41 protein-coding genes and 3 pseudogenes (1 of these 44 running past the window's edge) are annotated in these 57,671 nt (G+C 41.0%); 28 read left to right on the top strand and 16 right to left on the bottom strand.

Annotation, left to right across the window (positions count from 1 at the left end; genetic code table 11):
- Positions 1–1,147 carry the 5' portion of a PhoX family protein gene (locus ACYRY3_RS29180; protein WP_460205173.1) on the bottom strand. Its footprint begins 1,022 nt before the window's first position, so 1,147 of the gene's 2,169 nt are visible here — the first part of the coding sequence; the start codon lies at positions 1,145–1,147; its stop codon lies off the left edge, out of view.
- A 1,180-nt stretch (positions 1,148–2,327) separates the two neighbouring features.
- Here ACYRY3_RS29180 and ACYRY3_RS29175 point away from each other — a divergent pair.
- Positions 2,328–2,777, top strand: a complete 450-nt coding sequence (locus ACYRY3_RS29175) for a hypothetical protein (RefSeq protein ID WP_460205172.1) — start codon at positions 2,328–2,330, stop codon at positions 2,775–2,777.
- Between the two features lie 875 nt (positions 2,778–3,652).
- Positions 3,653–5,443 carry a choice-of-anchor Q domain-containing protein gene (locus ACYRY3_RS29170; protein WP_460205171.1) on the top strand — a complete coding sequence of 597 codons (1,791 nt, stop codon included), beginning with the start codon at positions 3,653–3,655 and terminating at the stop codon, positions 5,441–5,443.
- A gap of 172 nt (positions 5,444–5,615) precedes the next feature.
- On the opposite strand, the gene ACYRY3_RS29165 is transcribed toward ACYRY3_RS29170, so the two are convergent.
- Complete coding sequence (locus ACYRY3_RS29165) at positions 5,616–7,190, bottom strand: mechanosensitive ion channel family protein (RefSeq protein WP_460205170.1); 1,575 nt, start codon at positions 7,188–7,190, stop codon at positions 5,616–5,618.
- Between the two features lie 664 nt (positions 7,191–7,854).
- Between ACYRY3_RS29165 and ACYRY3_RS29160 the strand changes: the two genes are divergently transcribed.
- From ACYRY3_RS29160 to ACYRY3_RS29120, 9 genes are all read left to right on the top strand, one after another.
- Positions 7,855–8,640: an ATP-binding cassette domain-containing protein gene (locus ACYRY3_RS29160; protein WP_460205169.1), complete on the top strand. Its 786-nt coding sequence runs from the start codon at positions 7,855–7,857 to the stop codon at positions 8,638–8,640.
- A 73-nt stretch (positions 8,641–8,713) separates the two neighbouring features.
- Complete coding sequence (locus tag ACYRY3_RS29155) at positions 8,714–10,195, top strand: amidohydrolase family protein (RefSeq protein WP_460205168.1); 1,482 nt, start codon at positions 8,714–8,716, stop codon at positions 10,193–10,195.
- A 507-nt stretch (positions 10,196–10,702) separates the two neighbouring features.
- Positions 10,703–11,800 (top strand): aliphatic sulfonate ABC transporter substrate-binding protein, encoded by a 1,098-nt coding sequence (locus tag ACYRY3_RS29150; protein WP_460205167.1) that lies wholly within the window; start codon positions 10,703–10,705, stop codon positions 11,798–11,800.
- Between the two features lie 41 nt (positions 11,801–11,841).
- Complete coding sequence (locus ACYRY3_RS29145) at positions 11,842–12,888, top strand: sulfonate ABC transporter substrate-binding protein (RefSeq protein ID WP_460205166.1); 1,047 nt, start codon at positions 11,842–11,844, stop codon at positions 12,886–12,888.
- A 74-nt stretch (positions 12,889–12,962) separates the two neighbouring features.
- Positions 12,963–14,108, top strand: a complete 1,146-nt coding sequence (gene ssuD, locus ACYRY3_RS29140) for an FMNH2-dependent alkanesulfonate monooxygenase (RefSeq protein ID WP_460205165.1) — start codon at positions 12,963–12,965, stop codon at positions 14,106–14,108.
- Positions 14,109–14,117: 9 nt separating this feature from the next.
- Positions 14,118–14,921 (top strand): aliphatic sulfonate ABC transporter permease SsuC, encoded by an 804-nt coding sequence (ssuC, locus tag ACYRY3_RS29135; RefSeq protein ID WP_460205164.1) that lies wholly within the window; start codon positions 14,118–14,120, stop codon positions 14,919–14,921.
- A 1,144-nt stretch (positions 14,922–16,065) separates the two neighbouring features.
- Positions 16,066–16,479 (top strand): hypothetical protein, encoded by a 414-nt coding sequence (locus ACYRY3_RS29130; protein ID WP_460205163.1) that lies wholly within the window; start codon positions 16,066–16,068, stop codon positions 16,477–16,479.
- A gap of 37 nt (positions 16,480–16,516) precedes the next feature.
- Complete coding sequence (locus ACYRY3_RS29125) at positions 16,517–18,592, top strand: endonuclease/exonuclease/phosphatase family protein (RefSeq protein ID WP_460205162.1); 2,076 nt, start codon at positions 16,517–16,519, stop codon at positions 18,590–18,592.
- A gap of 129 nt (positions 18,593–18,721) precedes the next feature.
- Positions 18,722–22,258 carry a phytase gene (locus ACYRY3_RS29120; RefSeq protein ID WP_460205161.1) on the top strand — a complete coding sequence of 1,179 codons (3,537 nt, stop codon included), beginning with the start codon at positions 18,722–18,724 and terminating at the stop codon, positions 22,256–22,258.
- Positions 22,259–22,383: 125 nt separating this feature from the next.
- Here ACYRY3_RS29120 and ACYRY3_RS29115 read toward each other — a convergent pair whose 3' ends face one another.
- Entirely contained in the window at positions 22,384–22,776 is a 393-nt protein-coding gene (locus tag ACYRY3_RS29115) for a sulfurtransferase (protein WP_460205160.1), read from the bottom strand.
- A 68-nt stretch (positions 22,777–22,844) separates the two neighbouring features.
- Here ACYRY3_RS29115 and ACYRY3_RS29110 point away from each other — a divergent pair, with 68 nt between their 5' ends.
- Entirely contained in the window at positions 22,845–22,970 is a 126-nt protein-coding gene (locus ACYRY3_RS29110) for a hypothetical protein (RefSeq protein WP_460205159.1), read from the top strand.
- A 273-nt stretch (positions 22,971–23,243) separates the two neighbouring features.
- Positions 23,244–23,654 (top strand): annotated as a pseudogene (locus tag ACYRY3_RS29105) (IS4 family transposase); the annotation flags it as partial.
- Here the strand turns inward: ACYRY3_RS29105 and ACYRY3_RS29100 are convergent.
- Positions 23,640–23,816: pseudogene (locus ACYRY3_RS29100) on the bottom strand (IS1 family transposase); the annotation flags it as partial. The pseudogenes ACYRY3_RS29105 and ACYRY3_RS29100 sit on opposite strands and share 15 nt — an antisense overlap.
- A complete protein-coding gene (locus tag ACYRY3_RS29095) occupies positions 23,786–23,998 on the bottom strand; it encodes an IS1 family transposase (protein WP_460205158.1) in 213 nt (70 codons plus the stop codon). The gene ACYRY3_RS29095 and the pseudogene ACYRY3_RS29100, both read right to left, overlap by 31 nt.
- Positions 23,999–24,382: 384 nt before the next feature.
- Between ACYRY3_RS29095 and ACYRY3_RS29090 the strand changes: the two genes are divergently transcribed.
- From ACYRY3_RS29090 to ACYRY3_RS29040, 11 genes are all read left to right on the top strand, one after another.
- A complete protein-coding gene (locus ACYRY3_RS29090) occupies positions 24,383–25,282 on the top strand; it encodes a DUF3102 domain-containing protein (RefSeq protein ID WP_460205157.1) in 900 nt (299 codons plus the stop codon).
- A gap of 611 nt (positions 25,283–25,893) precedes the next feature.
- On the top strand, positions 25,894–26,730 hold the full coding sequence (locus tag ACYRY3_RS29085) for an alpha/beta hydrolase (RefSeq protein ID WP_460205156.1): 837 nt from the start codon (positions 25,894–25,896) through the stop codon (positions 26,728–26,730).
- Between the two features lie 72 nt (positions 26,731–26,802).
- The gene (locus ACYRY3_RS29080) at positions 26,803–27,969 is read left to right on the top strand and encodes an enolase C-terminal domain-like protein (protein WP_460205155.1); all 1,167 of its coding nucleotides are present in this window, start codon (positions 26,803–26,805) and stop codon (positions 27,967–27,969) included.
- Positions 27,970–27,990: 21 nt separating this feature from the next.
- Complete coding sequence (locus tag ACYRY3_RS29075; RefSeq protein WP_460205154.1) at positions 27,991–28,752, top strand: SDR family NAD(P)-dependent oxidoreductase; 762 nt, start codon at positions 27,991–27,993, stop codon at positions 28,750–28,752.
- Between the two features lie 172 nt (positions 28,753–28,924).
- Positions 28,925–29,740 carry an SDR family NAD(P)-dependent oxidoreductase gene (locus ACYRY3_RS29070; RefSeq protein WP_460205153.1) on the top strand — a complete coding sequence of 272 codons (816 nt, stop codon included), beginning with the start codon at positions 28,925–28,927 and terminating at the stop codon, positions 29,738–29,740.
- A gap of 123 nt (positions 29,741–29,863) precedes the next feature.
- Positions 29,864–30,811: an NAD(P)-dependent oxidoreductase gene (locus tag ACYRY3_RS29065; RefSeq protein WP_460205152.1), complete on the top strand. Its 948-nt coding sequence runs from the start codon at positions 29,864–29,866 to the stop codon at positions 30,809–30,811.
- A 3-nt stretch (positions 30,812–30,814) separates the two neighbouring features.
- A complete protein-coding gene (locus ACYRY3_RS29060) occupies positions 30,815–31,849 on the top strand; it encodes a 2-hydroxyacid dehydrogenase (RefSeq protein WP_460205151.1) in 1,035 nt (344 codons plus the stop codon).
- Between the two features lie 178 nt (positions 31,850–32,027).
- Positions 32,028–32,957, top strand: coding sequence for a hypothetical protein (locus ACYRY3_RS29055; RefSeq protein WP_460205150.1), 930 nt, complete (start codon positions 32,028–32,030; stop codon positions 32,955–32,957).
- Positions 32,958–33,092: 135 nt separating this feature from the next.
- A complete protein-coding gene (locus ACYRY3_RS29050; protein WP_460205149.1) occupies positions 33,093–34,757 on the top strand; it encodes a GH3 auxin-responsive promoter family protein in 1,665 nt (554 codons plus the stop codon).
- A gap of 103 nt (positions 34,758–34,860) precedes the next feature.
- A complete protein-coding gene (locus tag ACYRY3_RS29045; RefSeq protein ID WP_460205148.1) occupies positions 34,861–36,657 on the top strand; it encodes a non-ribosomal peptide synthetase in 1,797 nt (598 codons plus the stop codon).
- A 231-nt stretch (positions 36,658–36,888) separates the two neighbouring features.
- The gene (locus tag ACYRY3_RS29040) at positions 36,889–37,107 is read left to right on the top strand and encodes an L-threonylcarbamoyladenylate synthase (RefSeq protein ID WP_460205147.1); all 219 of its coding nucleotides are present in this window, start codon (positions 36,889–36,891) and stop codon (positions 37,105–37,107) included.
- On the opposite strand, the pseudogene ACYRY3_RS29035 reads toward ACYRY3_RS29040, so the two are convergent.
- From ACYRY3_RS29035 to ACYRY3_RS28990, 10 genes and pseudogenes are all read right to left on the bottom strand, one after another.
- A pseudogene (locus ACYRY3_RS29035) lies at positions 37,085–37,903 on the bottom strand (glycosyltransferase); the annotation flags it as partial. The gene ACYRY3_RS29040 and the pseudogene ACYRY3_RS29035 overlap by 23 nt on opposite strands.
- An 877-nt stretch (positions 37,904–38,780) precedes the next feature.
- The gene (locus ACYRY3_RS29030; protein WP_460205146.1) at positions 38,781–40,085 is read right to left on the bottom strand and encodes an NAD(P)H-dependent oxidoreductase; all 1,305 of its coding nucleotides are present in this window, start codon (positions 40,083–40,085) and stop codon (positions 38,781–38,783) included.
- A gap of 101 nt (positions 40,086–40,186) precedes the next feature.
- Positions 40,187–40,738 (bottom strand): dTDP-4-dehydrorhamnose 3,5-epimerase, encoded by a 552-nt coding sequence (gene rfbC, locus ACYRY3_RS29025; protein ID WP_460205145.1) that lies wholly within the window; start codon positions 40,736–40,738, stop codon positions 40,187–40,189.
- Between the two features lie 355 nt (positions 40,739–41,093).
- Positions 41,094–42,044 carry a glycosyltransferase family 2 protein gene (locus tag ACYRY3_RS29020; protein WP_460205144.1) on the bottom strand — a complete coding sequence of 317 codons (951 nt, stop codon included), beginning with the start codon at positions 42,042–42,044 and terminating at the stop codon, positions 41,094–41,096.
- A 292-nt stretch (positions 42,045–42,336) separates the two neighbouring features.
- On the bottom strand, positions 42,337–43,365 hold the full coding sequence (locus ACYRY3_RS29015; RefSeq protein WP_460205143.1) for an NAD-dependent epimerase/dehydratase family protein: 1,029 nt from the start codon (positions 43,363–43,365) through the stop codon (positions 42,337–42,339).
- Between the two features lie 307 nt (positions 43,366–43,672).
- Complete coding sequence (gene lhgO, locus ACYRY3_RS29010; protein WP_460205142.1) at positions 43,673–44,893, bottom strand: L-2-hydroxyglutarate oxidase; 1,221 nt, start codon at positions 44,891–44,893, stop codon at positions 43,673–43,675.
- Positions 44,894–44,983: 90 nt separating this feature from the next.
- Complete coding sequence (rfbF, locus tag ACYRY3_RS29005; protein WP_460205141.1) at positions 44,984–45,757, bottom strand: glucose-1-phosphate cytidylyltransferase; 774 nt, start codon at positions 45,755–45,757, stop codon at positions 44,984–44,986.
- Positions 45,758–46,150: 393 nt separating this feature from the next.
- On the bottom strand, positions 46,151–48,340 hold the full coding sequence (locus ACYRY3_RS29000; protein WP_460205140.1) for a tetratricopeptide repeat protein: 2,190 nt from the start codon (positions 48,338–48,340) through the stop codon (positions 46,151–46,153).
- 59 nt (positions 48,341–48,399) lie between these two features.
- Positions 48,400–49,179 (bottom strand): PP2C family serine/threonine-protein phosphatase, encoded by a 780-nt coding sequence (locus ACYRY3_RS28995; RefSeq protein WP_460205139.1) that lies wholly within the window; start codon positions 49,177–49,179, stop codon positions 48,400–48,402.
- A gap of 48 nt (positions 49,180–49,227) precedes the next feature.
- On the bottom strand, positions 49,228–49,902 hold the full coding sequence (locus tag ACYRY3_RS28990) for a vWA domain-containing protein (RefSeq protein WP_460205138.1): 675 nt from the start codon (positions 49,900–49,902) through the stop codon (positions 49,228–49,230).
- A 616-nt stretch (positions 49,903–50,518) separates the two neighbouring features.
- On the opposite strand from ACYRY3_RS28990, the gene ACYRY3_RS28985 reads away from it, so the two are divergent.
- Positions 50,519–51,946 carry a response regulator gene (locus ACYRY3_RS28985; RefSeq protein WP_460205137.1) on the top strand — a complete coding sequence of 476 codons (1,428 nt, stop codon included), beginning with the start codon at positions 50,519–50,521 and terminating at the stop codon, positions 51,944–51,946.
- A gap of 219 nt (positions 51,947–52,165) precedes the next feature.
- Here the strand turns inward: ACYRY3_RS28985 and ACYRY3_RS28980 are convergent, their stop codons facing one another.
- Positions 52,166–52,873, bottom strand: a complete 708-nt coding sequence (locus ACYRY3_RS28980; protein ID WP_460205273.1) for a response regulator — start codon at positions 52,871–52,873, stop codon at positions 52,166–52,168.
- Positions 52,874–53,450: 577 nt separating this feature from the next.
- On the opposite strand from ACYRY3_RS28980, the gene ACYRY3_RS28975 reads away from it, so the two are divergent.
- The 3 genes from ACYRY3_RS28975 to ACYRY3_RS28965 all read left to right on the top strand — a co-directional run.
- Positions 53,451–54,809: a CgeB family protein gene (locus ACYRY3_RS28975; RefSeq protein WP_460205136.1), complete on the top strand. Its 1,359-nt coding sequence runs from the start codon at positions 53,451–53,453 to the stop codon at positions 54,807–54,809.
- A gap of 72 nt (positions 54,810–54,881) precedes the next feature.
- Positions 54,882–57,332, top strand: coding sequence for a phenylalanine--tRNA ligase subunit beta (gene pheT / locus ACYRY3_RS28970; RefSeq protein ID WP_460205135.1), 2,451 nt, complete (start codon positions 54,882–54,884; stop codon positions 57,330–57,332).
- Between the two features lie 162 nt (positions 57,333–57,494).
- Positions 57,495–57,671: YciI family protein (locus ACYRY3_RS28965; RefSeq protein WP_460205272.1), on the top strand; the 177-nt coding region annotated here is incomplete at its 3' end.

Genomic DNA, 57,671 nt, shown 5'->3' with positions numbered 1-57,671 from the left:
GTGCGGTACGCTTCACTGGTATGCTTTTTGGATTGTAGGGATCGATTTCAACTACCCAGCCGAACAAATGGGGTTCGAGGGGGTTGGTGCTAGCATTAAAGCGTGGATCGACCTCATGCCAGCGATAGCCAGCCCCTGTTCTTGAAATGCCGTATCGATTCTGCCCTGCCAGAACGTCGGACTTGTCGATTCCCGGACTCGAATCCACATCTCCCGTAGTATTAGCAAAGTAACCGTTCCAGTTCTCTTCACAAGTTAAGTAGGTTCCCCAAGGTGTGTATCCGTTAGCACAGTTGTTGATAGTGCCGTATGCAGTGTAGCCGTTGTTCAGCCTTCCGGTGTCGATTGAACCACTTGGGGAAATATCGAATTTCTTCGATTTCAAAAGTGCGTCACCCGCTGCCGGTCCGGAAACATACATCTCAGTGTTAGCAGTGATGCGGCGACCATAAGGCGAATTACGGTTCACAATCCATTTGTTGCGACTCTTAGAAATATCTACAACGGACACCCCGTGAGCAGCCTGAGACTTCCGTACCTTCTGAATCGTCACTTGCGAACCGGGTAAACCTAACTGGGGTGTAGTTGATGTCGCGGCAACGAAAGTCAGACCGTCAGAATGAAGAACCTCTTCATGGGTATATTCATGGTTCACGCACAGCAGCCCGCGCTCTTGTACCCGACCAAAAAAACCCCGCTGTCTCAGAGGGAAGTAGTGCATACCATCGGCGTGCATCCCAAACTGCTTTTCCTGCGCTGTAGCGTCTTGGGAAGCATTTGCTTGCCAGTCCGGACCTCCTGGTGCGATGGGGTCACCCCAAGCAACCAATACTTCAGCTTTATACCCTGTAGGAACACTAACAAGATCCTTTTCCAAAAGCCCTGTATTTGGGTTATTCAAATTTGGCGGCACGCTCTCGAAGCCGATACCACCGAATCCAGGTCCGGCTGGAATTGGTGCAGCTTCCACACTGCGGAGAAAACCACCAATAGAAACCTCACCTGCTACTGTTAGTACAGATGCACTGGCTGCCGTTAGTATAAACCGCCGACGACTCATACCAACGCGCTCAATCACGTCGCGAATTGACTCGTTACCGGATGGGTTGACTGTTACGTTGTTTTTGGGGTGACGGGAACCTTTCATTCTGGGTACTCCATTAAAAAGTTACGAACTGGTTATTTTGATTTCTTTTGTTGTCAGGATATGGTGGTTTACCATGAGCATGAAGTACACCGGATGTAGGGGAGCAAAGCAAGAGCGCCCTTACAGTCTTACCTCATTAAATCGAATGCTAGCTCTAGTTTTAAGACTCAGGGATGTTACCCTCGGAACTTGCTTTGTAAGCAGAATTATCGAAAAAATTAATCTATTTTTAAGACTAAACTACCTACAACACAGGTTCTCAACATTGAAAGCCTCTTGCTAGATTCATGTATCACTAAAATTGCTAAATTTGAAAGATTTTATTTTTTGTTGATAGTAAAAATAATCAGATCCATTGACCAAATAAATGATTGATGTATTATGTCAAAAAGTTTCAAGACCTATAAATCCTTGAAAACGTTTGCTTTCATTAATTAGAATCTTGTAAAAAAGTTAAAAATACCTGACCTTTTGGTTAAATTTTGGTTAAATTATTAAAATAGTAAATATGTCAGAGGCAATTTATCAAGTAAATTTTAAATCACCAAATGTTTTGTGTAGGTTGGGTTGAGGAACGACATCCAAAAATGCGATCGCATATTGGGTGTTGTTATTCTCTTACTCTAATTATAGAAACGTACCAAACTTTAAATTTACTTTAGTTTATGTAAATAATTTTTCTATGAAAAATATATCTAATTATTTCTTATAAAGGTAGGCAAGACTATCTGCTACTTTTCTGCGTTCTCAGGAATGCCTAACTGGCTTTTCCGGATTTATATTGGTTGATAGTTGTGTGAAATATAGGCGCTTTCAGGATTTGTTGTGGGGTAAGCGTTTAGAGGGTGCAAAAACGATGCAATACAAGACGGCGTTGAATCAGATTTTATAAGTTTTAATTTTATTTATTGCTTTAATCGATAAATTATTTATATATTTTTAAGTATTGACAAAATACACTTGTTTCTAATTTTTCACCAATAATATGCAAGTAATTTTTTGTTGAAGCCATAATGCATAAGTTAAAAGGTGTGAGAACTAGTAGGTAGTAACCCTCCTGTATTTTATCGAGCGTGCGTCAAACCCCATCCTATGAGTGGGAGGCGCGGTTGATAAATAAAATCTAGAAGAGAATAGATGATGTTTTTTAGAAATTTAGCATCTTTCTTTAGTATGAATATTGACAAATGAAACTAAATATTTATTGGTCTCAAATGGGGCACAAATACTGACTGCCGCACGTAGAAGTGGAAATGGTGGTACTTTGGTTATTAATGCTTTCGATTCAATTTTATTGAGTGGTGCATCTCCATTTGCTACTGGTGAGCTTGATGATAACCAACGTAGTGGAATTTTTGTATCTGCTGAACCAGAAGCCACGGGTAATGTTGGAAATTTCAATCTGAATACTGGAGTACTGATTGTTGAAAGTGGAGCGAGGATCTCAGCAGATAATTTTGGTTCTGGTCAAGGGACAACACAGAATATAAATGTCAATTCTCCTACCGAAATTGTAGAAGCACAAGGCTGGATAACAGATACGGACGGAAATGTAGTTCTGGTTGCGACTGCACCAACTCCCCCCCACAGTCCTTTATTTAAACCTACATCTTGCGCTGCTTTACCTTAAGTTATCGCTCTTCTGGAAAATAAAATATACAGGCTGTAAAATAATAATCATTATTGAGAGTGGGGTGAGCAGAATTGGTATCAACTTATTTTTAAAAAATCTTATCACTTATCCAAGACAGTCAGAGCTTTCCATTTCTGTCCTCTACATATCCGCATTTGAGACAGATATTACTACGAACTGAACAGGAACTTGGGCTGGCGTGCATTATGTGTAAGGTTTGGTAGATTCGTGCCACTTTAACAGATTAATGTGTTCTTGCAGAACAAGGATATGGTTGAGCGATATCGCAGAATGGCAATTTGGCGTTGGCTCTCAAACCTCAATGGACAGTTGTTGAACTGGCACAAGGTGAAAGATTTGCGACCAAAGTAGCTATTTGTAAAATCGCGAGATTGAGGGTTATAATTATTGCTGTATAAGGGTTTCTGCGATTTCACCTATATAAGGAAAATTGGCTATTGCAACCCTTTTGCTATGGCATGACTGTCAATCGCAAGGAAAAAATTTCGCAAAGGGGATGCAATTTGCAAAAGTGCTGATACAATTACTTATGAAGTAGAGAAAAAACCCTCGGAACCTCTAGGGTGCTTAAGCGAAATTGCGTCTGCAGATTACGAAAGCATAGCTAAGCTCAGAGCTAATCAAGCATTTACCTAATATTTGCCGCAAAGCGATTTGATGAGTGGGAACCTTTAGTACAGGAAGACTTGCTTCCGATGTTAAAGGCTCACTTCAGCACGCTCTATATTAGGGACGAGGAAATTTCTACTAAAGTTCCGATGGCTTGTTTCATTTTTACTATTCAGGGTTCTGCTTTTGTTCTCGTCACTTTCAGTTGCAGCATTTCCGAAAAACTTGATGGAGGCAAAACAATGAACTACACACAAATCGATGCGCTTCAAGCTAATACCTTGGCTGCTAACCCCGGTACAATCAATAATCCACGCAGCCCACTAGATTTCAAATCAAGTCCGGAATCAGGTAGCGCGATTGATAAAGGCATACAGGATAACATCAATACATGGCTCCAAGGTGGCTTTGGCGATCGCAATTCTATAGGTGATACCAACAACAACTCAATCGATGGAAAAAAGGCAATTAACAACCTAGTTGGTCGTACTGGAAATCAATTAGATAGTAAGGGTGGCAGCAATCAAGACCTTCTGGTTGGAGGCAAAGAAACCCTAACTGGTGGCTTCGAGAAAGACCCACTGATGGCGGGCTCAAAGCCTGTATCTCCAGCTTCCCCAGCTTCTCCATCTGACTATTCTGGTAATGGAACGAAATACTACGTTTCACTAGATGGAAGTGATGAGAATCCAGGTACAGCCGATAAACCCTGGAAAAGCCTTAACTTTGCAGTAAGTGAAGACTCTCCAGTCAAAGCCGGCGATACTGTTCTGGTTCAACCTGGTACTTATACAGAACTCGTTACCCTTGAGAAATCTGGCGACAGTCAGTCCGGTCACATCACACTCAAAGCAAATGGCGACGTGACATTACGCGACCCTGACCCCGTAGAAGGTGGTTTTAGAGAAGGCGTGATTCAGTCAGTTGGTGAAGGCTATTGGGTAATTGATGGCTTCCGCGTTGAAAATACCTCTTGGGCGGGGATTTCTCTGCGTGATGCCAACAACATGATTGTTCAAAACAACTCTACCTACAATACTGGTTCCTCCGGAATCATCGTCATGCCTGACAGTTATTACCAAGGTGGAGAACAAGAGGTCACCAGTAAGGATATTAAGGTGCTCAATAACACCGTCGAAAAAGCCAATGCTAGATGGAAAGGTGGTGGTGGTGACAACTCTATCTATGACCCCCTGGGAACTCAAGAGTCCTTAAGCATCTGGGGTGTAGATGGCTTTGAAGTAGCATACAATACTGTAAAAGATGGAACACGCGAAGGTATTGACATCAAAACAGGTTCTCGCAATGGCAGCGTCCATAACAACTTTATTACAGGTCAAGCCTCTATTGCCGGTACATATCAGGGCTATCAAGGCGGTCCTGCTCTTTACATAGAAGGCAATCGTGTTGATATGTTCAATATCGATGTTTACGACAACGTCGTTACCGGCAATATTGCTGATGGTATTGTAGTTGCAGATGAAGTTCCCAGTATCGGAGAAGTCAGAGACATCCGAGTTTACAACAACGTTGTTTATGACAATGGACGAGAAGGAATGAACTCTGGTCGAGGTATTGGCGTTACCAGTAATGTCCGTAACGTTGATATTGTCAACAATACCGTTGCCAATAACGTCCAAGCCATTGAAGTTGATGGTTCGGATTTCACTGGCGGTTATAAAACTAGAGACGTTGTGGTTCGCAACAATATCTTTGCCGATAGTTCCTATCGCAACGGGTCACTTGAAGATGTCAACAACTTAACTTTGGATAGTAACTTGTTCACTGATAAGTTTGACAAGCTCTATGATGGTGGCAATGGTCTTGACAACTTCACAAATACCAACAACCAAAAAGTGGGTTCTATTGGCTTTGTCAATCAAGATGGCAAAGATTTCCGCCTCTCATCAGGTTCCGCAGCTATTGATAGTGGCTCTGAAAACATTGGCGACTATGCAAAGTTCGATATGGAAGGTGTAGAACGCAATCAAGGTGATGGTGCTGATATCGGTGCCTATGAGTTCAGGTCTTAATTGATAACACTGCCTTTAATAGGCTGTTTTCAATTCAAGGCAAACATCTGATTTCCTTGTAGCAGGCGTATCTTAACCGTCTAGTTGTAAAGTGCGTTGTTGACTAACATCAGCAACGCACCTCATCCAACAGTGCCTATTTGTAGAACGGGGAAAACGAAATGGTTTAAAATTAATTTTCGACGCGAACGGGAATAGCAATCCCTTCTTGGATAAACGCATCGGTAAAAATCTTACGCAGAAGGCGCTGGATTTGAAGATGCTTTCCGGGTTTGACTTTCGTCACTGTACGGAGCAACAAGTTAGTTTCTCCAAGATTCTCCACTCCATCTACTTGTGTGGGTTCGAGGATATCTGGGTAATCTGCTTGAATTTGTTGCCCTACCTCCTCAATCACTCTGTAAACTTGTGCTAAGTTGGAGTCATAAGGTACACCAACTTCCACTACCGCATAGATGTACTGTTTGGAGTAGTTGGTAATTGAACCGAGTTCTCCATTGCGTATAATCTGCAATTGACCATTGGGATGTCTGACACGGGTTGTTCTTAGTTCAATCGCCTCTACAATTCCCTCCACAAGTTTCTCATCCGTTTTCCCAACTTCGACATAGTCACCCACTAAGTAGTAGTTTTCAAAGAGAACAAAGAAGCCACAGACTACATCGTTGACGACATGCTGTGCCCCTAAGCCCACAGTTATACCAACAATACCAGCACCAGCGAGTATTGGAGTGGGATCGATGTCAATGGTATAAAGGATAAAGATAGTAGCACCGAAGTAAATCAAGTATTTTAGAAAACTACGGATCAAAGGCACAAGAGTGAGGCGTCTGCTTCGTTGGGTATCAGTCAGATTACCTTCTCTGAACAGAACCTCTTCAACGATTAAGTTGACGACCTCAAACAACACCCGACTGATGAAGATAATGCCTATAACTTTGATAATTCGCGGACCTAAAGCTGCTATATTAGCTATTAACTCTACTTGCTGGAGCGCCAATGTCGTCATGGAGACCGCGATCGCAAATTCCAAACACCGCTTAAAAAATGGAACTAAGTGTCTGAGGCGATCGTAAAACCGCAGGAGGTTGTCAGGGCTTCTATATCTAATGCTGAGCGCATCCAGACTATCAATGATGACGGCGGCGGCTTTAAGTATCAGCAACCCGACGGCAAAGATTAAATAAATCCGCAGTATAATGTACAAATACTGGGAAACAACTGCTGGCACTTGTAGACACTGAGTACACCAAATAACAGCCAACAGCCAAATTCCACTAGTGGCTATCTTGTCTAGGGCGTGAAAGAAAGCGTCGATACTGCGATCGTCAGCTGTATTTTGTTCAAAGTTCTTGGCTCTTTTGGAAGCTGCTATCAGGCACAAGTGAAGGAATTTCACCACCACACCCGCCAAAATCAAAATACCAATGCTTTGAGCGCTGGCAATTCCGAGATTAACCCAGAATCCATAGGGGATATAGCGTATCTGCTGCTGTGTATATTCCTGAAGGTTGACCCCGCGATAGACTAGAAAACCGTTGACACCCACAATCAGAATACACAGCACCAAACAAGCCAGTAGCAAAATCCCTCTGATGTTCCGGCGCAGGGTTTTGAAACCCCTCTCCTCGCTTCTGAGCATGGGAACCTGCATCAGTAGCTTGGAGACCTTGCCAACAAGCCAGTATAGTAATAAGAAAACAAACAGAACAACGCCGATTTCAGCCAATATAATTAATAAGTTCATCACTTTAACATAGTTTTCCGAGTTGTGTAGCAAGAATTTGTTAATACTCTCAACACAATACGGATCGGTTAACCAAAAAGTCAATTTTTGGAATGCTGAAAGTGCAATTTTTAGGTGAACTCATTGGAAATTATGTCAATTCTTATACTTATCTACATTACATTGATATTAACAGCCCATTCTTTTCAGGTTACAGTATCTCAAGAAGCAAAACAACTATGCTTTAAAAATGTTTGTGCTGCTTCAACTCACTCACCTACTGCTGTTTCAGCCTCAGTTTTGCAATTTTTTACAAAATACACTTGCTTTTGCTATAGAACTGTGCAAAATTATTAGAAATAATTTACGGTAAATACATCAAATTGCCGTAGAATTGAAGTAAAATGATTTCCATGTAAAAAGGGGCAATAAACCTGCCCAAAATGTTTGCTGAGCGAGGCTTAAAACCTTACTAAGCCTTGCAAAGCAATACATGGAGAAAACGTTATCGATTTGTATCAATTGGATAAAAAACTGTTTATGTCTAATTTTACAGGCTCAAAGGCAAAAACTCACAAGTTAAGTTGCTGCTGAAATTAAACATTTTTGTTTTTCTATTTTAGCTTACTAGCACAGTCATTGACCGGAAGTTTACAGGGTTTAATTGTTGGAGGTTCGTTTTTACATGGATTTTGAAACCCGTGGAATGCATTTAAAACTTGAAAGTGTCAAAAAGTCCTTTGGAACTAAAACAGTCTTGAAAGGCTTGGATTTAGACATTATGCCAGGTGAATTTGTCGCCATTGTCGGTCGTAGCGGGTGTGGTAAGAGTACGATGCTACGCCTGATTGCAGGGCTAGATACTCCCAGTACCGGGAAAGTGTATTTAGATGGAAAACAGTCCCACGGTCGCCTCAATTCAAAAGTGCGAATGATGTTCCAAGATGCACGCCTCCTACCCTGGGAGAAAGTTCTAGCAAATGTGGAATTGGGTTTATTTGGTTCTAAGTCTAAAGTCTATGCAAAGCAAACTGCTTTACACGTTTTGCGATGTGTAGGGCTTGAAGATCGCGCTAACGAATGGCCATCTGTGCTTTCTGGAGGACAACGGCAGCGAGTCGCTTTGGCAAGAGCATTAGCAGGAAAGCCATCTTTGTTGCTTCTTGATGAACCTCTTGGTGCCCTAGATGCTTTAACCCGTATAGAGATGCAGCAATTGTTAGAGGATTTGTGGCAAGAACAGAAATTTACTACTTTGTTAATTACCCATGACGTGGAAGAAGCAGTCGTCTTGGCAGACCGAGTTGTTTTAATTGAAGACGGTGCAATTGCGATGGATTGTAGAATTTCTCTGCCCCGCCCCAGAGCAAGAGGAAATGCAGTTTTTGCTCAAACAGTAGAACAAATTCTGCATCGTGTCATGGTTAAGCCAGAACGCGATCGCTCTTTAGTACCAATTGCCCATTATTAGGGGACAGGGATGGACAAAGAGTTATAAATCGTTTCTTAACCCCTAACCCTTAACTTCTAATTGGAGAAATATCATGACTATTGCTTTAGATCGTCCACAAAAGTCCAAATCCGCCCAAATTCGCGAACGTTTGGGTTATCCGGTCATTGATACTGATGTGCATACCCAGGAATTTCCGCCCCTCTTCTTAGAGTATTTAGAGGTTGTAGGTGGTACTAAACTTGTCGATAAATTCCAAGACCACCTACCAGGGTCATCTCGGGGCAAGTGGTTTACGCAAAGTTGGGAAGAACGCCGTGCTTATCGTACAGCCCGTCCCCCTTTTTGGACTCGTCCCACAAAAGACACCTTAGGTTTGGCTACTGTCAGCTTACCAAGGTTGCTTCACGAGCGGTTGCAAGAAGCGGGTACAGATTTTGCCGTAGTTTATCCCAACCTAGCAACCCTAGCACCACATATCGGTTATGACGAAATGCGACAGGCGGTATGCCGTGCAGTAAACATCTACCACGCTGATATCTTTCGTCCCTACTCGGATCGCCTCACTCCCATTGCCGCTATTCCAATGCACACCCCATCCGAGGCAATCAAAGAATTGGAATATGCAGTCAAGGTTTTGGGATTAAAAGCCATTCAAATTCCCGGACATGTACGCCGTCCTATTCCCGCATTCCAAAAATACGGCGAAGAGGTGGCAAATGAAGCAACTTGGATAGATACATTTGGCTTGGATAGCGAGTACGATTACGATCCATTCTGGGCAAAGTGTGTAGAGTTAAAAGTTGTACCCACTACACACTCTTCTGGTATGGGTTGGACGACTCGCCGCTCAATTTCCAACTACCAATACAACCACATCGGTCACTTTGCTTCAGCAGGAGAAGCACTTTGCAAATCACTGTTTTTTGGTGGTGTAACAAGGCGTTTCCCAACTTTGAAATTTGCCTTCTTAGAGGGTGGTAGTGCTTGGGGTACAAGTTTGTATACTGATATCTTATGGCACTGGGAAACCCGCAGCCCTAAAGCTTTGGAAAGCAACGACCCCAATGCTGTAGATCGGGAGTTGTTGCAAGAACTGTTTAGCCGCTACAGCGATGGGTGGCTAAGGGGACGCACAGAGCAAATCGGCAACGGTTTGGGCTTCCACGGTCATCTGTTTTCACCTGACGATCCTGGTGAAATGGATGAATTTGCCTTAGCAGGAATTCAACGTTCCGAAGATGTGCGCGATCGCTTTCTAAAGCATTTCTATTTTGGAACAGAATCGGATGATACCCGCGTTGCCCATGCATTCAATCGCAAAGCAAATCCTTTTGGCGATCGCGTCAAAGCCTTCCTGGGATCTGATTCCGGTCATTGGGATGTACCCGATATCACTGCTGTAGTTGCCAACTCTTACTCAATGGTAGAACGCGACATTATCACCGAAGAAGATTTGCATTATTTCCTATCTCTTCACCCATTAGAGCTATACACCAGCCTCAACCGCGACTTCTTCAAAGGCACTGCTGTGGAAAAAGCAGCAGATGAATATTTAGCGAATGCAAACAGTTAATTAGGTCGGTACAAATAAAGTTAACTGGTTTTGGTCGTCCTTTGTCAAAAGTCATGAGTCATTTGTAAGGGATCGTTTTTACATTCCTTAACACAACTGCCTTTATTCCATCGACCTAGTTAACCGTCAACAAATTTCAGTCTGCCTTCCGCCAATTGCTCTGCCTGTCAGGTGGGTTAGCCACGGCTCACCTGACTTTTTTAATCAGTTCTTTATTATTAACTGATAACTGATACAAAGTTGCTTCTTTCCCTTGCTCTTTCTAATCATGGGGTGGCTGAAGACCACCCTATTTCTTCAATTTAATTTTTTCCCTTATAAAAGCTACCGTGTACACACAAGTTGAATTTACCCCCCTTAATCCCCCCTTATCAAGGGGGAAACAAAAAATCCAATTTCCTCCCCTTTATAAGGGGAGGTTAGGAGGGGTAAAAATCATTGACAGCTTCATAGAAAATGAGTAGAAGACAAATGTACTTATAGGCTAATTCCTAATTTGTAATTGATATGAAAATCTTAAAAAGAAAGTTAAAATCATTTTGGAATGTGCAAACCACTCGTCGTTCTCTACTCTTTAGTGTTGGCTATTGTCTAATTCTATCCACAACTTTGTTTAGTTGTTCTCAGAAACCGGAGACGACTCAGCAACAAATTTCTGCAACTAATACCAGCGATAACAAAGTCACTAATAGCAGTGGTAAAGTCATACGTATTGTGCGTTCAAAACAGCTGAATCCTCTAGCAGTACTAGAAAAACAGGGCAATTTAGAAAAAAGATTGGAACCTTTAGGTTTTAAAGTAGAATGGGCATCATTTGCTGCCGGACCGCAACAATTAGAAGCTCTAAATGCAGGTTCGCTTGATATTGCTTCGACTGCGGAGTCACCTCCAGTTTTTGCTCAAGCAGCAGGAACACCGCTCGTCTATCTAGCGACTACACCTTATAATGGCAGAACAATTTCGCTGTTAGTTCAAACAAATTCTCCTGCTAAAAGTGTTGCCGACCTCAAGGGAAAGAAAATTGCTTTTCAAAAGGCATCCATTGGTCATTATCTGTTAGTAAAAGCCCTGGAAAAAGAAGGTTTGAAACTGAATGATGTTGTGTCAACTTATTTGCCTCCACCAGATGCTAATGTGGCTTTTAGTCAGGGAAAGGTAGATGGCTGGTTTATTTGGGAACCCTTTGTCACAAGAGCCGAACAGAAAAAAATAGGTCGCGAGTTAATACATGGTGGTGAGCTTAGGGACACTGGTAACTTTTATTCAACATCACGAAACTTTTACCAGGCAAACCCAGAAATTATCAAAATATTTCTAGAGGAGCTACAAAAATCAGAAAATTGGTCTAAGCAAAATCGTAAAGAAATGGCAAAACTTCTTGCTCCAGTTATACAAGTTGATGCTGCAACACTGGAAAAGATGTACGACAAATATGAATGGGGGTTGCGACCAATTACCGAGCAAGTTATCAACAAGCAACAAGAAGTTGCCGATATGTGGTACAGCCAAAAGTTGATACCTAAAAAAGTGAACGTTAGAGATGGATTTTTGACTCCTGAAGAGTATGCCAAAATCACTCCCCAAGAAGTTATAGCCAAACAGTGAACAGTCAGAAAGATTAAAAGTGAGGAGAATTAACAACAGATATGAGACAATTTTCACAGCAACGCCGTCAATTTTTAAAGACATGTACACAATATTCCCTACTAGGACTATCTAGTTTTTCAGTTACAATTGTTGGAGATTTTATAGAGAAGGCACAGGCGCAAACAAAAACCTCTGGATTTAAGACTAAGGTAGTTCGGATGGGCTATCAAACTTCTGGGGATATTGTTAGGTTAAGAAGAGTTTTAGAACCACGTCTCAAAGCTTTAGGCGTTGCCGTAGAATGGGCACCCTTTCCTGCAGGACCTCAACTCATGGAAGCCATGAATGCAGGGAGGGTTGATATAGGTAGTGTTGGGGAGACACCCCCAATCTTTGCTCAAGTTGCAGGGGCACAACTTGTTTATATTGCAGGACGCAAACCTAGTAAAGGCGAAGGTAGTGGCATTATAGTTAGGCAAGATTCCCCTATTAAACGGGTTGCGGATTTGAAAGGTCAAAAAGTGGTTTTTCAAAAAGGTTCAGCCTCCCACTATTTATTATTACGAGCTTTGCAAGAAGCGGGGTTAAAATTTAGTGATGTTCAAGCTATTAGTCTAACTCCAGCCGAAGCCCGTGATGCATTTCTTCAAAAGAAAATTGATGCTTGGGTAACTTGGGACCCCTTTTATGCTTTTGTACAAAAAAATGCGAATGCCCGTACTTTAAGAAACGCAGCAGGAATTGCAACGCAAGGTGGGTTTTATTTATCCAGACGCGATTTTGTCAACCAAAATCCCGAACTGGTGAAAGTGATTTTGGAAGAGATAGATAAGTTAGGGCGATGGGCTGAAGGTAACCCCGATGAAATTGTAAAACTTCTTGCTCCCGAACTGAAGCTCGACCCATCTATTTTGGGAGTCGTAGTTCGTCGTCGAACCTATAGTTTAAGAAGATTAACACCAGATATTATTAACCAACAGCAGCGTATTGCTGATGTCTTTTATCAAGAAAAAGTTATACCTCGAAAAATTGATATCAAGCAAGCAATACTTACGCCACAACAATACGCGGCTATTACACCTCAAAGATTACTCAGCCAAAGGTAAAGGGGTTAGGAGTTAGTGGTTAAAAGTTAGGGGTTAGTTGTTAGGTAGTAGTAAAGATGGGGAAGTGAGGCTGTATGGTAGATGTTTTTTGGTATTTACCTACTCAAGGAGATGAGCGCTACTTAGGCACAAAAATTGGCAGACGGGAGGCGACTTATCCCTATATGCGTCAAATTGCCCAAGCTGTTGACCAGTTAGGTTACGGCGGGATGTTAATTGGAACGGGACAAAAACAGGATACCTGGATTGTTGCTGCATCACTGATTGCAGTCACCCAACGTTTGCGCTTTCTTGTAGCCTTTCGTCCATCAATTATGTCACCCTCCTTATCTGCACGGATGGCAGCTACTTTTGACCAGATTTCAAATGGTAGGATTATTCTTAATGTGGTGACTGGTGGCGAAAGCGAAGAACTAGCTAAAGATGGTGTATTTTTATCCCATGACGAACGTTACGAATTGACTGATGAGTTTTTGACCATTTGGCGATCGCTCATGCATAATGAAGAAGTGAATTTTAGCGGTCGCTATTTGAAAGTTAAAGGTGCAAAACTGCAATTTCCTCCCGTACAAAAACCCCATCCAACCCTATATTTTGGTGGTTCTTCAGAAGCTGCACTTAAAGTTGCTGCAAAACATATTGATGTCTATTTAACTTGGGGAGAACCACCCCAACAAGTTGCTGAAAAAATTGCCAAAGTGCGACGATTAGCAGCCGAACAAGGGAGAACAGTCAGGTTTGGTATCCGGTTGCAAACGATCGTTCGAGAAACAACACAGCAAGCTTGGGATGCTGCCAACGATCTGATTAAGTACTTAGATGACAAAACAATAGCTGCTGCTCAACAGAAGTTTGCTCATTCAGAGTCAGAGGGACAACGCCGCATGGTACAGCTACATAATGGCAGCCGCAAGCAATTAGAAATTAGCCCCAACTTATGGTCGGGTGTTGGCTTGGTACGTGGAGGTGCGGGGACTGCCTTGGTTGGAGATCCAGACACAGTTGCCGCACGAATGCTGGAATATACTGACTTGGGAATTGATACTTTTGTGTTATCTGGTTATCCCCATCTCGAAGAAGCCTATCGAGTTGCCGAGTTAGTATTTCCCCGCTTGCCATTAAAAACTCTTCCCACTTTGACATCGCAATCTGTTGCAGATCCATATAACGAATTTGTTTCCAAATCCAATTTATTTCAACCACAACCAACAGCTTCCTAGAGGTAACTAATGACAATATCACTCAAGTTAAAAGACAATTTTTTAAACAATCGAAATATTCAAGCCATCATTCCTTGGGGTGTACCCATACTCATACTTATCCTATGGCAAATTTTATCTGCAATAGGTATCATTCCTACTAGAATTTTGCCTGCTCCATTAGGCGTAGTAGGTGCTGCCATTCAACTTGCTAAGAGTGGCGAACTGTTTAGAAATATCAGCATTAGCGCATTACGAGCAATATCAGGTTTTATAGTTGGTGGAAGTATCGGGTTTGCGTTAGGATTGCTTAATGGCATTTCGCCCATTGCCGAAAAGTTGTTAGATACTTCTCTCCAAATGCTCCGTAATATTCCTAACTTGGCTTTGATTCCTCTGGTGATTTTATGGTTTGGAATTGGGGATGAAGCGAGACTATTTCTCGTCTCCTTGGGTGTTATGTTTCCCATCTATTTAAATACTTTTCACGGTATTCGCAACGTAGATTCAGGTCTCATTGAGATGGGTAAAGTTTACGGTTTGAATACCTGGGCTTTGTTCTGGCGGATTATTCTTCCTGGGGCGATGTCTTCTATTCTAGTTGGCGTGCGCTACTCATTGGGTATCATGTGGCTGACACTGATTGTCGCTGAGACCATCGCAGCTGACTCTGGAATTGGTTATATGGCAATGAACGCCAGAGAATTTATGCAAACAGATGTAGTGGTACTCAGTATCTTGCTTTATGCCTTGTTTGGTAAGCTAGCAGATGTAATTGCCCGGTCATTGGAAAGATATTGGTTGCAATGGAATCCTAATTATCAGAACGTTTAGCAGCACATCAAATCTAAAATGGTAGCGCAAAGCTTCCCCCTTTATCCTTCCAAATGCTCATTATTTTGTAGGGTGGGCACTGCCCACCATCCGGATCGCCTTAAGACTACTTTATATCTATTCACCAAAATTTACTTACCCTTATTCTGTATCTTTAAAAAGGAAAAAAAGATTAAATTAAGTGGACAAAATTATACTTCCTATAGTTCAATGAGTACTGTAATAGTTCAAACTAGTTTTGAGTTATTGCAGGAAAGGTTAAGCTTTCAGAAAAAGTAAAGATGTTATGTCTTTGCGAATAAAAATCTCGTTCAAGACTGTAGCATTAAAATCTTAGAAAAAAGATTTAACTTATTCAAGAGCCAAGAAAAAACGCCATAGATATCATGACAAAACGTTCCGCCAGACAAGTAGAGGATAGTAAACAGGTCCTTGAAAAACTCATGTTGAAGTAGCCTAAAATCCTTGGGGAGGGGTAAAACCCGAGATGTTCGTTGGAGTCGTAAACTTCTCGTATCTTTGGAAAGAAGTATTAGAGAGGGAGGAAGGCTTTCAGCTGTTGCCCAGTCATAAATGATGTATTTCGAGACATTATCCGATACAGGCACAGACAAATTCTCTCAAGAACTCTTAAATTCCTAGGAATTCCCCGATAAATGACTATTTTCAATTCACATCGTTTGGGCGTGGCGGCGTCATGCTTGGTAATATTTTCAGGGCAGCGACTCCCTTAAAAAGTCGTAAGTGCGGAGAATCAATCTGTCAGTCATTCTCTTTGGTGACATAGAGACGATGGGTGAGTTTAGCTGAAGTCTTCATTGGAGATTTCAGGGAGGTTTTAGTAACTCAGAGAGCCACTTTTTAGAGAGATATTCGTTGGATGTTGGTTATTTTTACTGGTTGTCGCGCAATTTGAAGAAAAGAAGGTAGGCACTTGAGTCAAGATAAGCCCTCTGGATCTTCAAATTTTCAAGCGATTCGGTAAGTATAACTGGCGAATGTCTTAGTGGCAAAGTCTCCTCGGTCTAAACCGTTAAGCCTTTCTGTACTATGGTAGTAATACTATAGTAATATTTCGTGTCCAAATATAAAGCAATACCTTTCCTTTCAATGCCTCATTGGAATTATCAGAAAAAGATAAAGTATGGTTCAAACGACATTTACCAAACAAAAACGAGAACTGGCTAAAGCAATCTCATGGATTGAAAAAATCAGAGCACAAGAAGTGCGCCATCGTAATTATAATGCTCAAGACGAACTTCAGGATGAAATAAGAGAAACCTATGTAGATTATTCTCCTGAAGAAATTAGTCTCCATGTTTTAGAAATTGTCAAAGATGTAGTTAGTCAGCACGGCGCACGGCAAAAGGCAAATTCCAGCAATACAGGAAATTTTGAATGGTATGGAATTTCTGTAGAACTAACCGTCCCGCAATTACGCGCCTTACAAAGCGCTCATTCTGTTCTTGAGGAATTACTCCGCAAACTTCCCCGACGGAATCCCAAACTTATTTACAATACTACAATTGATAATCGTCCTGCTTTTGCCGACAAATGACAAATGACAAATGACAAATGACTAATAACAAATAACAATGATTCTTTTTCCTTTGTCAACCTGGTTAAAATTCATTCTGGTACTGTCATTAGCTTTACCGTTTGATGTTGTTCCCTTCTCTGGTTGGGCTTTCAACCCAAATAGTAACGCTACTAGAATTGTTGGGTTAAGTCCGACTGCAGTTACCCAAGCAAGGGATTTGGTTAATGCGATCGCTCAAAACAATGATAATAATACCGATGCTGCCATTACTACCAATAGTTCTGTTGTTCGCATCCACGATATTCAAGGCGCAAGTCACACCTCTGAGTTAGTAGGTGAAACAGTTACTGATGTACCTGGGGTGGTGACAGCAGTACTGGGGTCGGGTTCCGGTCGCAGTTTTTACATGCAAGACCCCGATCCAGATAACAACGACGCAACATCAGAAGGTATTCTTGTTTTCCTAGGGAATTCAAGTATCCCCAATCCTATGGTGGGTCAATCAGTACAAGTCACGGGACGGGTTAGTGAATTTCGAGCTGGAAACAATGCTAATAATTTGACGACAACTCAAATCAATGCCAATGTAGCAGGTGGTGCAGTCCAAACAATCGCTTCTTTGGGAAGCGTTACCCCCATCGTTATTGGTAAGGAAGGTCGCATTCCACCTAATAGAACTATTAACAATGATTTCACAACAGCCGCTACCGGCAATGTGGAAAGAGAGGGTGATTTTGAACCAGCATCGGAGGGTATAGACTTCTATGAAAGTTTAGAGAGTATGTTGGTTCAAGTGAACAACCCCCTAGCTATTAGTCCCACCAATGGATTTGGAGAAATTTGGGTTCTTCCAGACAATGGCTCCAATGCAACAGGACGCACTGTTCGCGGAGGAAGTCTCATTTCATCCAAGGACTTGAATCCCGAACGCATCCAAATTGATGACGCCCCATCAATATCTGGTAGGTCTCCCGAAGTTAATGTCGGCGCAACTTTAGGCACAATTACAGGTGTGATTGATTATAATTTCAACAGCTATGAAATTCTGCCGTTTTCTATAACAGTGAGTTCTCCAAGTTCTCTGACCAAAGAAACAACAAATCTCACCCCAGATGTTAACAATCTGACCATTGCTACGTTTAATGTTGAAAATCTTGACGCCAAACTAGAGGAAATTAACAAGGTCAACGAACGGCAAAGAAGTAATGTTGATGATGATTTGGGCAATGGGAAATTTGCTGCACTCGCTAACCGTATAGTTAACAATCTGCGTTCTCCTGATATTATTTCATTAGAGGAAATTCAAGACAATACGGGAGCAGAAATCAATGACGGTGTGGTAGATGCGGATCGCACATACCAAGAGTTAATAAATGCGATCGCTTCCATAGATGGACCTACCTATGATTACCGTCAGATAAACCCGATTGAAGGACAGGATGGAGGTCAACCCGGTGGCAATATTCGGGTTGGTTTTTTGTTTAACCCCAATCGCGTACAATTTGTAGACCGTCCGGGGGGAGGAGCTGCGATCGACACGACAGTTAACAATGTTGACGGACAACCAGAACTTTCCGCCAGTCCAGGGCGAATCAATCCAACGAGCTCGGCTTTCAACGATAGCCGCAAGTCTTTAGTAGGTGAGTTGATCTTTCAAGGTCAAAAGCTGTTTCTGATTGCCAATCACTGGAACTCCAAAGGTGGAGATCAACCCCTGTACGGTCCCAACCAGCCCCCTGCTTTAACAACAGAAAACCAACGCCGCCAACAAGCACAAGTTATCAATGACTTTGTAGATAGTCTTTTGGCGGTAGATCCTGAGGCTAACGTAGTCGTTTTAGGAGATTTGAATGATTTTGAGTTTTCCGAACCGCTAAATATCTTAAAAGGAACGCCTGGTGGTAGGGGTAGGTCTGTGTTGAGAAATTTGGTAGAAACTCTAAAACCCAATGAACGATACACTTATAATTTCCAAGGCAATGCTCAAGTTTTAGACCATATCCTAGTTAGCAAAAATCTGTTTAAGAAATTAAACGGTTACGATATCGTCCATATCAATTCTGAGTTTGTTGACCAAGATAGCGACCATGACCCCAGCGTAGCCCGGTTTAATTTCATGGTTAGTAGTTAATGGAAAAATAGCTCGATAGTTGTCATTTGTCATTTGTTATTCGTACCTAAGAAATGGCTAATGACAAATGACAGCTTTCGGATAGCTGTGAGCGTTAGCATGTTCAACGTTGTATTTTGAATAGCTTATATGGTTTCTACCAACACAATTCGCTTTTCTCAGTTCAATGCTTCTTTGAACCGTGGTGCAGAAGGTCGGTTAATTGAGGATTTGTCTACACCTGACAATGCACAAGCAAAGACCGTCGCGGAAATCATTCAGCGCAACAACCCAGATGTGCTGCTGATTAACGAGTTCGATTACTATGAGCCAGCTCCATATAAAGCTGTAGAACTTTTCCAAAAAAATTACCTTTCTGTCAGTCAGAAAGGTGCGACTCCGACTGAATACCGCTATGCTTACATTGCACCCTCAAATACAGGTATCGCATCTGGATTTGACTTAAACAATGATGGCACCGCCGTCACAACTCCCGGTACGCGAGGATATGGTGATGATTCCTTCGGTTTTGGGGAGTTTCCCGGTCAATTTGGAATGTTACTGCTATCCAAGTACCCCATAGATACCGAAAATCTGCGGACATTCCAAACTTTCCTATGGCAGGATATGCCTGGGTCACTGCTATCTACCGTTGCGCTTCCTGATTCCGGTACACCTTGGTATTCACCAGAAGAACAAGCTGTCCTGCGCCTTTCCTCCAAAAGTCATTGGGATGTTCCCATCATAGTGAATGGCGAGACAATTCATGCTTTGGTCAGCCATCCTACGCCCCCTACCTTTGACGGTCTTGAAGACCGTAACGGCAAACGCAACTATGATGAGATTCGTTTCTGGGCAGATTATGTTACCCCAGGCAAGGGCGATTACATCTATGATGATGCAGGCAAGCGAGGCGGTCTTGGTGCTGGGTCAAGCTTTGTTATCATGGGAGACCAAAATGCAGACCCCTTTGATGGGGACAGCTACGACAATGCTATCCGGCAATTATTGCTAAATCCCAATATCAATACGAATTTTATCCCCTCTAGTCCTGGCGGTTCTCAGCAAGCAATATTGCAAGGCGGGGCAAATCTAACTCATCGCGGTAATCCTGCTTTCGACACGGCAGACTTTGCCGATACAGCCCCTGGCAATTTGCGGGTAGACTACGTACTGCCATCTGCTGATTTGCAAATTAACAACTCAGGCATTTTCTGGCCCCTCAATACAGACCCCCTATTCCCATTGGTCGGCACATTTAACCCCAGTTTACCCGGTGGTTACCCCAGTTCCGACCATAAATTGATTTGGGTAGATTTACAAGTTCCACCCATAGAAGCAGGTAGAACTGTTCCCGATGCAGACTTTTTGGGACAAACTGTATTCCCCACTAGTTTTATTCCAAGTGGTGCCGCAGGAACAGTAGATGGTCAAGAAGTGGCATTAGGTGGTTTGTCGGGTATCACCTACGATGCTATAAATAATGTCTTCTATGCTATCTCTGACGATCGCTCTCAAATTGCGCCCGCCCGATTCTATACTTTAGAAATCGGGTCTCCAGAAAGCGTCAACTTCACCAATGTTACCACTCTCAAAGATACCAACTCTCAAGAGTTCGCACTGAATAGTTTAGACCCAGAAGGTATTGCACTGACCAACAACGGTACAGTTTTCATCTCCTCCGAGGGCGAGGCAAATATCAGTGCCGGTCGGATCGCAAATCCCTTCATCAATGAATTTTCCCTTACCACAGGTCAGCAAATACGTTCCTTACCTGTTCCTAGCAAATTCCTGCCAGTTGTCCAAGACACCAACGGTAACGGGATTGTAGATACAGGAGATACCCAAGTATCGGGCATTCGCAATAACTTAGCGTTTGAAAGTTTGACTATTAGCCCCGACCAAAAATTCTTGTACACAGCCACCGAAAATGCCTTGTTGCAGGATGGTTCTGTTGCCACTCTCAACGCCGGAAGCCCTTCTCGGATTCTTCAATACAATTTGGTTTCAGGTCAGCCAGAGAAAGAATACCTCTATTTTACCGATCCGGTTGCTGCAGCACCAAATCCTGCCACAGGCTTTACTGATAGTGGCTTAGTGGATTTGTTAGCAATTGATAACCGAGGCACCCTACTTGCGTTAGAACGTTCTTTTTCAGCAGGGGTTGGCAATACCATCAAGATTTACGAAGCCAGTTTGCAAGGGGCGACTGACATTCAATACTACGATTCCCTGAACAATTTAAGTAATGAACAACTCACAGCTATCCAACCTGTAGAAAAGCGTTTGTTGCTGAATCTCAATTCACTGGATTTACCTACAGGCACAGATAATATCGAAGGCATCAGTTTTGGACCAAAATTACCTGATGGTAATCAGTCCATTGTCTTGGTGAGTGACAACAACTTCAGCCAAACACAATTCACCCAAATCCTCACTTTAGGGGCAGACCTGGTTCCCACCGTTACGCCTACGGTAGAAACCCGTCCTGACTTGTTTGACGACCCCAACTTGCCACGAGACCAACGTGCTGATGCAGATGACCCTGCCATCTACGTAAACTCCGCAAACCCAGAGCAAAGTTTGGTATTAACAGCAGTCAAAAATGCTGGCTTGCGAGTTTATGACTTGTCAGGTAATCTGTTGCAAGATGTTAACCCTGGTAATATCCGTTACAACAATATAGACCTGCAATATGGCTTTAATTTAGGCGGTCACCCTGTTGATATTGCCGTAGCAACAGACCGCAATAACGACAAACTGGCAATTTTCAAAATCAACCCCCATCCCGGTACTTCCGGTCAATATCTGGAAGATATTACTGAGAGCAGCATTGGTACATTGTTTCAATCATCACCTTATGAGCCTCCCTACTCACCCTCAGAACGGAGTGCTTATGGAGTTGCCTTGTACCGCAGCCCGGTGACAAACGATCGCTACGTCTTCGCCAATCGTCGAGAAACCGGAGATGTGGCACAGTTGAAACTGGTAGATAAGGGTAATGGTAAGATTGGTACTGAGTTAGTACGAAATTTCACCGTCCCTACAACCCCTGGACGTGATGCTCAACTGGAAGGCATGGTAGCAGACCAAGAATTGGGCTACCTTTACATTGGGCAAGAAGATGTAGGTATTTGGAAGTACCAGGCTGAACCCAATGGTGGCACAACAGGTACGTTGATTGACAAAGCCAAAGACATAGGTGGTCAATACTTAGAAGATGATGTAGAAGGGCTAACCATCTACTATGGCAATCAAGGCACTGGTTACCTGTTAGCTTCCAGCCAAGGTGACAACACCTTTGTTGCTTACACCCGTGAGGGTAACAACGACTTTTTGGGACGCTTCGCTGTTGGTAACAATGGCCCCATTGACAGCGTACAAGAGTCGGATGGTGCAGATGTGATTAACGTGCCTCTTGGTTCCAAATTCCCTTATGGTGTGTTCATTACCCAAGATGGTAGTAACTTACCCGCACGTTTAGTTGAGGATGATGGGGAATTTGAGAATGTCAACAGCAACTTTAAGCTGGTGCCTTGGGAAAATATTGCCTATGCTTTCCCCCAGCCTTTAGTCGTTGATACTACGAGTTACGATCCTCGCAATCCCAGCCCTTACTATCTGTTTGGTGGTAACAGCGCAATTGCTAGCCCACTTGAGGTAGCACCTGTTGGGGATATTGTGTAGGAGAAGATAGCAGTTCTCAATTGACCATAAGGCATTGATAGTCATCTTCAAGCCATTGATGGTCATCTTGTGGGACGGGCAGGGATGCCCGTCCAAATTTACCATCTGCTGTAAATAGAACCCCATCAACTTATTTTTGCACTTAAAGGTGCGCTATGTTTCTCAATAGGTGCATCAGCAAATAGGCTCCATTCATTCCATGAGCCATAGTAGTTTCTTACACGGGGATATCCCAGTAAGTACTTTAAGACGAAACAAGTATGTCCTGCTCGCGCTCCTACAGCACAGTATACGATCGTCTCTTTGTCTGGAGTGATACCTTGACTCTCATAAACTGCCCGCAATTTTTCAAGCGGTTTGAAGGTTCCATCTTCAGCCAACACGAGTTCATATGGTATGTGTATCGCACCAGGAATGTGTCCCGTGCGTTCGTTTCCCTCAGGAGGTTTGAAATTGAACCATTCGCCACTGTACTCTTGAGGCGATCGGACATCAAACCTGAAGTGCTGCGATGGCATTGGGAAAAAGTGTTTGGTACTGCTTGATGAGGCGTCAAAAAGACTACTTGTAGGACTTGAGGAATAAAATGACGCAGGACGAACCGCGATCGCTCTTCTTTAGGTGGGAAGAGGTGTTGTTACAAATATTTATAAAACAAGGAGAGCTTTACATTTATCTACACGTCTCCAGAGCTGGACACAAATTGTTGTAAACAATTATTTAACAAGATTTTATCAAGGCATTTTACGCTATTCTTTTTTTAGTAGAAAAATACAAAAGCTACGGATGCATATATTGAAAACTTTATCAAGAGGTGTGATATCATGTTCATCTATTAAAAGAAAACTCTTAACAGTGAATGTTTCAATTGGCGATTTAGACCCCAATTTAAAACTCTGAAATATTGAATGTTAAGAAATATTCAAAGAAAAAGTGCCCAAATCATGGTGGATTTTGGGCGTCAAACTAAAAATAATTGTTGGTTATGATTTTACATTCGTTCCCTAAAATTGTCAAAGAGATTCTTGAGTGTCTGCCCAAAAACGATTATCCGGTTCTTAACACCAGATTATTTGTATCGTGTTGGTTAAGCTTTGCGATGGATAAAAGTTTAACGAGTATGTCTTATTTATTTAAACGTTTGAATAACACTGGTTACAAAGTGGACATTTCAACGTTCTCGAAAGCCAACTTACACGGCAGACAAGACCCTTTCATTGAGATTTACCAAAAGCTTAACAAAAAAGTTAATCCCCAGAGATTGAGAAATAAAAATCGAGAGTACGTGATTTGTCCGATAGATTCAAAAATCATCACGTTGACAAGCAAGTTACTATGGCTTTTAGGTTACCATCAAGTAAAATTGTTCAGTTCTCTAAATTTAGAGACAGGAACTTAAAATCCAGAATTCATATTGGTTAATAAATAATCCAATCACAAGAGTGTGCATGACAACAGATTTGGAAGAACAAATTGTTTTTCGATCTAGCCGTTTAATCTGGGTTTGTAGATTCAAGTGTTTGTTCTCTATTTTCTGCGTATTCTTATTCCCGATTGAGTGAGTGTTATTCTCGGTTTAAATAGCGTTCCTATGCTCCCCCAGCCATCTGTGCAAAATCGCGTAATTCCAAATGGTAATAGTAAAGCTTTGGTTTGAACAAACACTTCATATTTATGAGTTCCTAATACATAAGCTAAAACTTTTCCACTTTTATGATCGATTACATATTTAATTCCCAAAGTATTATCAGCATTAACAAGAGAGGCAGAGGGTATCCGTGCTTAAGGTAGAAGGGATTTTCCCTTATCATGAATGCCCGAACTCTCGCTTGCGACCAACAGGAAGTCAAGCAGAGTAATACCGTTTCACGAAAAGGATGATACAAAGCGATAGTATCCAGACGCCCTGTTTGAAGCGTCAGGAAAGAATTTATATGTATCACGATTAAAGTGAAATGGTATAAGCCCTCTACCACGCATCTTCTCTTCGAGATGCTACACGAACGACTTAGTGGCTTGCAATTGGTAGTGGGTTGAAGCCCCTACCATATTGCATTCTTTCTGCCCTCTGCCTTCAGCGCCCGCCGCCTTCTTCACAAAATGGCAAAATGGAGTGAATACCACATGAATCATAGTGATTTATTACCTGAACAGTTAGACGATCGGCCAACTCAGCAAACTATAAATTTTGAATATGGTATTTTAGAAACAGAAACGCAAGTAGTTGTTCAACAGTGCACTAACGAAATTAAGACGTTAATGCGCCGTAATTCTCAAGATATTATCGCTATTGGACAGAAGCTAATTGAGGTGAAACAGCATCTGGGACATGGAAACTTTAGAAATTGGCTTAAGTTTGAGTTTAGTTGGAGTGTATCAGCCGCTACCAAATTTATGCAGGTTGCAGAGCAGTTCAAATGCGTAAATTTTACATATTTGAAAATCGCTGCTTCAACTCTTTATCTGATCGCTGCCCCCTCTACACCTAAAGAGGCAAGAGCTGAAGTCTTAAAACGTGCTTCTGATGGCGAAAACATCAGCTATGCTAAGGCCAAGGCAATTCTCTCTCAATATAAAAAAACTAAAAAGGGAGCGGTAGAACTGAAAACCACCTTGCTTAAGCCGGACAAACCAGTCTACGTTATAAAACCTACACGTTATGAAACTTCGGCTGTCTCTACACAAGAAGATTTGACTGAAAAAGAGGCTCAGACAGAAGAAACGCAGTTGCTATCTTTGCACAAATCACTGTCTTCTTTTGCGTTTGAAGACAGGTTAATTGCAACTACTATACAAGATATACCTGAAAACACCACACAGCTACCAACCAGTATAAAAAATCAAGTTACTATTTCCCTCGCAACATCAGATGCAGAGATCGTTGAAATGGCAATTAGCATCAAAAACTTCACGCCAGAGCAACTAGCTTTAGTCATTATAAAGGCTGCCAACGACGGATTGAGTGAGTATCAGCTATCAGCCATAATTACAGCATCTCAACAGGCACTCAACACTCGAAGATAGTTTGAGGATAGGTATGGAGAGGTGTTGCAATTGCCTTGACTCTCAAGAAACACGAGCCGAAAAGCTTATGAAATAAGGGTTAGCTAAAAATTGCTCGTTTTTCTTTCATTCAGAACGGGTTGCGATCGCGAACCGTATCATCATTTTGACCCCTAAATTTTCTTACACCTATACTGACTGGCTTTCATGTAGCTAAATTTAGTGTGAGAATAAAAAATCACCAAAAAATGTAACGAAACTAATAAATTACAACTGCTCTTACTAACATTTTTCAATCAGGATTATTTGCAACTAAGACTGCTGTAAAATCAGGATTAACTAATTAACAGTGAATGTTTCAATTGGGGATTTAGACTCCGATTGAAACGAACTGCTTATGAAAGTAAAATTCCTTTCTTAGATGAGTCCACACAACATTGTGTCATTCATCTATTTTTCAAGATGATAATTTGACTGACTTTACTCTTATCTGTTATGCTTCATTTTATGGAGTGATTAGAAGCCTTTTTAAAATTTCATGAAATGTGGTAAACTATGTTTACTGACACGCTCAGAAAGTATCTGTTGAACTTATAGAGCTATATATTTATAGAAAGTGAGCGGGAAAGCAAATGCAAGAATTTAGTCATACTGTATGTTTTTTAACTTCGAGTGATGAAATTCCGTTAGCGCTGCACTGTTGGAATGCAGAAAAGCCTATTGCGTCAATCTTCTATATTCATGGAATTCAGAGCCATGCCGGTTGGCTTACTGAAATTGCTGCGTACTTGAACTCCTTTTCTATTAATTTGTTTGCACTCGATCGTAGAGGTTCAGGGTTAAGCAAAGGATTGAGAGGCGACATCTCATCTACGAAACAATTACTTGACGACTATGGCACTGCTTTTGAATACGTTCGGGTGAAATTAAATGGCTGTCCAATTATCGGTTTGGGACAAAGTTTTGGGGGAAGTATTCTAGCCGGATTACTGCTAAAGTACAGGCTTCCCTTCAAAGCATCAATTTTTTGTGCGCCAGCACTTGGTCAACAGAGAGCAAGAGGTGAAAAATTTTACAAAAATCGCACACTAAGTGGTCTTGATAGATCGCCATTGGCACTTAGCGATTTGGATTACACGAATATTGAACGATACCTTCAGTTCATGGCAAATGACTTCTTAATGCTAAGGTTTGTCACCGATAGGGCAAGATCCGTTATGATCGAGCTTGAAGACACATATTGCGAGCAAAGTTCTCGCTATACTATAGATCATCCAGTATACTTAGCTACTCCAAGAGTTGATTCAATCATTAACTTGTCAGCTTCAAAAGAGGTATTGAAGAGAATTGCGCCGAATTATCACCATACAATTTTTGAAACCATGTTCCACTACATAGAATTTTCAGAAGTGCAACAAAGTTATTTGGGATGGTTAGTTAGCACGATCAACTCAACGTTGCTTTCTTAGTATTGATGAAGATGACAAAGATATAAAGACATTGAAATGTGAATTAGTACTGAATTGAGTTGGATTATCTGAATGATTGAATCTGTAACAATTTTTTCGGCATCCATTCCAATGCAAAAAGCCTTTAACCATGCTGCTAAAGAGCGAAAGTTAACGGAGAGCATACTTATAGAGCTAAATAGCAATCAAGGGAAAAAGGGGTGGGGTGAAGGAGCGCCACGCTACTATGTTTCAGGAGAGACTCTAAAGACAGTTATTGAGACATTAAAGGGGTTCAACTTCAAACTTCTCAATTCAATAATAAAATGGAAGAACTTTGATGAAGGGGGAACAGATATTTTTGAACAGAATTGGACTTATCTAGTGAATCCTGAAGTTTTTTCGCCTGCGGCGGCGGCGGCGGTTGAAACTGCATGTATCGATCTCTTGTGCAAAATACACTCACGCCACCTTGCCGATTTTTTGAATCTATGTCTATCTCAAAGCAATCATTCTGCACAACGGACAATCCCTGTTTCTCTCGTCATAGATCTTTCAGTAAGTCCTAGAGACAGGCTCCACTCTTTGAAACCTGAGGCGTTAAAACAGCTACACTGTGTGAAAATCAAAGCTCACAAGAGTGTTCAGGCTAGCATTTCAGTACTGAGAGAGGCAAAGGCACTTCTCGATCCGCAGACATACATCAGCATTGATGCTAATGGAGCCTGGAATGATTGGGAAATATCAACTTTTGCTGAAGAGCTTAGGTCAATTTCATGGATTGAAGAACCATTCAAACCAAGGCAGTGGAAGCATTTTGCAGACATAAGAGAAAACTATGGAGTAAAGATTATGCTTGATGAATCTTTCGCTCATGAGCGAGATATTCTGCAAGCTATTGAACATCAAGCATGTGACTCTGTCAATGTTCGTGTTTCCAAGTGTGGGGGAATTACTACCTCCCTCCGACTCATTAGAAAAATTCAACAAGCTGGACTGAAGTATCAAATTGGAGTTCAGGTTGGAGAAATAGGTCCTCTATGGGCAGCTAGTCGCGCAATTGCATTTGCACTAGATGATTATCTGACTGTCGAAGCTGGGAGACAAGATGAATGGTTTCCGACTGCATTGACTGAGCCACCGTTCCAAATTAATAGGGAAAAATCGGCAATTAACTGTTTACAGAGTGTTGGTTTTGGTCTAAGTCCTTCATCTTATCTTCTATCTCAGCTAAAAAAAATAGGAAACTTCTCAATTTGACCCCATTAACAAAATAAACATATGCAGGATTATTCAAACGCTTCTCATATAGCACTTATTTCAGGTGCTGGTAGCGGTATCTGCGCCGAAGTAGGCCAGCAGCTTGCAAATAAGGGAATCAAGTTGCTTCTGATTGATAAAGATGCTGAAGTACTCGCGAAAATGTCTAAGTTAGTACATAAGCATCTTGCTGCTCCTCCAATGTGTATTGATGTAACGCAGCTTGAACAGCTGGAGAATGTCATCTCGAAACTACCTAAAGAGGCGCTTCCAGATATATTGATCAATGGTGTTGGTGGTGATACAAGATATATCTCAATAGAAAAGCTCCAAACAAAAGATTACTCTGAATCCTTTGTTACTAACTTCTTACACATTCCAACATTGGTTCAATTAACGGTAGGATACATGAAGTCGAGAGGTTGGGGGCGCATCATAAATTTTGCATCCATTGCTGGTCGAACATATACACATTTTAGTAATGCCGCATATGTTAGCTCAAAGGCTGCTATAATAGGTTATACAAAGCAATCTGCGTATGAGCTTGCTCCCTCCGGAATAACAGTTAACTGTGTTGCTCACGGTCCTATTATGACTGAACGTATTTCAAGAGCTTGGAATAACTATGATGAGCAAAGACAAAAGAAGATTCTTGAGAAAATACCAATGGGGCGTCTTGGTTCAATTAAGGAAGCAGCTAGCATAATAGTCCATTTGACTAGCGAAGAAAGTGGGTATACAACTGGAGCTATTTTTGATGTAAACGGTGGACTTTTGATATGAAGGTATTGTGAGAAATGCTAAAGTGATTGGTAATGCTAGACAACAGCTTTTTTATTTCAAATTGAATATTTTTCTCTAGTAAGTTTTAATTAAGCATTTTGTTTATCCGGAACTTTACTATTAATTATCCATAGAAGCCCTTGAAGAAATATAATAGTGAGAAATAAGAATTATGCACAATGAAAATGAAGTAGAATATGTAAGTAAAGCTTCAATCAATAATGGTATTTGTGGAAAAGTATTTATGGTATCTGGTGCGGGAAGTGGGATAGGTGCAGCAACGAGTCGATTACTTTTGAGTACAGGTGCATTTGTCGCACTTATTGGAAGAACAGAAAGTACCCTTAAAGAAACATGCAAAAATTTTTCCGAACAGCAATTTTTAATTATTAAAGCAGATATTTCAAAGGAAGAAGATATCAAACGAGCAGTTAATTTAACCATTGAAAGGTTTGGAAGGTTAGATGGTTCATTCAATAATGCTGGAATTTTTGGTGAATTTAAACCGCTTCATCAAGAATCTAAAAAAAATATTGATGAGGTATTAGCAATTAATGTATGTGGTACTTTATTATGTATGAAGTATCAAATTGAGGCTCTATTAACGAGTGATGGAGGAGTAATAGTTAACTGTGCTTCTGTAGCTGCTCATTTAGGACATTCCGGTAGTGCAGCATATTCAGCTAGCAAACATGCAATCATCGGTATGTCAAAATCAGCGGCATTACAATACGCTCGGCAAGGAATTCGAGTGAACGTAGTAAGCCCAGGATCAACAGAAACACCAATGTTAAGATCTATATATGCAGATGTGAATGAACTGAAATTGAGGGCCAATCGTGCACCATTAGGAAGACTAGGTAAGCCAGAAGAAATAGCAAATGCTGCTGTCTGGTTATTAAGCTCGAATAGTAGCTATGTAACAGGTCAAGTAATAGTAGTAGATGGAGGAGTCCTTGCAGGACAGTCAGCTAAAGTAAAAAACTAGAGTTTATAGAAGTTTGGCTTTAACTCATATCGACATTTTTCTCCCTAAAGAAGAAGAGCTATTTTTATTCTTCGTTCAGCCCAAACTGACTGTTGATTATATTGTTTTCATCAACTTTATCTAATGTCAAAAATTTCTGTTTTTAGTTGTGAACATGAACTTATAACGCAAAAATTTACTGAGTTGACTGCCCCCTACTCAGGTTATTGTATATATGCAGATCCACCAAGAGATACTGAAGAAAAGCGATTCCGTCTTGCTGGTAAAGACACAGTATTACAATTCTTTGATGCAACCCCGATTTGTGCCTCATCTTTACAGAATATAGATCTTCCTAAGCGTGTAGTGGTTGCTGGGCCAGTCGGGAGAAGCGTAGATATATGTGCTGCAAAAGATTTGGGAATATCAGTTTTCGATACGCCTGGTTTAGCTGTAGATTCAGTTGCAGAGTTTACTTTATTTCAAATACTATCACTTTGTCACCAATATGATGAGAATGTTTTATCATTAAGAGATGGTTCTTGGCCTTATATTTTTCGTCGAGATTTTGCGGAACGGACACTCGGAATTATAGGTTTTGGTCGTGTCGGACGAAAGGTTGCATTTTTGGCAGAAGCTTTTGGAGTAAAAATTCTCGTTTGGTCACCTTCTCTTTCAAAATTCTCAAAGTTACCTGGAAATGTGTCATTTGCTGAACTTGATTCACTATTAAGTGAAAGTGACATAGTTTCCTTGCATTTACGTCTAAGTGAAAAGACTCATGAGATCTTAAACTCATCCCGTCTAAGCCTTCTTAAAAAAGATGCCTTTCTAATCAATACTGCTCGTGCAGAACTTTTAGATATGCATTATCTAAGAAAGATGATTTCAAAGAATCAAATTTCAAAGATTGCCTTAGATGTTTTTGATTTGGAGCCATTAGATAAAGAGGATATTTTACGGAGAAATGAGTGCGTAGTCCCCACAGCTCATACAGCTTGGAAAAGTGAGAAATCTGTCTCAAAATTTATTCAAGCTGCTGTTGATTTTGTGTTTAATAATTCATCAGAAGCAATAAGGCAAGTGGTCTAAAAAATGCCAAAAATCTTTATTAGTTATGACAATGTTTTAGATGACGTTCTAGGAAGTGTTGCAGATCTGCTAGTCGATAGGGGTTATGAAGTTATCCGTGGTGCTGTGCAGCCATTACCTACGCAAATAATTTCAAAACAAGAACGATGGAAGGATTTTTTTCATAACACTGATATCCTTCTCATCAGTTCTAGGGTTACTCTCGATCGCGAGTTATTGTTATCATTCAAACAGCTACAAGGTGTAGTATTCCCCACAATAGGCATAAATTCCTGTGATATTGAAGCAGCAACAGAACTTGGAATCATTGTTGCAAATGGAGCTACTCCTGAAAATGCTGAAAGTCTAGCTGAAGCTACAGTAATGTTAATGTCTTCTCTGTTTCTTGAATTACCTTGGAAGTTGAACCTACTCCAAAAGAATACACCTCGCCCATCTAGCAATCAATTCTCAAGCCGTATGCTTGCTGGTAAGAAGGTAGGCTTCTTTGGATTTGGTCGCATAGCTCAAGAGACAGTAAAACGCCTTTCTGGTTGGAATGTCGAAATTCTCTCCTTCACTCGTACCCCCAAGCCAAAAGAATGGCCAAATGTCAAATTTGTACCTCTCAAAAAACTTTTTTGTGAGAGTGATATAATTAGTATTAATGTTCCTCTAACTCCAAACACAAAAAATTCAGTTGATTGGAACCTTTTATCAAGTATGAAACCGGGCTCGTTTCTAGTTAATACTGCTCGTGGTGGAATCGTCAACGAGGATGCGCTTTATCGAGCTTTGCAAAGTAATATTTTAGCAGGGGCAGCAATTGATGTTTTTGAAGAAGAGCCTCTTCGACTTAATCATCCACTGCGTCGGCTAGATAATGTAATACTCACTCAACATATGATTGGGCACACACGGGAATTATTTGATTCGCTTATTCCTACGGCTGTTGAAAATGTAGTTTCAATTTTAGAAAGGAAGTTTCCTAAGTATATTTGTAATCCAAATGTTATACCAAAATGGGCTGCTACCTATTCATCGAATATTTCTAAATAAGTAATTAAACAGAGTTCAAATTAAATTGAACTGTTTTGTTGTCAAGTTTTCTCCTATTTTTTTAACTTTCAATGGATTAGGGAATAGTTAAAATTTCATCTCGATCGGCTTATTGACGTGAAAATCTTGTTGCCTAATAGTTAAAAGCAGCATCAACAAATTTGAGGTTTAGAGCTATATGTCAGAAGTAGAAAAGATTAGTCTGTTAGGGCTAGCTTATGAGTTAGGTAAGCTTTGTGATATTCAAGATTTGAGTGAATTGAGAAGTGATGACAAAGTATTAGAGACACTACTCAAACTTGGTTTAGAAAAATATAGTAAGAGCAACCTTTCAGGAGTAGAAATGGCATATAATAGTGCTCAACGCACTATAAAAGAATCCTCTGTAGAAAAAAGCGAAATAGATGTTCTATTATATGCTACGGATAGGGATTCAGGGTTGAATAACCGGGAAGATGCTAGCCATATTATCAGCAAGTTAGAATTAAAATGTGCTTATCCGATAGGTATTTCTTTCTCCGGTTCTGGTAACCTTCACACTGCTCTTCGTATAGCTACCAGTTTTGTGAAGGCAGGCGAATGTAAAAATGTTTTAATTATTACTACTAGTAAATTTGAAGAGGGCAGTTCCAGACTTATTCCTCCAAATATATCAATTCAAAGCGATGCAGCTGCAAGCTGTATTGTTAGTTCTACTGTCAAAGGAGAATTTGAGATTGTTAAAACTATACAGCATTCAGACGCCAGGATGATTGACATTGATCCAGTCAATCAATTAACGAAGTACTTTGAGTATGTTGCTAAAGGCATTGAGAAGACGATAAGTGAATTGATGAGTAGTCTTAAAAAGGTTCCCGAAGATTTTTGTAAGCTGATCACTAATAATTACAACTTATCGGTAAATGGAACCATTCGCACTCTATCTGGTTTTTCGGAAGAACAATCCTTTACTGAAAACATTTCTAGGTTTGCTCACGCGGTTGCAGCAGACAACTTAATTAATTTGTCCGACCTCTCGAACAATAACCTTATTCAGAAAGATGGTTTGGCTTTATTATTAGGCACAGGACCCAACACATGGGGAGCAACAGCATTACTTAAAACATAAAGAGATTGTAACGACGACGCTGATTTTTAATTACATAGTTTAGTAAACAGGCACTTTAGTATTAATTTTCCATAAAATTGGCTCAAGAACCGTTAGTTGAAATACTTTGAATTTAGGTTTTGGCATATGTATGATATGAAACAACATCGAAACTCTCAATACATCTCAGATTTTTTATCTAAAACTAAAAATCATCTTGACATCCAACGAAAGACTTGTATAAATCCTGATAAGGAGTTGTTCAATGTATTCTTTGATATACTAGATCGATCGCAATTAACAGTATTTGCTAACGATCATGAACTGTCTAACAGTATGAATTTGAAAGATTTTCAAAAAGCAGTTCCAATTAGACAATATGTAAATTTTGAGCCTTATATTAATCAGATAATTGAAGGCTGTAGTAAAATATTAACCAAGGATAATCCACTGGCTTTTTATGAAACTTCTGGTACTTCTGGGAGGGCTAAATATGTTCCCATGACTCGACATTGGCGTGAGAAATATAGGGGACCAGCTTTATATGCCCAATGGGGACTATATTTTGAAGTATTAGGAAATGTTCCGATTTCTAGCAGTTCTGTTCTAGATTTGTCGTGGCGACGATGTCAAGTTAAATCATATGTTGAGAACATACCGAAATATAGTATTACTCAACGACCAGCAGCTCTTGGTGATGGCGATTGGATGCCCCCCTGGTATGATGAGCAGTGGTTCATCGGTGTTAATGGCGAGAAATTTAAGGATGCTACACGAAGGTATTTACTTAACCTATCAAACTCTGATGTTAGAATAATAGTTGCGGTTAATCCAAGCCGTTTGACTGCTTTGGCAAGGAGTCTTGCAGATGATACTGAATGGATTATTTGCGAGTTATACAAACGGGTTATAACTAAGGACAAAGCAAAACTTCTGGACAATATTGTGCAAACTTGTCAGCGTCCTTTAGTGCCAAAGGATCTCTGGCCGAATCTCTCACTTATCTCATGTTGGAATTCTGCCTCAGCAAAGTTTTATCAACCATGGTTACAAGAACTCTATCCTGAAGTTAGCTTAATCCCTTTTTCCACGACTTCCACAGAAGGTATCGTGACTATGCCGGTCGATTCTCATCCAAGTGCAGGTCCTCTGGCCGTTAATCAGGGTATTCATGAGTTTGTTGAGGTGAAGGATTTGACTGATTCCTCAGCTATTCATCCTTTCTCAGAAACACTGCTTTATAAAGATCTTGAGGTAGGAAAGACATATCGATTAGTCATGACTCAAGCTAATGGGCTTTACCGATTGGATATAGGTGATGCTTACAAGGTAGTTGGATGGGTGGGTAAATCTCCGCGTTTAGAATTCGTTGGTAGAGTTGGTTTCCATAGTTCATTTACAGGTGAGAAATTATCAGAAGATGATGTTTACTCAGCAGTAGCCAAGGCATTTCACCAACTTTCAGGCTTTGGTACTAGTACATTGCCTCTCTTTACCTGTATTCCTGTCTGGGATAAGCCACCTGGCTATACTCTTGCAGTTGAGTGGAATGATTGCCTTAAAAATGTATCAGTAGAGAAGTTTGAGTTTTTTGCAGAGGAAGCTATGCAAAAAATAAACTGTGAGTATGCATATAAAAGGCAAACTGAACGTTTGAGACAAGTAAAGATGCTTCCTCTTAAAGAGAGAGCATTTAATCAAATTGTCGATGAACTGAGTAAACGTGGAGCTTCGCTATCTCAAATCAAGCACCATTGGCTGCAAAAGGATGATAACATCCTTCATCTATTTCACAAGCTCAATCTCAACTTGAATCAATGAGTATACTTCGGTTGTCTCGTCATTAATTAATTTAAACACCACACAGGTGTTACTGTTGGTTGAAAATGCTGCAATTGCTGGCTGTTATCTATGGAGAGCAATTATGTCTACAAATTATAGAAGTGAGACTCAAGTGAATTATTTAGGGAGCGATGCGATTTTACATCAACCTTTCGAGCAACAAGTCTTGAAGTCACCAGATGCAGTTGCTGTTATCTTTGAAGACCAACAACTTACGTATAAAGAGTTAGATAATCGAGCCAACCAATTAGCACATTATCTACAATCCTTAGGTGTGGGACCAGAAGTGCTGGTTGGAATGTTTATGGAGCGCTCTCCCAATTTAATCGTGAGCATTTTGGGGATATTAAAAGCTGGTGGAGTATGCGTGCCTATGGATACCAGCGATCCTAAAGAGCGATTGGATTTTATATTGGTTGATACTAAGGCATCTGTATTGCTGACCGAGGATTGTTTTTTGAGAGAATTGCCCAATGACAATAGACATACGATCTCCATGGATAAGATTTGGGTAAATTTGGCAAATGAAAGAGTAGAAGCACCGATTAGTGAAGTCACACCAGAAAATCTTGCCTTTGTCTTTTATGCTTCGGGTTCAACAGGTACTCCCAAAGGCGTGATGCTCTCTCACAAAGCTTGCAGTAATGGACATGTTTGGGTTCAAAAAACTCTCCTTTTGAGCATGGAAGACCGGATTCTATTCAAAGCCTCTGTTTTTGCTGGCTTAGTCAAAGAGTTTTTTTTGTTATTGGGAGTCGGAGGGGCACTCGTTGTAGCTCCCCCCAATTCCCAGAAAGACAGCTTCCACCTCATTGAGCTTATTGCTAAACATAATATTACAATCATTGCAATCACTCCCTCGCAGCTACAAGTACTTATCGAGGAGAATCTACTTCTCAAATGTAGCAACTTAAAGCATGTTATGTGTAGCGCTGAGCCCTTGCCTCTTAAGCTCCAAGAGCACTTCTTAGCATCTCAAACCGCAAATTTATACAACACATATGGAGTGACAGAAGTTGGACCACATACAACTTTCTGGCCTTGCAAGTGTACGCAAAACGTTGTGCCTATCGGTCGCCCCATTGACGATGTACAGATTTATATCCTTGATTCCAACCTTCAACGTGTACCCGTTGAAACTCCTGGCGAAATATATATCGGAGGTAAAGGATTAGCTCAAGGCTACCTCAACCAACCAAGATTGACTGACGAAAGATTTATTCCTAATCCCTTTAGCAACCAACCAGGAGAGCGCCTTTATAAAACTGGGGATTTAGGTCGTTATTTAAGTGACGGCAATATTGAACATTTAGGACGGGCTGACCGCCAAGTTAAGATTCGCGGCTTTCGCATAGAATTGGAAGAAGTTGAACTCGTATTGAGTCAACACCCTGCTATCGAGCAGGCTGTAGTCGTAATCAGAGAAGATATTTCAATCAACAATTACCTCGTCGCCTATATAGTTTTACACGAGAAGCAGAAGTGCAAGATCTCTGAATTGCGCCATTTTCTCAATCAAAAACTTCCTTCTTACATGGTACCTTCTGTATTTGTAATATTGAGTATCATGCCTCTGACTCCAAATGGTAAAATAGACTACCATGCTTTACCTATTCCTGACAGAACAGGAAAGAATTCGGAAGAATGTTTTGTGGCTTCTCGTGACGATATAGAACTTCAACTTGTCAAGCTTTGGGAAGAAATATTAAATGTCCACCCTATTAGTATCAGAGATGATTTTTTCCATTTAGGAGGAAATTCTTTATTAGCTGTACATTTGTTCACTCAGATAGAGAAAATTTTTGGTGAAACTCTACCTCTAATTACAATTTTTCAGGCAGCAACTGTGGAAAAAATAGCCAATATTATTCGTAAATAAACGTTTACAGTAGTGTTGCAAAAACCTTAGTTAAGAAAGCAGCGATCGCTGGAAACAGAGGCTAAAAAAATGCAATCTTGTAGAATCTTTAATTTACTGACAATTGAAAACTACCAAATTTATTTTTTTCTGGATGACTTAAAACGCAAGGCTTTCTGTTACTCGTAAGCGAAGGTTTTGCAGCGATAAATTAAGAAAAATCTTAATTTAGTAGACATTTAATAGAGTATAATGGTGATTGATATGTATGAAGAAGAAGTTATTGCTAAGGCTGTAAAAGTAATTGAAAATCAGGGGGTAGTGATTTTACCTGCTGACACAGTCTATGGAATTTTTGGAGGACTATTTTTCCCTGATGTTGTTGAGAAAGTTTATAAGATTAAGGGAAGAAAAAGACAAAAACCATTTGGTATATACTGTACAAAGCATCCTCTAGGGCTGCCACTATAACAGACCTAGCTTTAGAAAACAACTGAGTGCGTTGTGAATCGGGCACATGACCTAAAAATTCTACATTGCCTAATGCTTTAGATTCTAGTCTTTCTCTTTCTGGACCATCTCCCGATATCAGTAATCGCCACCCCAGCCAGTTAAAAGCTTCAACTATTATATCAAGACGCTTATAGCTAATCATTCGAGCAGAGGCAAGGTAGAAATCTTCTTTTGTATCTGAAAACACAAACCTCTCAGTGTCGATTGGATAGTTAATCACAATCGCTTTCTTGCCGTAGGTGCTTTTAATGCGACGCGCCACAACGCTGGAGTTGGCAATGTAAAGGTCTGGCTCTTGTGCGTAGGTTAAGTCTACCTTTCTCATCACGTCAAAAACTTGTTCGATGAGAGGAGCAAAATACCGATAGTCTCCGTACTCACGTAAGTAAGTTTCTGTATCCCATAAAAAACGGGTTACATTGTGACAGAAGCATATGTGACGTGCCGATGGTTTCTTCCGAACGGCTTTTGCAAAACTGGTACTACTACTGATAATCAGGTCATAGTCGTGTAAGTCTAAGGCACGGAATGCTGGAAAGTATAGGGGAGCCATGAGTCTAAAATACTTTGCGGCACCTGGAATACTTTGCAAGAAAGTCGTGTTCACAGGACGTTCTCCCAAATCTATTGTTCTTTGGGGATCGTACAAAGAAGTATAAACATCTGCTTCAGGGTAGCGCTTGCACAGCAATTCAAAAACGCGCTCCGCCCCTCCTTTCTGGGTTAAGTAATCATGAACTAGGGCAATTTTCATACTATACCTGGTAGATTTACTTTATACAAATCTCTATAAACCATAAACTTCTGCTTTGAATGCTGCACCCTCGTTTTAACAGCTAGCAGGCTATTTGGCAATCTACTTTCACAGTTTCCACGAACTAGTTCTCAGCGCTCGGGTTTTGGTTACCGATCGCCGGTCACTGTTCACTGGTCCCTGCTCGCATCTCCCATTGGTTTTCAAGATACTAAAAATTTATTTTTATGTTGTTAACTTTTAATAAATATTTCATAAGGATAAAAGAAAGAAATCAACAAGCCCTTCGGTAAATTCGGAAGTTGAGATTTGGAGATCCCCATAGCTTGCTTTTTCTACTCGTAAACAAAACTGATACTTGGTCGGCAACCATTGCCTACTGAGTTGAAACATCTTCTAAAAAGTAATATTTTCTACTAATATCCTCAAAAAGAGCATTATAAAGAAGTTCTAAATTGAACAATCGTACTCCGAATTAATTCGCATACTGCTTCCCTCACCTCATGCCCATATTTATGATAAGCTGTTAACAACATTGGCTTTTCGTTCAACTATTTCAAATGGCATAGTTATCCTAAAATAACTGATTGGTAGAGAATACACCGATGAGTATTATGAGCGTAAACTTTCATATTACCATCATATTTGATAAACTAGGGAATCTCATATTTTTTGCGTAAAGTTGGGTGTTTTTTATTCTTTAACACTCAACCTATGTTGTGTTTGTGACAAAAGTCAACAGGCAAAGTCGGTCGGTATAAAAAACGTAACTAGAGAATGTCGTCTCTAGTCATTTGTTAAGCAAGGACTAATGAAGGTGGGCAGCGCCCACCTCTTTACTACTCATGCACTCAATTGCAGCGATCGCGACGCGATCTTAAACTGTTGCTAAGGTTTTGTAGAAATAAGCATTTTGTTCAGCACGCAGTTTATCGCAAAGTCTACCTTCCGGGAGTTCTACATCGTCATAAGTCAGAACTTGGTCTTTAGCAATATCTCGCTTGAGGCGGCATCCTTCAGCTAAACCCATTGGCAAGAGGTTTTGCTGTTGAACAATACTGGATTTTTCGCATTGACCGTAGGTCATGTAATATCCGATACCATCCAACGTTTCTCCAGCTTTCAGGTCAATTTTGGCAGTGGCGACAACATCTACCAGTGGACCCGCTAGAGGACTCAAGACGTAATCTTGGAAAAGAACAACACGAGCAACAGATAACGGAACTTCAAAGTGACAGAGGTGATATGGGGTATAGAAGCTGTAAAGCGGACCTTCACCTAACTTGTACAGGTTCAGGTAGTGACGTTGCTTCGGGTCGTCATGAGTTCCGAAGACAAAGACCCCAGGTCCTGGTTGTGCTCCAACAACATAATCTACAATGCCGCCCAGTTCTTTCAGTTGTTCGACATCATACATTCCAGTCATTTGATCGACATGACCTTTAAAGTCATATCCCAGCATTCCTCTCTTGGCGACTGTCATTCCTGTAGCGTTAGCAACAATCGCTTGTTCAAATGAGATTTTTGTCCCATCTGCAAAGCTTGTTACCATGTGAGGTTTTTGCCCCCAGCGTTTGGCAAATGCTTCCTGTGTGGTGGGATTGCGGTAGGGGTCTTGTAAGCCTTTGATATTACCACATAATAACGGAGTTAAACCAATACTTTTTACAAAGCGATAAAGGTTCATTTGTACCCCTGGTTGGTCACCATCACAAGCAGTGAGGATGACGCCCGCTTTATCTGCATGCACTTTCAGAATAGAACCAATAGTGCCATCCAATTCGGCGTTCATCATGATGACGTGCTTGTGATAGGCAATTGCCTCCATGACAATATGAGCGCCAAATTCCACTGCCCCTGTCACCTCGATCAACGCGTCGATGCCCTCGGCACGACACAGTAACATCGCATCATCCGTCACTGCGTACTCACTGCGGGCGATCGCGTCTTCTAATTCGCCAACGTTAGAAACAACTTTATAGTCTTCAATACCTGCTTCTAAATATGCACGCTTGGCAGCATCCACATTACGGTTGGCGATCGCCACCAACTCCATTCCCGGTACTGAATTTATAATTTGATTGGCAATTCCCCGACCCATGAAACCAGCACCAATCATTCCCACTTTGATAGGGTTGTGAGCTTCTGCACGGGCTTGTAAGGCGCGATCCACAATAATCATTGATGAAAACTCCTCGTTATTAGTTAGTTAATAGTAGTGAGTTGACAGTAGTTAGGAGTTAGTAGTTAGTGGTAAAACAAGTAACTACTAACTCTTAACCACTACACAGTGCCTCCAACAGGCATCATTGTCATCAAAGGCCAATTTTTATCCTTCTCAGAAATTTCAGTCACTTCTATAGGCCACTGAATGTTGAAAAATGGGTCATCATGACGCAGACCTCGCTCATATCCGGGTGTATAAAACTCGCCTACTTGATACACGACTTCAGCCCCATCTGTCAGTGCTTGATAACCGTGAGCGAACATTTCTGGAACATATAAAGCACGTCGATTTTCTGCGCTGAGTTCCACACCTATATGTTGCAGGAATGTAGGAGACTCAGGACGCATATCAATAATTACGTCATAGATAGCACCACTTATGCAGCGAATTAATTTTGTTTCCGCTGCTGGAGGAAGTTGATAGTGCATTCCCCGCAGCGTTCCTTTTTTATAGTTAAAGGATAGGTTACATTGGGCAACTGTTGGCTTTAAACCGTGTGCTTCAAATTCTTGAGCACAGAAAGTCCGAGCAAAAAAACCCCGATGGTCGTGCTTCTGGTCTAAATCAATAATATATGCACCTTTGAGTTCTGTTTCCGTGAAAATCATGAGCAACCTCACTTTGTACTATAACTACACAAGCAAACTAGTCAATTTCCGAAGCCAAGCCCGAACGTAAAAACTTTTACTGTAGAATTTTGGGTTATACCGTTTCCATATGAAGATGCATAGAAAGAACCCCACCGCCTAGGACATCTCCCCAAGATATCGGCGGGGTTGTCTGGGGTAAAAATAACGTGCAGCTTCATAGAAAATTGGTATTGCACTGAGCGGCAATTTCGTATGTTCGGGATAATGCCCACCCTGAAGCTATTTTGAGGAGTCGATGTTAGTTCGTAGATGCGCTAACTCGATAATCTCTATTTTCCTACGTAGTGTCCACCTTAATGACAAGCAGGTTACTTCAAACATCCTTTGAAATTGTAGAGAGCGATTTGGATGAATATCTTGTAGACAAGTAGACATAGCTCATGTAACGAGCCACTGCTTGACTGGCTACAGTAGGCCATCTTCTCAAAGCGCCTAAAAGGACTCTCCAGTTAAACTTTGCAAAGCAAGTGAAAAGCATTTTCCGACTAAAACTATTGGAATATCCTATTTCCCTAAGCTTAAGCATGACTTCAGGGATATCTGCATATTCCAACGTGACTAAAAGCTTGGGCCTTTGCATAAAATAATGAGTGCCAGCAACACATTCGAGGTAGTTATCTCTAGTGACTAGGGCACCACCATTAGAGGCACAAAAAGCAGTCCAATATATTTGAACAGCCAAGTTACTTAAACCAGAAACCCAACTTTCTATAGCAGATTTTGCCAAATCTGTTCTGTACACTAAAGCCGTAGTCAGCCCTACACCACCAGTACTCTGTTCCAAACAACGTTCAAACACAACTTTGCCGTTTGAATTCACTATGTCCTTCTCAACATCAAAGCAGCGTTGTTCAAAAACTTGACCTGTTTTTGCATCACTCTTAGAAAAGTTTAAGATGATTAATCCCAAATCAGGATGTTCGGACAAAGCGCTTACTATATAAGGTATGGCATTACTGAATATTTTATCATCATCGCTGATTGTCCAAACATATTTACCTTTTGCAGACGTGATACAAGAAGCAATGTTTCTAACTGCGCCAATATTTTCGCTATTTCTCTTATACTCAAATGAAATTGGTTGAAAAGCGGATTGCCATTTTTCTACAATCTTTGGTGTATCATCGTTTGAACAATTGTCAGAGATTAAAATTTCGCAAACTGATTCAAAGCCTTTGATAGCCTGAGCCAACCAAGCCAGTTGTTTATCAAGTAAATTTGCACGATTATAAGTAGGAATAGCGATAGTGAGCAGTTTGGTCATATGCATCCATCAAACTCCTTTTACAGAATTTGTAAACAAATACCTATTGATTTACAAATTGAGTGTGAAGTTAATATGATAACAAGGCTACTTAAATTTTGGTAAAGTCAAGTAAACTTTTTTAAAAGACTAAATTCCAAATTAACAAACAATTTGTGCAATAGTAGCTCGTTAAAATGGAAAAATCTGAATTTCTTACGGAGAAAAAATTTTTTAGATAAAAGAAGTCCAAACCAAATATATTGATTTGGAACTTTGGCTGGACTTCTTCGATCCCAACCAAACAATCTAGCTACTTTTTCATCCAGAAGAAATCTCGATCGATTTGCTGAGTACGAATGAGATACTCGAGCTGCTTTAAGCGGGTAAATCCTCTATGTAAGAAAATTTCTTCAGTCATATCAATTTGAGAGAACACATCATACAACTGTTGTGCTCCACGCTTGGCATCCCAATCACATTTAAAGCCTGGTAATACTGTGTTAATCTTCTCAAAAGAAACTCGATAGCTGCGATTGTCTGCACTTTGACTGCCAAAACTTAATTGACATCCAGGAAAAATTTCAGCAACAATTTCTGCAATTTCTTTGACACGATAGTTGTTTGCTGTATCTCCCACGTTAAAAATTTGGTTGTGTACGATATCACGGGGAGCTTCAAGAGCGCAAACAATTGCCTTACAAATATCTAGAGCATGAACAAGTGGACGCCAAGGTGTACCATCACTGATCATCTTGATTTCTTTTGTAGTCCATGCCAAACCAGCTAGGTTGTTGAGAACAATATCAAAGCGCATTCTGGGAGACGCACCAAAAGCAGTGGCATTCCGCATAAAGGTGGGGGAGAAATCATCATCAGCCAATGGCTGGACATCTCGCTCTACCAAAGTTTTGCATTCTGCATAGGCAGTCTGAGGATTAACAGGAGATTCTTCTGTAACATCACCCTCGGTGGCTACACCATAGACACTACAAGAGGACATATAAACGAAGCGACGTACTCCCGCTTCTTTTGCCAATGTGGCAAGACGAACGGAACCTTTATGGTTAATCTCATAGGTAATGTGGGGTGCTAGCTGCCCGGTGGGGTCATTGGAAAGTTCCGCCATGTGAACGATCGCATCGACACCTTGTAAATCCTCAATAGAGATATCGCGAATATCTTTGTTAAGGGTTTTGGCGGTTACTTGAGTACCGTTGTACAACCAACCCGCTTTGTAAAAGCCAGTGTCAACTCCAATAATTTCATGTCCCCGTTCAAAAAGTAGGGGGGGTAACAAGCAACCAAGGTAACCTTCAGTACCAGTAACTAAAATTTTCATTGCTTTGAATTCCTATGATGTTTATGAGTTCAACGTTGTCCAAAAATGACCTATGTAGGGTTAGGAAATGTTAGTTGGTGTAAAGCCTTTTGAGGAGGTCTAATTCTGATGTATTGACTACTGCGTTGATTGTTCACTATATGTACGAACAGTAACATACTATTTTTAAAGTTTTGCAGTAGTCAGTGATGTTGCTTTCATAAAATTTTTTCAGACCTGCTTCTACATAAATCCCGAGCGCTCAACCCAAAAGATTGCCCGTGCTTGCTCAAATGAAACATATCCGGAAAAGCACAGGCAAATTCAACTAATTGACTGAACTAACTACCGATTTCAAATGAGATTGTTCGGGAATTTGATTGACAATAGCCTTGCCAATTTCAATAGAAGATGTTGCCGCAGGAGATGGAGCATTGCAAACATGGACAGAGTTTTGACCTTGAACAATCAAAAAGTCGTCTACAAGCTTACCATCATTCATAAGTGCTTGAGCGCGGACTCCTGCATGGGTGGGGACTAAATCTTCAGATTTGACTTCAGGAATAAGTTGTTGCAAACTTTTGGTGAAAACTGCTTTGCTAAAGGAACGAATGATTTCCTGAATTCCTTCATCCGCATACTTAGCTGCAAGTTTCCAAAAGCCAGGGTAAGTCATGACTTCTGCAAAATCACGCAAGTCAAAGTCTGTTTTGTGATAGCCTTCGCGTTTGAGGCTGAGTACTGCATTTGGACCAGCATGCACAGTACGATCGATCATGCGGGTAAAATGCACCCCTAAGAAAGGAAAATCTGGATTGGGAACTGGGTAGATTAAACCTTTCACCAAATAGCGTTTTTCTGGCGTGAGTTCGTAATACTCTCCCCGGAAAGGTACAATTTTTGCTTGTGGGTCTACTTTGCCCATTTTGGCAACGCGATCGCTGTGCAACCCAGCACAATTAATAATAAAGCGAGTTGCAAAGCTGCCTTTGTTAGTTTCCAATACCTGATGGTTACCACTCTTAGCTATTCTTTCAACTTTGGTATTTAGACGCAGGTCTCCTCCTTGCTGAGTAATAATTTCAGCGTATTTTAGGCAAACCTGCTTGTAGTTTACAATCCCAGTTGAAGAAACAAATATTCCCCCTACACTGCTGACATGGGGTTCATACTCTTTCACTTCCTCAGCAGTAATTCTTCTAACACCTATGCCGTTTTCTAAACCTCTTTCGTAGAGATTTTCCAGTCGAGGCAATTCTTCTTCTTTAGTCGCTACAATTACCTTACCGCAAACCTCATGCTCTATCCCGTGCTCTTGACAGAATTCCACCATTGAGCGGCAACCATCACGACAAAACTTAGCTTTAAAGCTGCCCGGTTTATAATAGATACCAGAGTGGATTACACCGCTATTATTGCCTGTTTGGTGAAATGCCCATTCACTTTCTTTCTCTAAAATGAGAATACGTGCGCTGGGGTAGCGTTTTCCCAAAGCCATGCCGGTGGAAAGACCAACAATTCCTCCACCTATAATTGCAAAATCATACATACGCAACTGTCACAGGAAAATAACAAGATAACTCTGAATTCTTCAATTATGAATTATGGAATTTCTTATCATTCATAATTCATTATTTTCTTACCAAACCTTCCAAGGAGCTTTATTTTTCTGCCACAAGTCCTCAAGATAATTTTTATCTCTTAAGGTATCCATTGGTTGCCAAAAACCATGATGCTTGTAAGCAGAAAGCTGTTCCATCTCTGCTAGTTTTTCCAATGGTGTTTGTTCCCAAACAGTAGAATCATCATCAATTAAATTAATGACTTCTGGCTCAAGCACAAAGAAACCACCGTTTATCCAAGCTCCATCTCCTTCTGGTTTTTCCCGGAAGCTGGTAATTTTTGTTTGTTCTTGTCCTAAGACAATAGCACCAAAACGTCCTGGTGGTTGGACTGCTGTCATGGTTGCTAATGTCTTTTGGTCTTTATGGAATTTAATAGCTTCTGTAATGTTGACATTACTTACACCATCACCGTAGGTGAAGCAAAAAGTGTCATTGCCAATGTGTTCTCTCACCCGTTTTAAGCGTCCACCTGTCATAGTGTTGTCACCCGTGTCTACGAGCGTGACTCGCCAAGGTTCTGCATTCCCGGCGTGGACATTCATCTGGTTAAACCGCATATCAAAGGTGACATCTGACATATGTAAGAAGTAGTTGGCAAAATACTCCTTGATGACGTAACCTTTGTAGCCACAGCAAATGATAAAATCGTTGATACCGTGGGCAGAGTAAGTTTTCATGATGTGCCACAAAATTGGCTTACCACCAATCTCTACCATTGGCTTTGGTCTAACGCTCGTTTCTTCACTCAGCCGTGTACCAAGCCCTCCAGCCAAAATCACTGCTTTCATGGAGTTATCTCTTAAATTTGAGGTAGATGATTTTTTAGTTGATTAAACAGAACAGAGAAAAAGCTCTTTTTCGATTTCTCAGTATATAATCTAACTGTAATTTCACTCTTATGTGTGAAGACAAGATAAATATCGCTGTCTTAAGTATGAAAAAACCGACAAGCTTTTTCACCACCTGAAAGATGGCGCGAATAAAGTACTTTACCAGTGCTTTAATAAAGAATATCGCTCAAAATAAAATAACTAGCAATTGTTCTTTTTTTTATAAGAAACAATTTGCTAGTTCATTGAAAATTTAACAATAACCAATTAAAGACGCTCGCGGGCATACTAGTTGTTGCCTGTCTGCTCAGTACCTGAAAATCCATCATTGTTGACAGAAGATTCTAACTTTTACTTAGCAGTTGTTGCTTCCGACAGATTTGTTGTCTGCAAGAACGTGTCACATTTATTTTCGACAACAACACAAATGCTGCTTAATGCTTGTTGATAGTTATCCATATCTTCCTGTTCTAAAGCAATTTTGGCAGCTGTTTGCAAATCGTCAACTGCTTGTTTGTGATATTGGCGGGATGTCCCACCATATTGTGCTAGTTCATAGCGAACAATACCCCGCTTTAAATAAACTTTTGATAGCTTGGGATTGATACGCAATGCCTGGTTAAAATCCTCGATCGCTTGTTTGTACTCTCGCTCAAAATCACTGCTGTATTGAGCGATTTGATAGCGAACCATACCCCGTTGGAAAAGAGCTTCCGACCTATCTGAACTCAACGTCAGTGCTTTATTAAAGTCCGCAATTGCTTTTTTGTAATCTTGTTGAGAATCGCCGCTATATTTGGCAATTTGAGCGCGGACAATACCCCTTCTTATGTACGCTTCTACCTCATTGGGATTCTGGCGCAATGCGGCATTATAGTCGGCAATTGCCAGGTTGTACTCTCGATCTGGGTCACTGCTATACTCAGCGAGCATAAAGCGTGCATTGCCCCGATTGACATAAGCCTTCACTTCATTAGGATTGATGCTTAGGGCTCGGTTGTAGTCTGACAGTGCCGCTTCATACTCTTTCATATTGTAGTGAGAGTTCCCACGGTTTACATATGCTCTGGGTTGTTTTGGATCTTTCTCAATTGCTTGAGAAAACTTTGCGATCGCTTGTTCGTAGTCTTTGACTTTATAAGAAGCATGGCCCTGTTTGTAGAATTCTGCAAAATTCTGCTTGCTGTTGTTTTTTTTCTGAGTGGTAGAAATCAAATTTTGCTGAGTGTATGAATTTTGGGCAATAAAGGGGCGATTTGTAAACTTAATAACTAAATCTAAATACCCCAATAAGCCAAAACCAAGCATACAGAAAATAACAGGGTATAATCTTCGATTTTTAGGAGGTCTATAGTAAGGTAAATTCTGACCGACCACTGGTATGGCACTGCGAGGACTGCGATTAAATGGAACCGCATGTTGTGGTGCGCGGGGTGTTTGAGTTGGTCGTTTCCTTGGTTTTACTTGCTTTAAATGTTCTTTATTTGCTATTGCTTTATGAGATGGGAAGGGGTCGCGTCCTCCCAAACGCAAAGTCCGTTCACACCAAGGACATTTCTCTAAATGGTTGCTGTAGCGGTGTTGGGGGTTTACAGTACAGGTCAAGAGGGCATTTTCCGCTTCCGCAAGTGCTAGCAGCCAAGTTTGGGCACTGGGGCGAAGAAGTGGGTTGTAATGTCCTTCCTCAAAACAACGTAAAAATAATTCTTGCAAGCTGGGATTGAGAATTTCCCAAGGTGGTGCAATCGGAGTGGGAACGTAGGGTACGCGTTTCTTTTGACTGTAGGTGAAATGCCCTGCGGCTATGCGTGCTTCATAAGGTGGTGGTTCACCTACACCTTGAAAAATGCCAGAAAATGGATGAGCTCCTTCCATTAACAGTTGGAATATGAGCACCGACAACCCGAACAAGTCGTGGGCAAAAGTGCGATCGCAATCAGCAAAAGTTTTGTTTTGGAGTTCTGGTGGTGTAAATTCCGGTTTACCTACAGGACAACGATAGACAATTCCATTTTGGACATCCCGTACCTGGAACGAATCGGTATCTACTATCGTCACTAATGCTGTGTCACTGACCAGGATATTGGATTCGTTGACATCACCGACGCAGTAACCAGATGCGTGTAAAGACGCAAAAGCCGCAGCTAGGTTGCGAGCAGTACGGATGAGGTACTGGTAATTAAACAAAGGGCAATGCTGACGGCGAGTTCTGGGGTTGTAGAAATCAATGATTGGACGCATTCCCCGAATGCGGGGCATGAGAAACCCGATAATATTACGACTTCCGTCGGGCGAGCGCAACAACTCCACGGGCCAAGCAATAGAGATGTGCCCCAGACTGGCAGTTGGGTTTTCTGGCGGATTAGCAATCATTGCCTCCAGTTTGCGACCCTGGGCTGGATTTGGCTTGTGATATATTTTTGCTACCAACTCGGTATCTGTTGGTAACGTGTAAATACAAGCTTCACCGCCTCGCCCCAAACTGACACTGAGGTTGATATTGCTAATTTTTTGATTGGGAAGACAACGTAGTACCTGCATGATATATTTATTCTTATGCCTAATGTATACAATTTGTGAACGTCATAATAATTGCTTAATTAGTGGCTTAATGCGGCAATTACTAGCGTCAAGTCATCATCAGTACGTTGTGTAATCCTATCCGATCGCAAAAACCTCACAAGTTGCTCTTTTGCCACTGTTTTATCATCGGCATTTGCTGCAAATTCAAAAAGAGGGGAAAAAAACGGTTTATGAGGGGCACCCACTGCCATGTTCATGGCTAGCATTTGTAGTCCATCAGTAAGGACTCCCACATTGACTATTGCTTGACGCCATACTCTTAATTGTGCTGCTTCCAAAGCTCCAGGCGAGGTCAAAAAAACGGTTTCATTGATATACTCACCGCTATCGGGTAGGGTCAGAGCTATCAAGTTACCTTGTGTGTCCCTCGCGACAGCTACACCATCTCCTATCTGTGCCACTGCCACAATTTCTGGAGAAGCAACAGTAATAATTAAAGTACTTGCCAAATCAGATGACTGTTTCTCGCAAGCAATCGCTTCCTCTTCCACAGCCTTTCTCGCGGCTATGACAGCATCAAGTAGAATGGAGCGTACTGCTTCATCATCAGTCAGGGTTCGTCGGGTAACTTCTTTAAGAGATATGTTATCTATTGCTGTTTCTACAGCTATCATTGCCCCAACTTTTCCCATGCTTGCCGAGCCAGCACCATCTGCTACCGCTGTAAGTAGTACACTATCTGGTAAAATTTGCCAATGGTGAGCATCCTGACATAACTGCTTGGTTTTTAAGTGGCTGGTACCACACACGGATGCGGCTACTACCCGCCAGTGAGGTATCTGTTTCGAGGTGTTCATAGATTGTTGTCTACTATTGCCTTGAGTAAGCATGAAGCCGCTTTTCCATTAAACAGAACCCCAGCCTATTGGAGGTAGTGCCACCTGGTCATCTACTTTAGAATGAGATACCGCTGACATACTAGCTGACAGCCAAACAAACATCTCTACAAAATTTAGCCCTGCTAATTTCAGGGGAGTCCGTACAGCTAGTTGGCTTAAACGATTCATATTGGCGTTTTCTACACCGACACTAAAGAAGGCAACCCGCTTATTCGCTTCATCTGCCTGTAATCGGCGTGCCGCTTGGTCGATAACATCTTCAAATTCGCCTTGTGGTTCACCGTCTGTAATCATAAACACCCAAGGACGATAGTAAGCAATACCATTGGCGCGATATTGAGCTTTGCGGTCTTGAATCATGTCCAAAGCTTTATGAATTCCAGCGCCCATAGTCGTTAGCCCTTGTGCTGTTAGTATTGGTGGGTTAAACTGATCGGCGGTCACAAAGTCTTGTATCACGTTGATCTGACTGTCAAATGTAACTATTGCTACCTCTACCCTCCTAGCGGCTAAAGAATTTTTTATCAATTCCTCCTTGAAACTTTTCAAGCCTTCATTCAATGCCTCAATTGCACCGCCCTGCATTGAACCAGATGTGTCTAACAGCAGCACACAAGGACAACGTGGCTCTGGGTTCTCCGCGAACTCAACGACTTCATCGAGTTTTAATGTATCATGCATAACTTCTTGTGTTATGTTATAGTCCAAAGCTCAAATTTCCTTTTCCTCAAAGTATATAGTTTAAAGCGGCAAAAGTACTAGATGTATTGCGCTTGCTTATCTTGGACAGTCTACTATTTATTAAACTAATTTCTGCTGCCAAGTACCTTACAAAATTGTGAAATCCTTCCTGAGACATAGTGACATCAAAGTGAATGTATTGGTGATTGGTATCACTTGCTGTAGATTCTTTAGTACAATTTATACATAACACGTATAGAATACAATGAATCAGTACCTTTGCTGACAGCGAATTTTAAAGATTCAATGTAGAAAGGTCGGATTTTAGGTAAATATAATTTAAGTATTCATATAACTTGCCCTCTACCCACTCTGTCTGTTCAACGTAATTATCAAATAAACAAAACCCAAATTCATTTGAAAATCTTGTCCGTTAGTATTTGATTAAAAACGTAAAAAATAGATATAATGTAATTTTTACGTATCTTAATATACTTACGTACAATCAAAACGAAAAAGAACTACTTAAAAAGCCTTAAGTTTAATTAAACACCATATTCACTAATAAAATAACGCTACAAGCAAAAGAACGTATTTTCCGGAAAATCTCTAAGAAATGAATAATTTTGGCACTTTCACAAAACTGCGTCCTCTAAGTTTACTAAGGCACCTATCTAGTGCTTCTGAGAGTACGTGTTTACAAGTACACAGCAACTCAGTTTCTTGGTCAATTTACCTAGAGCAGGGAAGAATAACTTATGCCACACATTCTGTCGAACCCTTTGACCGACTCGAACGTCATTTGCGTCGCCTCAGCTCTCAAATCACCACAATCACTGCTGAAATTCGCGTTCAATTGCGTTTGATGTTTGAACCAGACTCGCAAAATCAGTCTGTGGAACCTCTTGAACGTGAGAAGCAATCAATGCCTGCCGTCTTGCCTCCTGAATATCAAGCTATATGCTGGTTAGTCAGCGAAAGATATTTACACTCTACACAAGCAGCAATACTCATCCAGGAATTAGTAAAAGAAGTTTTGGAAGCATATCTGTCAATTCAGCACGGAACTTATCAATTGACAGATCCACTTTGTCGAGTGCCGATTATTTGCAAGCTGGATGCAGAAAAAATAGTAGAACGCTGTCAGCAAAGATTGCAGATTTGGCAGTCATTTGTTCCCCACCTTTCCTCTCCTTATCAACGTCCATACTTACTTATAAAAACGAATAACCAGAAAACGACGGTACCAGGGTTAGACCCCAATTTAACAGACTGGATGAAGGGCTTTAGCTTGCGTCATCTTGCAGTTATTATGAATCAAGATGAATTAGTACTTGCTAGAAATTTATATCCTTATATTGCGAATGGAACAGTTCTATTACATCAACCAGATCCCCCCTTTGATAAATTACCAAAAATCTTGACTGAATTCTCAAAAACTCCTAGCTATATACCTGAAACTTATAACAAATCCTCGCATCCAGTCGTCACACCAAGCATTACTAGTACTCAAGAAAAATCAGAAATTTCAGCCAAGACAGAAAATGTAGCGTCTCATCAACAACAAATAACAACTGCTTATACAACCGAGCGATCGCCAGAATTAAAAACATCAGAGCGGGTAAACTCGGAGGCAGAAAAAGAAGCAACTACGACTACAAATTCTACAAATTTAAGAAAAATATATAAAGTGGTTTCTGTTGATGATAGCCCCACAATTCTGAAAGAAATTAGTCGTTTTTTAGAAGATGAAAGTTTTTCTGTTGTCACAATTAGTGACCCACTCAAAGCAGTCATGACAATCATTCGACACAAACCCGATTTGATTCTACTAGACTTGAATATGGACGGAATGGACGGTTACGAGCTCTGTCGGCTGGTTCGGAATAATTCCATGTTCAAAAAAACCCCAATCATTATGGTCACAGGTAGTAAAGGCATTGTCGATAAAGTCAGAGCAAGATTGGTGGGAGCTTCTGGGTATTTAACCAAACCTTTTACTCGTGCCGATTTGCTAAAAATGGTATTTATGCATTTAGCTTGACTTTGATTTTTTCAGCAAAAATATTACAAATTTTTAAATTTGTCTTTTGAATTTATTTATAACAACTGTGTCACGAAATAAAAAACCTAAAACATCGAAACCCAGTTTCTTTAAGAAACTGGGTTTCTAACATTAAGCGGAAGGGGGAATGGGAAACAAAGAGGGGCTTTTGTATAAAATCTGACAATCTTTCCTTCTACCCTTTGCCCTCTACCTTTCTTAGTTAGCGAGATCTTCAAACTTATAACCCACTCCAATCACAGTTTTGACAAAAGTTGGATTTGCTGGATCGGGTTCAATCTTCTTTCGCAAGCGTGCGATATGAGTATCAACCACCCGTTCATCACCATAAAAATCACTGCCCCAAAGTTTGTCAATCAGTTGCGCCCGATTCCAAACCCGACCTGGATGACTCATAAATGTTGCCAGCAATTCAAACTCCAAAGTCGTTAGATCCAAAGAAGCAGATTGATTGCTGCTTAGAATTCGGTTGGCTGAGCGTTGCTCAAGATTGATTATAAAATTTTGGGTACGATAAATTTGACTTTGCTTGCCATGACGCAATGTCCTGCGTAAGAGTGCTCGCACGCGGGCTACCAATTCCTTTGGGCTAAAAGGCTTGACCACATAGTCATCCGCCCCCGTAGATAAACCTATGATGCGATCGAGTTCCTCGCCCTTCGCCGTCAACATTAAGATATAAGGATCTTTAGAGCTTGGCTGCTGTCGAATGCGGGCACATACCTCTAGTCCATCCAAGCCAGGAATCATTAAATCTAAGATAATTAAGTCCGGCATTTGCTCTTGAAACACCTGAATTGCACTTAATCCATCTCGACAGTGGCGACAAGAGAACCCTTCTCTTTCCAAATACAGTTGAATCAATTGAGCAATCTCAGGTTCATCTTCAACAATTAAAATCTCCATGAGGTCGGTCAAGACTTTTTCTGCCCAGAATCAATTGTAAGTAAGACTTTACAGCGAACCCGCGATCGTCGTCCTTTGTCGTTAGTCTTTTGCTGAAGACAAATAACCAATGGCTAATGACGGTCAACATAGTTAGACTTAATTTTGCTTACCCACTTAAACCACTTTACCAGACCATATTAACAAAAGATGAAGTTTGAAACTAATACTCAAAACCTCAGTATCTTTTCCAGATCTGCGCTGTATAATTTACATATTCTTAACACAATTACCATCTACCAATAAATAAACTTCGTGAATATGTCATAACCTTGCCACATAATTTACACATCTCTGTTAGAAGAAAAGCCTAAATTTAAATATAGTCATAACCCTCTTAAGCACCTTTAGTATTATCTCCCAAAAAGTATTTTAATACAAATTAATAAAAATTATTATGTATGGATTATTAACTCATGTTAGTAGATGCACGGACTATTGCCTAGGTTGGCAGACCTACTGACCGAGAACAAAGGAGCGCTCTCAAGCTTTTAACGTTATTAGCCCCGACTTACTTAACAAAGATTTTCGTGTCCCATTGAATACAGCAGATTGCAACGCGGAGGAAGTCCAAATTATTGTACGGGCTTCTCGTCCGTATGCCTACCTTGCGTCGGCACGTTCCGCGTTGGCGCAGCCTGTCCTGCCGACATACGCTCCTACCGATGTACTTCATTTGCCTAAAAAATGCTGTATCAAGCTATCAAATTATTCAATAATAGGAAGCAATATGTTACAGAATGTAGCTTACCCTTTTTGCAAAGACTCACGGGTATTATTGTTATCGCTGCGTGATTTAAAATTTCATGTTTCCCGCTCTGGGGCATATGAATTTGAAGATATAATCTACCATTGTGACAACGTCGATTTGCTCGTACCAAATGTCAATTCAAATCTTTTTAAGGTCACTAATACCTTAGCTAACCATACAGCCAAGTTTCTAAAAAATGGAAAATTGGTAAAATCATTAGTTAATTATAATTTTGAAGTCGAAAAAAAATACGATTTATTTTTTAGCTTTTTCCAAAATATTAAAGATATTATAGCCTTGAATTCTATCAAAGGCTGGCGAGAAAAATGTAAATATGCTGTTTGTTGGCTGGATGAAATTTGGGTCAAAGATATTGATTCTTGGCAAGCTCAATTAAATCTTCTTAAAGACTTTGATTATATTTTTATGAACTTTAGTTCTAGTATAAATAAAGTTGCCAATATTATCCAACGTCCTTGTTACTCAATACCCTATGGGGTAGATGCTGTAAAATTTTGTCCTTATCCAGCTGACCTTTATCGCTGTATTGATGTTTTAAATATTGGACGGCGTTCAGCAGTTACCCATAATGCTTTAATAGAACTTGTAGAACAGAAAAAACTCTTCTATATCTACGACACCATCAAAGACTTGTATATGACGGATTACCGCTATCATCGGAGTCTTTATACAAATTTTGTTAAAAGAAGCCGTTACATGATAGTCAATAAAGCAAAATTCGATTTAACAGATCAAAGTAATGCTCAAGAAGAGATTGGTCCCCGCTTCTTTGAGGCAGCAGCAGGTGGAACAATCATGCTTGGTGTTTCTCCAAAATGTGAAGATTTTACTAAAAACCTTGGTTGGTCAAATCCGGTCATTGAAATTCCATTTGATTGCCCCAATATAGCTGATATAATATACGACTTAGATATGCAACCCGGTCTCCAAGAAAAAATACGGGTAGACAATATGATTAATTCCCTGCTAAGGCATGACTGGGTATACCGTTGGGAAAAAATTTTGGCAACAACTGGGCTTGAAAGCACTCCACAAATGAGAAACCGGAAAGCTCATCTCAAGAATTTAGCCGAGATCGTCAGTACACAACAATCTGAAAGCTCTATCGTAGAGCTTGTTACTTAAACGAGGAAATTGGTGGAATAGTTCTAGAATAGACTGTGCATTTATAAATCGATCGCACAACACGACACCTTCATGCGTATTTCACTTAAATGGTTACAAGAACTCGTCGAGCTGAAACTTAGCCCAGAAGAACTAGCAGAAACGCTGACATTAGCTGGTTTTGAGGTAGAAGATATTGAAGACCGCCGTACTTGGGCGAATGGCGTGGTTGTAGGGAGAGTGGTTGAACGCCAACCCCATCCTAATGCGGATAAATTGAGTGTTTGCCAAGTTGATATCGGCAAGGGTGAAAATTTAAATATCGTTTGTGGCGCACCTAATGTTTGTGCTGATATCTTTGTACCAGTCGCCACCGTAGGGACTTACCTGCCAAACATCGATTTAAAGATTAAGCCAGCGAAACTGCGAGGCGTCCCATCGGAGGGAATGATTTGTTCCCTGAAAGAACTGGGTTTACCCAATGATGTAGATGGAATTCACATTTTTACCCAAGACAGCCTACCACTTGGAACCGATGTGCGTCCGTTGTTAGGTCTGGACGATGTCATTTTAGATGTGACTGCTACAGCCAACCGTGCTGACGCCTTATGTATGGTAGGCATAGCCCGAGAAGTCGCTGCCCTCACAGGGGGAAAGCTATCCCTTACCGAACCAAGGGAAGTCCCCATTACTCGTGGTGAGTTTAATTTAGCTCTGAAAATAGGAGATACGCAAGCTTGCCCAGCATACGTTGGCACAACAATTGAACAGGTCAAAATAGCACCATCGCCTGATTGGGTGCAACAGCGCCTGCGTGCTGCTGGAGTGCGACCAATTAATAATGTTGTAGATATTACTAACTACGTAATGTTAGAGTGGGGACAGCCACTGCACGCCTTTGACCGCGATCGCCTTCTATCGGTTGCTAATGGAGAGGCACGTCCCGGTATATCTCTACAAATTGGTGTCCGTTTTGCCAATGCTGGGGAAACTCTCAAAACCCTAGATGGGCAAACTCGCACCCTATCAACTCAAAACCTGTTAATTACCGGTGGTGACAAACCTGTGGCGATTGCGGGAGTCATGGGTGGGGAAGAGACCGAAGTCCATGAAGGAACCCAAAGCTTGATATTGGAAGCTGCACTCTTTGATTCGGTGGCAATTCGCCGTTCTTCTCGAAGTGTAGGTCTAAGAAGCGAGTCTTCGAGCAGATACGAAAGGGGAGTTAACCACGCTGAGTTAGAAGTCGCCATACGTCGTGCTTTGTCACTCATACACGAAATTGCCCAAGGCGTTATCGTACATCAAGAAGTTGCTGACTTCCGTCCCGACCCTTCCACTTGGACACGTTCCATTGAACTGCGTTTGGATAGAGTCAATGAGGTTCTCGGATCTACCGATTTGGGAGAAGAAACAGGAGAACTCCAAGCAGCAGACGTTGAACGCATCCTCACGGCTTTGGGATGTGAATTAACGCCCATAGATGAGCGTAGATGGTTGGTTTCTGTGCCCCCCTATCGCTACCGCGACTTAGAACGGGAAATTGACTTAATTGAGGAAATTGCCCGTCTCTACGGTTACGATCGCTTTATTGACACTTTACCAGACAGAGCAGAAGCAGGTTACTTGCCTATAGAACAGGAGCTCACACGCAAATTGCGAGCATCCCTTCGGGCAGCTGGCTTGACAGAGTTAATGCACTACTCGTTGGTAAAACCAGGGGAAGACAGGCAGATTGTCCTCACAAATCCTTTGTTTGTAGAATATTCAGCATTGCGAACTGACCTGATCTCCGGGTTAATTGATGCGTTTCAGTACAACCTAGAGCAAGGAAACGGTTCGCTCAACGGTTTTGAAATTGGGCGAATCTTCTGGCAAGAAGAAGAAGGAATGCAAGAAGGTGATGCACTGGCTGGCATTCTCGGAGGAGATATTACTTCCAGTAAGTGGACAAGAAGTAGTCGCGAACAACCCATGACCTGGTATGAGGCCAAAGGTATTCTAGAAAGTGTCTTTCAGCAAATGGGGGTCAAAGTAGAATATCAACCCGATTGCAGAGATTCCCGGTTGCATCCAGGGCGTACTGCTTCTTTATGGATCGGGGGTAACAGATTGGGTATCTTCGGACAATTGCATCCCCAACTGCGGCGAGAAAAAGGTTTACCTGATTCAGTGTACGTATTCCAGTTGGATCTAGATGTCATTTTGGATTCTCTAACCCATGATGAAATCCTCGTACCGCAATTCAAACCCTATTCCACTTACCCCATTGCTGACCGAGATATTGCCTTTTTCGCACCTGTAAAAGTCACAGTTGCTGAAATCGAAAAAGCAATTACCAAAGCTGGCAAAGAATTGCTAGAGGGTGTGGAATTGTTTGATGAGTATCGTGGCGAACACGTACCCCAGGGACAACGGAGTTTGGCATTCCGCCTACTCTATAGGGCTAGCGATCGCACTCTTACCGATGCAGAAGTCGAATCTGTGCATAACAAAGTGCGAGAAGCCTTGGTAGAAAAATTTGGCGTTACCTTAAGAAGTTAATAGCTTCTGATTTTAGCTTAAAATTGCTCTTGGAATAGAATTCTGGGGCTACACAAACGAAGTTCTTGCCCTGCGGACTTCATCCAAGTAGGGTGGGCACTGCCCACCCATCGTCCAACGTATATATACTCATCCAACCTCAATCAATAGAAACATTGAACCATGCCAAAATACGTGATGTGGGGAACTTACTGCGAAGACGTTCTAGAAAAACGTGAACCTTACCGCCAAGCACATCTAGACGGACTGGCAAAACAAAAAGAATCTGGTGTGTTAGTTACTATCGGTCCCACCAAAGATGTCACTAAAGTTTTTGGCATTTACGAAGCCGAAGACGAA

Source organism: Scytonema sp. NUACC21 (assembly GCF_054684315.1).
This window is presented reverse-complemented; position numbering and strand designations above follow the sequence as displayed.

Bases quoted from the DNA above. Each gene is read 5' to 3' on its own strand.
- ACYRY3_RS29170 (WP_460205171.1), top strand. From the start codon at position 3,653: ATGAACTACACACAAATCGATGCGCTTCAAGCTAATACCTTGGCTGCT.
- ACYRY3_RS29165 (WP_460205170.1), bottom strand. From the start codon at position 7,190: ATGAACTTATTAATTATATTGGCTGAAATCGGCGTTGTTCTGTTTGTT.
- ACYRY3_RS29160 (WP_460205169.1), top strand. From the start codon at position 7,855: ATGGATTTTGAAACCCGTGGAATGCATTTAAAACTTGAAAGTGTCAAA.
- ACYRY3_RS29155 (WP_460205168.1), top strand. From the start codon at position 8,714: ATGACTATTGCTTTAGATCGTCCACAAAAGTCCAAATCCGCCCAAATT.
- ACYRY3_RS29150 (WP_460205167.1), top strand. From the start codon at position 10,703: ATGAAAATCTTAAAAAGAAAGTTAAAATCATTTTGGAATGTGCAAACC.
- ACYRY3_RS29145 (WP_460205166.1), top strand. From the start codon at position 11,842: ATGAGACAATTTTCACAGCAACGCCGTCAATTTTTAAAGACATGTACA.
- ssuD (WP_460205165.1), top strand. From the start codon at position 12,963: ATGGTAGATGTTTTTTGGTATTTACCTACTCAAGGAGATGAGCGCTAC.
- ssuC (WP_460205164.1), top strand. From the start codon at position 14,118: ATGACAATATCACTCAAGTTAAAAGACAATTTTTTAAACAATCGAAAT.
- ACYRY3_RS29130 (WP_460205163.1), top strand. From the start codon at position 16,066: ATGGTTCAAACGACATTTACCAAACAAAAACGAGAACTGGCTAAAGCA.
- ACYRY3_RS29125 (WP_460205162.1), top strand. From the start codon at position 16,517: ATGATTCTTTTTCCTTTGTCAACCTGGTTAAAATTCATTCTGGTACTG.
- ACYRY3_RS29120 (WP_460205161.1), top strand. From the start codon at position 18,722: ATGGTTTCTACCAACACAATTCGCTTTTCTCAGTTCAATGCTTCTTTG.
- ACYRY3_RS29115 (WP_460205160.1), bottom strand. From the start codon at position 22,776: ATGCCATCGCAGCACTTCAGGTTTGATGTCCGATCGCCTCAAGAGTAC.
- ACYRY3_RS29110 (WP_460205159.1), top strand. From the start codon at position 22,845: ATGACGCAGGACGAACCGCGATCGCTCTTCTTTAGGTGGGAAGAGGTG.
- ACYRY3_RS29090 (WP_460205157.1), top strand. From the start codon at position 24,383: ATGAATCATAGTGATTTATTACCTGAACAGTTAGACGATCGGCCAACT.
- ACYRY3_RS29085 (WP_460205156.1), top strand. From the start codon at position 25,894: ATGCAAGAATTTAGTCATACTGTATGTTTTTTAACTTCGAGTGATGAA.
- ACYRY3_RS29080 (WP_460205155.1), top strand. From the start codon at position 26,803: ATGATTGAATCTGTAACAATTTTTTCGGCATCCATTCCAATGCAAAAA.
- ACYRY3_RS29075 (WP_460205154.1), top strand. From the start codon at position 27,991: ATGCAGGATTATTCAAACGCTTCTCATATAGCACTTATTTCAGGTGCT.
- ACYRY3_RS29070 (WP_460205153.1), top strand. From the start codon at position 28,925: ATGCACAATGAAAATGAAGTAGAATATGTAAGTAAAGCTTCAATCAAT.
- ACYRY3_RS29065 (WP_460205152.1), top strand. From the start codon at position 29,864: ATGTCAAAAATTTCTGTTTTTAGTTGTGAACATGAACTTATAACGCAA.
- ACYRY3_RS29060 (WP_460205151.1), top strand. From the start codon at position 30,815: ATGCCAAAAATCTTTATTAGTTATGACAATGTTTTAGATGACGTTCTA.
- ACYRY3_RS29055 (WP_460205150.1), top strand. From the start codon at position 32,028: ATGTCAGAAGTAGAAAAGATTAGTCTGTTAGGGCTAGCTTATGAGTTA.
- ACYRY3_RS29050 (WP_460205149.1), top strand. From the start codon at position 33,093: ATGAAACAACATCGAAACTCTCAATACATCTCAGATTTTTTATCTAAA.
- ACYRY3_RS29045 (WP_460205148.1), top strand. From the start codon at position 34,861: ATGTCTACAAATTATAGAAGTGAGACTCAAGTGAATTATTTAGGGAGC.
- ACYRY3_RS29040 (WP_460205147.1), top strand. From the start codon at position 36,889: ATGGTGATTGATATGTATGAAGAAGAAGTTATTGCTAAGGCTGTAAAA.
- ACYRY3_RS29030 (WP_460205146.1), bottom strand. From the start codon at position 40,085: ATGATTATTGTGGATCGCGCCTTACAAGCCCGTGCAGAAGCTCACAAC.
- rfbC (WP_460205145.1), bottom strand. From the start codon at position 40,738: ATGATTTTCACGGAAACAGAACTCAAAGGTGCATATATTATTGATTTA.
- ACYRY3_RS29020 (WP_460205144.1), bottom strand. From the start codon at position 42,044: ATGACCAAACTGCTCACTATCGCTATTCCTACTTATAATCGTGCAAAT.
- ACYRY3_RS29015 (WP_460205143.1), bottom strand. From the start codon at position 43,365: ATGAAAATTTTAGTTACTGGTACTGAAGGTTACCTTGGTTGCTTGTTA.
- lhgO (WP_460205142.1), bottom strand. From the start codon at position 44,893: ATGTATGATTTTGCAATTATAGGTGGAGGAATTGTTGGTCTTTCCACC.
- rfbF (WP_460205141.1), bottom strand. From the start codon at position 45,757: ATGAAAGCAGTGATTTTGGCTGGAGGGCTTGGTACACGGCTGAGTGAA.
- ACYRY3_RS29000 (WP_460205140.1), bottom strand. From the start codon at position 48,340: ATGCAGGTACTACGTTGTCTTCCCAATCAAAAAATTAGCAATATCAAC.
- ACYRY3_RS28995 (WP_460205139.1), bottom strand. From the start codon at position 49,179: ATGAACACCTCGAAACAGATACCTCACTGGCGGGTAGTAGCCGCATCC.
- ACYRY3_RS28990 (WP_460205138.1), bottom strand. From the start codon at position 49,902: ATGCATGATACATTAAAACTCGATGAAGTCGTTGAGTTCGCGGAGAAC.
- ACYRY3_RS28985 (WP_460205137.1), top strand. From the start codon at position 50,519: ATGAATAATTTTGGCACTTTCACAAAACTGCGTCCTCTAAGTTTACTA.
- ACYRY3_RS28980 (WP_460205273.1), bottom strand. From the start codon at position 52,873: ATGGAGATTTTAATTGTTGAAGATGAACCTGAGATTGCTCAATTGATT.
- pheT (WP_460205135.1), top strand. From the start codon at position 54,882: ATGCGTATTTCACTTAAATGGTTACAAGAACTCGTCGAGCTGAAACTT.